General features: G+C 32.1%; 66 protein-coding genes, 3 tRNA genes, 2 rRNA genes and 2 other annotated features (2 of these 73 running past the window's edge). Of the genes, 7 read left to right on the top strand and 64 right to left on the bottom strand.

Annotation, left to right across the window (positions count from 1 at the left end; genetic code table 11):
• From rpmD to ACFYH6_RS01340, 43 genes are all read right to left on the bottom strand, one after another.
• Positions 1-149: the 5' portion of a 50S ribosomal protein L30 gene (gene rpmD / locus ACFYH6_RS01550; protein ID WP_008681171.1), read on the bottom strand. The gene continues 31 nt to the left of window position 1, outside the view; 149 of the gene's 180 nt are visible here — the first part of the coding sequence; the start codon lies at positions 147-149; its stop codon lies beyond the left edge, outside the window.
• Between the two features lie 12 nt (positions 150-161).
• Positions 162-659 (bottom strand): 30S ribosomal protein S5, encoded by a 498-nt coding sequence (gene rpsE, locus ACFYH6_RS01545; RefSeq protein WP_156626112.1) that lies wholly within the window; start codon positions 657-659, stop codon positions 162-164.
• Between the two features lie 19 nt (positions 660-678).
• Entirely contained in the window at positions 679-1,041 is a 363-nt protein-coding gene (gene rplR, locus ACFYH6_RS01540) for a 50S ribosomal protein L18 (protein WP_416179364.1), read from the bottom strand.
• A 20-nt stretch (positions 1,042-1,061) separates the two neighbouring features.
• Entirely contained in the window at positions 1,062-1,604 is a 543-nt protein-coding gene (gene rplF, locus ACFYH6_RS01535; RefSeq protein WP_416179365.1) for a 50S ribosomal protein L6, read from the bottom strand.
• Positions 1,605-1,666: 62 nt separating this feature from the next.
• A complete protein-coding gene (gene rpsH, locus ACFYH6_RS01530; protein ID WP_416179366.1) occupies positions 1,667-2,065 on the bottom strand; it encodes a 30S ribosomal protein S8 in 399 nt (132 codons plus the stop codon).
• Between the two features lie 31 nt (positions 2,066-2,096).
• Positions 2,097-2,282 carry a type Z 30S ribosomal protein S14 gene (locus tag ACFYH6_RS01525; RefSeq protein WP_008681179.1) on the bottom strand — a complete coding sequence of 62 codons (186 nt, stop codon included), beginning with the start codon at positions 2,280-2,282 and terminating at the stop codon, positions 2,097-2,099.
• Between the two features lie 15 nt (positions 2,283-2,297).
• The gene (rplE, locus tag ACFYH6_RS01520) at positions 2,298-2,840 is read right to left on the bottom strand and encodes a 50S ribosomal protein L5 (protein ID WP_066889853.1); all 543 of its coding nucleotides are present in this window, start codon (positions 2,838-2,840) and stop codon (positions 2,298-2,300) included.
• A 23-nt stretch (positions 2,841-2,863) separates the two neighbouring features.
• Complete coding sequence (gene rplX, locus ACFYH6_RS01515) at positions 2,864-3,178, bottom strand: 50S ribosomal protein L24 (protein ID WP_316345608.1); 315 nt, start codon at positions 3,176-3,178, stop codon at positions 2,864-2,866.
• A gap of 17 nt (positions 3,179-3,195) precedes the next feature.
• Positions 3,196-3,564: a 50S ribosomal protein L14 gene (gene rplN / locus ACFYH6_RS01510; protein ID WP_008681183.1), complete on the bottom strand. Its 369-nt coding sequence runs from the start codon at positions 3,562-3,564 to the stop codon at positions 3,196-3,198.
• 28 nt (positions 3,565-3,592) lie between these two features.
• Positions 3,593-3,847: a 30S ribosomal protein S17 gene (gene rpsQ, locus ACFYH6_RS01505; protein ID WP_066889849.1), complete on the bottom strand. Its 255-nt coding sequence runs from the start codon at positions 3,845-3,847 to the stop codon at positions 3,593-3,595.
• Between the two features lie 22 nt (positions 3,848-3,869).
• The gene (gene rpmC, locus ACFYH6_RS01500) at positions 3,870-4,082 is read right to left on the bottom strand and encodes a 50S ribosomal protein L29 (protein WP_008681185.1); all 213 of its coding nucleotides are present in this window, start codon (positions 4,080-4,082) and stop codon (positions 3,870-3,872) included.
• Positions 4,082-4,516, bottom strand: coding sequence for a 50S ribosomal protein L16 (gene rplP, locus ACFYH6_RS01495; RefSeq protein WP_316345582.1), 435 nt, complete (start codon positions 4,514-4,516; stop codon positions 4,082-4,084). The genes rpmC and rplP overlap by 1 nt, the downstream gene beginning before the upstream one ends.
• A gap of 17 nt (positions 4,517-4,533) precedes the next feature.
• Positions 4,534-5,202 (bottom strand): 30S ribosomal protein S3, encoded by a 669-nt coding sequence (gene rpsC, locus ACFYH6_RS01490; RefSeq protein WP_316345581.1) that lies wholly within the window; start codon positions 5,200-5,202, stop codon positions 4,534-4,536.
• A gap of 19 nt (positions 5,203-5,221) precedes the next feature.
• Positions 5,222-5,557 (bottom strand): 50S ribosomal protein L22, encoded by a 336-nt coding sequence (gene rplV / locus ACFYH6_RS01485; protein WP_291625432.1) that lies wholly within the window; start codon positions 5,555-5,557, stop codon positions 5,222-5,224.
• Between the two features lie 21 nt (positions 5,558-5,578).
• Positions 5,579-5,863, bottom strand: a complete 285-nt coding sequence (gene rpsS / locus ACFYH6_RS01480) for a 30S ribosomal protein S19 (protein ID WP_416179367.1) — start codon at positions 5,861-5,863, stop codon at positions 5,579-5,581.
• Positions 5,864-5,931: 68 nt separating this feature from the next.
• Positions 5,932-6,765 (bottom strand): 50S ribosomal protein L2, encoded by an 834-nt coding sequence (gene rplB, locus ACFYH6_RS01475; RefSeq protein ID WP_416179368.1) that lies wholly within the window; start codon positions 6,763-6,765, stop codon positions 5,932-5,934.
• A 62-nt stretch (positions 6,766-6,827) separates the two neighbouring features.
• Complete coding sequence (rplW, locus tag ACFYH6_RS01470; RefSeq protein ID WP_316345463.1) at positions 6,828-7,118, bottom strand: 50S ribosomal protein L23; 291 nt, start codon at positions 7,116-7,118, stop codon at positions 6,828-6,830.
• Positions 7,118-7,738 (bottom strand): 50S ribosomal protein L4, encoded by a 621-nt coding sequence (rplD, locus tag ACFYH6_RS01465; protein ID WP_316345464.1) that lies wholly within the window; start codon positions 7,736-7,738, stop codon positions 7,118-7,120. The genes rplW and rplD overlap by 1 nt, the downstream gene beginning before the upstream one ends.
• Before the next feature lie 24 nt (positions 7,739-7,762).
• A complete protein-coding gene (rplC, locus tag ACFYH6_RS01460; RefSeq protein WP_291625443.1) occupies positions 7,763-8,392 on the bottom strand; it encodes a 50S ribosomal protein L3 in 630 nt (209 codons plus the stop codon).
• 78 nt (positions 8,393-8,470) lie between these two features.
• The gene (gene rpsJ / locus ACFYH6_RS01455) at positions 8,471-8,779 is read right to left on the bottom strand and encodes a 30S ribosomal protein S10 (RefSeq protein WP_008681195.1); all 309 of its coding nucleotides are present in this window, start codon (positions 8,777-8,779) and stop codon (positions 8,471-8,473) included.
• 559 nt (positions 8,780-9,338) lie between these two features.
• Positions 9,339-10,532, bottom strand: a complete 1,194-nt coding sequence (gene tuf, locus ACFYH6_RS01450) for an elongation factor Tu (RefSeq protein WP_416179369.1) — start codon at positions 10,530-10,532, stop codon at positions 9,339-9,341.
• 159 nt (positions 10,533-10,691) lie between these two features.
• Positions 10,692-12,755: an elongation factor G gene (gene fusA, locus ACFYH6_RS01445; protein WP_416179370.1), complete on the bottom strand. Its 2,064-nt coding sequence runs from the start codon at positions 12,753-12,755 to the stop codon at positions 10,692-10,694.
• A gap of 75 nt (positions 12,756-12,830) precedes the next feature.
• On the bottom strand, positions 12,831-13,301 hold the full coding sequence (gene rpsG, locus ACFYH6_RS01440) for a 30S ribosomal protein S7 (RefSeq protein WP_416179371.1): 471 nt from the start codon (positions 13,299-13,301) through the stop codon (positions 12,831-12,833).
• A 152-nt stretch (positions 13,302-13,453) separates the two neighbouring features.
• Complete coding sequence (gene rpsL, locus ACFYH6_RS01435) at positions 13,454-13,834, bottom strand: 30S ribosomal protein S12 (RefSeq protein WP_008681201.1); 381 nt, start codon at positions 13,832-13,834, stop codon at positions 13,454-13,456.
• Between the two features lie 347 nt (positions 13,835-14,181).
• A complete protein-coding gene (gene rpoC, locus ACFYH6_RS01430) occupies positions 14,182-17,715 on the bottom strand; it encodes a DNA-directed RNA polymerase subunit beta' (protein ID WP_316345274.1) in 3,534 nt (1,177 codons plus the stop codon).
• Between the two features lie 21 nt (positions 17,716-17,736).
• Positions 17,737-21,444, bottom strand: coding sequence for a DNA-directed RNA polymerase subunit beta (rpoB, locus tag ACFYH6_RS01425; protein ID WP_416179372.1), 3,708 nt, complete (start codon positions 21,442-21,444; stop codon positions 17,737-17,739).
• A gap of 353 nt (positions 21,445-21,797) precedes the next feature.
• Positions 21,798-22,166, bottom strand: coding sequence for a 50S ribosomal protein L7/L12 (gene rplL / locus ACFYH6_RS01420; protein ID WP_316345096.1), 369 nt, complete (start codon positions 22,164-22,166; stop codon positions 21,798-21,800).
• A gap of 31 nt (positions 22,167-22,197) precedes the next feature.
• The gene (rplJ, locus tag ACFYH6_RS01415) at positions 22,198-22,701 is read right to left on the bottom strand and encodes a 50S ribosomal protein L10 (protein WP_316345097.1); all 504 of its coding nucleotides are present in this window, start codon (positions 22,699-22,701) and stop codon (positions 22,198-22,200) included.
• Positions 22,702-22,739: 38 nt separating this feature from the next.
• Positions 22,740-22,869: a sequence feature (ribosomal protein L10 leader region), on the bottom strand.
• 42 nt (positions 22,870-22,911) lie between these two features.
• On the bottom strand, positions 22,912-23,601 hold the full coding sequence (gene rplA / locus ACFYH6_RS01410) for a 50S ribosomal protein L1 (RefSeq protein WP_316345098.1): 690 nt from the start codon (positions 23,599-23,601) through the stop codon (positions 22,912-22,914).
• 52 nt (positions 23,602-23,653) lie between these two features.
• A complete protein-coding gene (gene rplK / locus ACFYH6_RS01405) occupies positions 23,654-24,079 on the bottom strand; it encodes a 50S ribosomal protein L11 (RefSeq protein WP_316345099.1) in 426 nt (141 codons plus the stop codon).
• A 70-nt stretch (positions 24,080-24,149) separates the two neighbouring features.
• The gene (nusG, locus tag ACFYH6_RS01400) at positions 24,150-24,671 is read right to left on the bottom strand and encodes a transcription termination/antitermination protein NusG (RefSeq protein ID WP_316345100.1); all 522 of its coding nucleotides are present in this window, start codon (positions 24,669-24,671) and stop codon (positions 24,150-24,152) included.
• A gap of 34 nt (positions 24,672-24,705) precedes the next feature.
• Complete coding sequence (gene secE / locus ACFYH6_RS01395) at positions 24,706-24,939, bottom strand: preprotein translocase subunit SecE (RefSeq protein WP_316345101.1); 234 nt, start codon at positions 24,937-24,939, stop codon at positions 24,706-24,708.
• A gap of 51 nt (positions 24,940-24,990) precedes the next feature.
• On the bottom strand, positions 24,991-25,140 hold the full coding sequence (rpmG, locus tag ACFYH6_RS01390) for a 50S ribosomal protein L33 (RefSeq protein ID WP_066889817.1): 150 nt from the start codon (positions 25,138-25,140) through the stop codon (positions 24,991-24,993).
• Between the two features lie 174 nt (positions 25,141-25,314).
• Positions 25,315-26,508, bottom strand: coding sequence for an elongation factor Tu (gene tuf / locus ACFYH6_RS01385; RefSeq protein WP_416179369.1), 1,194 nt, complete (start codon positions 26,506-26,508; stop codon positions 25,315-25,317).
• 135 nt (positions 26,509-26,643) lie between these two features.
• Positions 26,644-26,719: transfer RNA gene (locus ACFYH6_RS01380), tRNA-Thr, on the bottom strand.
• Between the two features lie 91 nt (positions 26,720-26,810).
• Positions 26,811-27,455, bottom strand: a complete 645-nt coding sequence (gene sigH, locus ACFYH6_RS01375; RefSeq protein WP_316343189.1) for an RNA polymerase sporulation sigma factor SigH — start codon at positions 27,453-27,455, stop codon at positions 26,811-26,813.
• Between the two features lie 69 nt (positions 27,456-27,524).
• Positions 27,525-28,040, bottom strand: coding sequence for an NYN domain-containing protein (locus ACFYH6_RS01370; RefSeq protein ID WP_316343190.1), 516 nt, complete (start codon positions 28,038-28,040; stop codon positions 27,525-27,527).
• Positions 28,041-28,061: 21 nt separating this feature from the next.
• Positions 28,062-28,949 (bottom strand): 23S rRNA (guanosine(2251)-2'-O)-methyltransferase RlmB, encoded by an 888-nt coding sequence (rlmB, locus tag ACFYH6_RS01365; protein ID WP_416179373.1) that lies wholly within the window; start codon positions 28,947-28,949, stop codon positions 28,062-28,064.
• A gap of 48 nt (positions 28,950-28,997) precedes the next feature.
• Complete coding sequence (locus ACFYH6_RS01360; protein WP_416179374.1) at positions 28,998-29,405, bottom strand: Mini-ribonuclease 3; 408 nt, start codon at positions 29,403-29,405, stop codon at positions 28,998-29,000.
• A 43-nt stretch (positions 29,406-29,448) separates the two neighbouring features.
• Positions 29,449-30,849 carry a cysteine--tRNA ligase gene (gene cysS, locus ACFYH6_RS01355; protein ID WP_316343192.1) on the bottom strand — a complete coding sequence of 467 codons (1,401 nt, stop codon included), beginning with the start codon at positions 30,847-30,849 and terminating at the stop codon, positions 29,449-29,451.
• 12 nt (positions 30,850-30,861) lie between these two features.
• Positions 30,862-32,574 (bottom strand): proline--tRNA ligase, encoded by a 1,713-nt coding sequence (locus ACFYH6_RS01350; protein ID WP_416179375.1) that lies wholly within the window; start codon positions 32,572-32,574, stop codon positions 30,862-30,864.
• Positions 32,575-32,778: 204 nt separating this feature from the next.
• Positions 32,779-32,959: a binding site (T-box leader), on the bottom strand.
• A gap of 69 nt (positions 32,960-33,028) precedes the next feature.
• Positions 33,029-33,697 carry a 2-C-methyl-D-erythritol 4-phosphate cytidylyltransferase gene (gene ispD, locus ACFYH6_RS01345; RefSeq protein ID WP_316343194.1) on the bottom strand — a complete coding sequence of 223 codons (669 nt, stop codon included), beginning with the start codon at positions 33,695-33,697 and terminating at the stop codon, positions 33,029-33,031.
• 12 nt (positions 33,698-33,709) lie between these two features.
• On the bottom strand, positions 33,710-34,804 hold the full coding sequence (locus tag ACFYH6_RS01340; RefSeq protein ID WP_316343195.1) for a PIN/TRAM domain-containing protein: 1,095 nt from the start codon (positions 34,802-34,804) through the stop codon (positions 33,710-33,712).
• Positions 34,805-35,014: 210 nt separating this feature from the next.
• Here ACFYH6_RS01340 and ACFYH6_RS01335 point away from each other — a divergent pair, with 210 nt between their 5' ends.
• Positions 35,015-35,404 carry a DUF1573 domain-containing protein gene (locus ACFYH6_RS01335; protein ID WP_416179376.1) on the top strand — a complete coding sequence of 130 codons (390 nt, stop codon included), beginning with the start codon at positions 35,015-35,017 and terminating at the stop codon, positions 35,402-35,404.
• A gap of 68 nt (positions 35,405-35,472) precedes the next feature.
• Here the strand turns inward: ACFYH6_RS01335 and disA are convergent, their stop codons facing one another.
• From disA to ACFYH6_RS01315, 4 genes are all read right to left on the bottom strand, one after another.
• Positions 35,473-36,537: a DNA integrity scanning diadenylate cyclase DisA gene (gene disA, locus ACFYH6_RS01330; RefSeq protein WP_316343196.1), complete on the bottom strand. Its 1,065-nt coding sequence runs from the start codon at positions 36,535-36,537 to the stop codon at positions 35,473-35,475.
• 16 nt (positions 36,538-36,553) lie between these two features.
• Positions 36,554-37,921, bottom strand: coding sequence for a DNA repair protein RadA (radA, locus tag ACFYH6_RS01325; RefSeq protein ID WP_416179377.1), 1,368 nt, complete (start codon positions 37,919-37,921; stop codon positions 36,554-36,556).
• 176 nt (positions 37,922-38,097) lie between these two features.
• Complete coding sequence (nagB, locus tag ACFYH6_RS01320; RefSeq protein ID WP_316343198.1) at positions 38,098-38,823, bottom strand: glucosamine-6-phosphate deaminase; 726 nt, start codon at positions 38,821-38,823, stop codon at positions 38,098-38,100.
• Entirely contained in the window at positions 38,820-39,542 is a 723-nt protein-coding gene (locus ACFYH6_RS01315; protein ID WP_416179378.1) for a GntR family transcriptional regulator, read from the bottom strand. The genes nagB and ACFYH6_RS01315 overlap by 4 nt, the downstream gene beginning before the upstream one ends.
• A gap of 131 nt (positions 39,543-39,673) precedes the next feature.
• Here ACFYH6_RS01315 and ACFYH6_RS01310 point away from each other — a divergent pair, with 131 nt between their 5' ends.
• Complete coding sequence (locus ACFYH6_RS01310; protein WP_316343200.1) at positions 39,674-39,835, top strand: hypothetical protein; 162 nt, start codon at positions 39,674-39,676, stop codon at positions 39,833-39,835.
• A 140-nt stretch (positions 39,836-39,975) separates the two neighbouring features.
• Positions 39,976-40,203, top strand: coding sequence for a glutaredoxin family protein (locus ACFYH6_RS01305; protein ID WP_316343202.1), 228 nt, complete (start codon positions 39,976-39,978; stop codon positions 40,201-40,203).
• A 194-nt stretch (positions 40,204-40,397) separates the two neighbouring features.
• Here the strand turns inward: ACFYH6_RS01305 and ACFYH6_RS01300 are convergent, their stop codons facing one another.
• The 5 genes from ACFYH6_RS01300 to ACFYH6_RS01280 all read right to left on the bottom strand — a co-directional run bounded on the left by ACFYH6_RS01300 (position 40,398) and on the right by ACFYH6_RS01280 (position 46,229).
• A complete protein-coding gene (locus ACFYH6_RS01300; RefSeq protein WP_316343203.1) occupies positions 40,398-41,855 on the bottom strand; it encodes an NADP-dependent glyceraldehyde-3-phosphate dehydrogenase in 1,458 nt (485 codons plus the stop codon).
• A 12-nt stretch (positions 41,856-41,867) separates the two neighbouring features.
• Complete coding sequence (locus tag ACFYH6_RS01295; RefSeq protein ID WP_316343204.1) at positions 41,868-42,092, bottom strand: glutaredoxin family protein; 225 nt, start codon at positions 42,090-42,092, stop codon at positions 41,868-41,870.
• A gap of 37 nt (positions 42,093-42,129) precedes the next feature.
• Positions 42,130-43,074, bottom strand: coding sequence for a thioredoxin-disulfide reductase (trxB, locus tag ACFYH6_RS01290; RefSeq protein ID WP_316343205.1), 945 nt, complete (start codon positions 43,072-43,074; stop codon positions 42,130-42,132).
• Positions 43,075-43,271: 197 nt separating this feature from the next.
• On the bottom strand, positions 43,272-45,707 hold the full coding sequence (locus ACFYH6_RS01285; RefSeq protein ID WP_416179379.1) for an ATP-dependent Clp protease ATP-binding subunit: 2,436 nt from the start codon (positions 45,705-45,707) through the stop codon (positions 43,272-43,274).
• Positions 45,708-45,773: 66 nt separating this feature from the next.
• Positions 45,774-46,229 carry a CtsR family transcriptional regulator gene (locus ACFYH6_RS01280; protein ID WP_316343207.1) on the bottom strand — a complete coding sequence of 152 codons (456 nt, stop codon included), beginning with the start codon at positions 46,227-46,229 and terminating at the stop codon, positions 45,774-45,776.
• Between the two features lie 147 nt (positions 46,230-46,376).
• Here ACFYH6_RS01280 and ACFYH6_RS01275 point away from each other — a divergent pair, with 147 nt between their 5' ends.
• Positions 46,377-47,033 (top strand): MBL fold metallo-hydrolase, encoded by a 657-nt coding sequence (locus ACFYH6_RS01275; protein WP_416179380.1) that lies wholly within the window; start codon positions 46,377-46,379, stop codon positions 47,031-47,033.
• A 17-nt stretch (positions 47,034-47,050) separates the two neighbouring features.
• Here ACFYH6_RS01275 and ACFYH6_RS01270 read toward each other — a convergent pair whose 3' ends face one another.
• The 7 genes from ACFYH6_RS01270 to ACFYH6_RS01240 form a co-directional block, all read right to left on the bottom strand.
• On the bottom strand, positions 47,051-47,221 hold the full coding sequence (locus ACFYH6_RS01270; protein ID WP_291631791.1) for a DUF362 domain-containing protein: 171 nt from the start codon (positions 47,219-47,221) through the stop codon (positions 47,051-47,053).
• Positions 47,222-47,318: 97 nt separating this feature from the next.
• Positions 47,319-47,522, bottom strand: a complete 204-nt coding sequence (locus ACFYH6_RS01265) for a heavy-metal-associated domain-containing protein (protein WP_316343209.1) — start codon at positions 47,520-47,522, stop codon at positions 47,319-47,321.
• Between the two features lie 13 nt (positions 47,523-47,535).
• Positions 47,536-48,441, bottom strand: a complete 906-nt coding sequence (locus tag ACFYH6_RS01260; protein ID WP_316343210.1) for a stage 0 sporulation family protein — start codon at positions 48,439-48,441, stop codon at positions 47,536-47,538.
• 2 nt (positions 48,442-48,443) lie between these two features.
• A complete protein-coding gene (locus tag ACFYH6_RS01255; protein ID WP_316343211.1) occupies positions 48,444-49,379 on the bottom strand; it encodes a DNA polymerase III subunit delta' in 936 nt (311 codons plus the stop codon).
• 13 nt (positions 49,380-49,392) lie between these two features.
• The gene (locus ACFYH6_RS01250; protein WP_316343212.1) at positions 49,393-49,722 is read right to left on the bottom strand and encodes a cyclic-di-AMP receptor; all 330 of its coding nucleotides are present in this window, start codon (positions 49,720-49,722) and stop codon (positions 49,393-49,395) included.
• Positions 49,723-49,808: 86 nt separating this feature from the next.
• Positions 49,809-50,438, bottom strand: coding sequence for a dTMP kinase (gene tmk, locus ACFYH6_RS01245; protein ID WP_416179381.1), 630 nt, complete (start codon positions 50,436-50,438; stop codon positions 49,809-49,811).
• A gap of 4 nt (positions 50,439-50,442) precedes the next feature.
• Complete coding sequence (locus ACFYH6_RS01240) at positions 50,443-50,664, bottom strand: sigma factor G inhibitor Gin (RefSeq protein ID WP_416179382.1); 222 nt, start codon at positions 50,662-50,664, stop codon at positions 50,443-50,445.
• 140 nt (positions 50,665-50,804) lie between these two features.
• On the opposite strand from ACFYH6_RS01240, the gene ACFYH6_RS01235 reads away from it, so the two are divergent.
• Positions 50,805-51,956 carry a M20 family peptidase gene (locus ACFYH6_RS01235; RefSeq protein ID WP_316343215.1) on the top strand — a complete coding sequence of 384 codons (1,152 nt, stop codon included), beginning with the start codon at positions 50,805-50,807 and terminating at the stop codon, positions 51,954-51,956.
• 24 nt (positions 51,957-51,980) lie between these two features.
• Here ACFYH6_RS01235 and ACFYH6_RS01230 read toward each other — a convergent pair whose 3' ends face one another.
• Entirely contained in the window at positions 51,981-52,484 is a 504-nt protein-coding gene (locus tag ACFYH6_RS01230; RefSeq protein ID WP_416179383.1) for a hypothetical protein, read from the bottom strand.
• 284 nt (positions 52,485-52,768) lie between these two features.
• Between ACFYH6_RS01230 and ACFYH6_RS01225 the strand changes: the two genes are divergently transcribed.
• Both ACFYH6_RS01225 and ACFYH6_RS01220 read left to right on the top strand, forming a co-directional pair.
• Positions 52,769-53,716, top strand: a complete 948-nt coding sequence (locus tag ACFYH6_RS01225; RefSeq protein WP_316343217.1) for a magnesium transporter CorA family protein — start codon at positions 52,769-52,771, stop codon at positions 53,714-53,716.
• Positions 53,717-53,906: 190 nt separating this feature from the next.
• Positions 53,907-54,833, top strand: coding sequence for a S66 peptidase family protein (locus ACFYH6_RS01220; RefSeq protein WP_416179384.1), 927 nt, complete (start codon positions 53,907-53,909; stop codon positions 54,831-54,833).
• Positions 54,834-54,865: 32 nt separating this feature from the next.
• Here ACFYH6_RS01220 and ACFYH6_RS01215 read toward each other — a convergent pair.
• The 4 genes from ACFYH6_RS01215 to ACFYH6_RS01200 all read right to left on the bottom strand — a co-directional run.
• Positions 54,866-54,940: transfer RNA gene (locus ACFYH6_RS01215), tRNA-Cys, on the bottom strand.
• A gap of 5 nt (positions 54,941-54,945) precedes the next feature.
• A tRNA-Phe gene (locus ACFYH6_RS01210) sits at positions 54,946-55,021 on the bottom strand.
• Between the two features lie 5 nt (positions 55,022-55,026).
• Positions 55,027-55,143, bottom strand: a 5S ribosomal RNA gene (gene rrf / locus ACFYH6_RS01205).
• Positions 55,144-55,256: 113 nt separating this feature from the next.
• Positions 55,257-57,671, bottom strand: a 23S ribosomal RNA gene (locus ACFYH6_RS01200); it runs 491 nt beyond the window's last position.

The following is a 57,671-nucleotide window of genomic DNA, read 5'->3' as shown; positions in this document are numbered from 1 at the left end:
ACTTTATTAATCATTCCTCTGATTTGAGGAGTTTCTTCATGTTCTACTGTCTTACCAATCTTTTTTAGTCCAAGGGCATGTGCAGTAGCAATATGGTCTTTTTTTCTTCCAATTAAACTCTTAACAAGAGTAACTTTAATTTTTGCCATTGCTTTTCCCTCCTAACCTAAAATTTCTTCAACAGTTTTGCCTCTTAATTTAGCTATATCTTCAGCTGTTCTTAAGTTTGCTAAACCGTTAATTGTAGCATTTACCATGTTTTTTGGATTGTTTGAACCTAATGACTTAGCTCTAACATCCTTTAATCCTGCTAATTCTAATACAGATCTAGCTGGACCTCCAGCGATAACTCCTGTACCTTCTTTAGCTGGCATTATAAGAACTTTACCAGTTCCGAATTTTCCATATATTTGATGAGGAACAGTTGTTCCAACTATAGCAACACTTACTAAGTGTTTCTTAGCGTCTTCTATTCCTTTTTTAATTGCTTCTGGGATTTCTATTGACTTACCCATTCCAACGCCTACGTGTCCGTTCTCGTCGCCAACAACTACTAAAGCGCTGAATCTGAAGTTTCTACCACCCTTAACAACCTTAGTTACTCTGTTTATATTAACAACCTTTTCCTTAAGGTCTAGTGTGCTAGGATCGATTCTCATGTATTTCCCTCCTTGTTTATTAGAATTTTAAGCCTGCTTCTCTAGCAGCTTCAGCTAAAGATTGAACTCTTCCATGATATACGTATCCACCTCTGTCGAATACTACTTCTGAGATTCCTTTTTCTAAAGCTTTTTTAGCTATTAATTCACCAACTAATTTAGCTGCTTCTTTATTTCCGCCAACTTTAACATCAACTGCTTTATCTAAGCTTGAAGCTGAAACTAATGTTACTGAATTAACATCATCTATAATTTGAGCATATATATTTTTTTCACTTCTATATACTGAAAGTCTTGGTCTTTCAGGAGTACCAGAAATTTTCTTACGTACTCTTAGGTGACGTCTTTCTCTACTAGCTTTTCTGTCTACCTTCTTAAACATAAAGGTTTCACTCCTTTCTATTATTTCTTACCAGTTTTACCTTCTTTACGTCTGATTACTTCGTTATCATACTTAATTCCTTTACCCTTATATGGTTCAGGTTTTCTCCATGATCTTATATCAGCCGCAGCAGCTCCAACCTTTTCCTTGTCTATTCCTTTAACAATAACTTTTGTTGCAGCTGGAGTTTCGAAAGTAACACCTTCAAGTGGTTCTATTTCAACTGGATGTGAATATCCTAAGTTCATTACAAGTTTCTTTCCTTGTAATTGAGCTCTGTAACCAACACCGATTAATTCTAAGCTCTTTTCAAATCCTTTTTCAACTCCGATTATCATGTTGTTGATTAATGCTCTAGTTAATCCGTGAAGAGCTCTATGCTCTTTTTGATCGCTAGGTCTAGTAACCACAACATGGTTATTTTCAACTGCTATATTCATGTCTTTGTTCATAGCTTTAACAAGTTCGCCCTTTGGACCCTTAACTGAAACAACATTATCTGCTGAAACAGCTACAGTTACGCCTGCAGGTATAGTTATAGGCAATCTACCTACTCTTGACATAATCGCACCTCCTGTTTTACTTGTTCTTATATATGTTAATCTAGTTACTTTCTAATTTGGAATTACCAAACGTAGCAAACTACTTCTCCGCCTAATCCAGCTTTTCTAGCTTCTCTATCAACTAATAAACCAGTTGATGTTGATATTATAGCTATTCCTAGTCCGCTTAATACCTTTGGAATTTCATCTTTCTTGCAGTAAACTCTTAGTCCTGGTTTAGAAATTCTCTTTATACCAGTTATAACTCTTTCTTTATCTGCACCATACTTAAGAGATATTCTTAACATTGGAACAACACCATCGTTATATTCCTCTAATTCTTTAATGTATCCCTCTTGTAATAATATATTTGCAATAGCCTTCTTCACGTTTGATGAAGGAACTTCTACTACTTCATGTTTAACAGAATTTGCGTTTCTGATACGAGTAAGCAAATCTGCGATAGGATCTGTCATAACCATTTAATGTGCCTCCTTTCACTATATCAGTTTTTTACCAACTTGCTTTCTTACAACCAGGGATTTGACCCTTGTAAGCAAGTTCTCTAAAACATATACGGCATATACCAAACTTCTTTAATACTGAATGTGGTCTTCCACATATTCTACATCTTGTATAAGCTCTTGTTTTATATTTAGGTTCTTTTTTCCACTTTTCAATAATAGCCTTACGTGCCACGGTTTCCCCTCCTTATTATTGAGCAAATGGCATACCAAGGAATCTTAATAATTCTCTTGCTTCTTCGTCAGTGTTAGCTGTTGTTACGAAGATAATATCCATTCCTCTAACCTTATCGATTTTATCGTATTCAATTTCTGGGAATATTAATTGTTCTTTAACTCCTAATGAGTAATTTCCTCTACCATCAAAAGCTTTGCTTGAAACTCCTCTGAAGTCTCTAACTCTTGGTAAAGCAATTGTCATTAGCTTGTCAGCAAATTCATACATTTTTGCTTTTCTTAATGTAACTTTACATCCTAAAGCCATGTTTTCTCTTATCTTAAAGTTAGCAACTGATTTCTTTGCTCTTGTTAAGATTGGCTTTTGACCTGCAATAATGCTTAAATCATTAACTGCTGCTTCTAATATTTTTTGATTGTCCTTAGCTTCTCCAACACCCATGTTGATAACTATCTTCTCAAGCTTTGGAACTTCCATTATATTTTTATATCCGAACTTTTCAATCATAGCTGGAATTACTTCTTTTTGATACTTCTCTTGAAGTCTTGTTGTCATAATTTAGTACCTCCTTTCAGATTCTAGAATGTTTCTCCGCACTTCTTACAAGCTCTAACCTTAGTACCATCTTCTAATATTCTGTTACTAATTCTTGTAGCATTTTTGCACTTTGTGCAGTATAACATAACTTTTGAGCTGTATATAGCTCCTTCTCTTTCAACTATTCCACCTTGCATATTTGCTCTGCTTGGTTTTTGGTGCTTTTTAACTATATTAACTCCTTGAACAATAACTTTACCTGTTTTAGGATATACTTTTAAAACTTCACCAGTTTTTCCTTTATCTTTACCAGAAACAACTACAACTGTGTCGTTTTTTCTAACATGTACCTTCAAATAAGACACCTCCTCCATTATAGAACTTCAGGTGCTAATGATAAAATCTTGTTAAATTCGTTATCTCTTAGCTCCCTAGCAACTGGTCCGAAGATACGAGTTCCTCTTGGTTGCTTATCATCCTTTATAATAACAGCTGCATTTTCATCAAACTTAATGTATGAACCGTCAGCTCTTCTTAATCCTCTAACTGATCTAACTATAACAGCTTTTACAACGTCTCCCTTTTTAACAACTCCGCCTGGTGTTGCACTTTTAACGCTAGCAACTATTACATCTCCAATGTTACCGAACTTTCTCTTTGATCCGCCTAAAACTCTTATGCACATTATTTCCTTTGCACCTGAGTTATCTGCTACTTTTAGTAAGGTTTGTTGTTGTATCATTGAATTACCCTCCTTTCAGACTTAAAGCCTATTTAGCTTTTTCAACTATTTCAACAAGTCTCCATCTCTTATCCTTAGATAATGGTCTAGTTTCCATAATTAAAACTCTATCATTAATTTTAGCTTCATTGTTTTCATCATGAGCTTTAAACTTAGTTGTTCTATTAACTGTTTTACCATATAATGGGTGTCTAACCTTAGTCTCAACAGCAACAACTATTGTTTTATCCATTTTATCTGAAACAACTCTACCTATTCTTTTCTTTCTTAATCCTCTTTCCATTAAGAGTTACCTCCTTTCAGATTTACTGCTCGAAAGCCCTGATCTCTTCTTCTCTAATGATGGTTTTGATTTGGGCTATAGATTTCTTTACTTCTCTTATTCTCATAGGGTTTTCTAATTGACCTGTAGCTAATTGGAATCTTAAGTTGAATAACTCAGCCTTAAGGTCATTTAATTTAACCTTTAAATCTTGAGGATTATTTGCTCTTAATTCTTTTAATTCTCTAGCCTTCATTATTCTTCACCACCCATTTCCTCAAAATCTCTTCTTGTAACGAATTTACACTTTACAGGAAGTTTGTGTGATGCAAGTCTCATAGCTTCTCTTGCAACTTCTTCATTAACTCCTGATAATTCGAATAAAACTCTACCAGGTTTAACTACTGCTACCCAGTATTCTGGTGAACCTTTACCTGAACCCATTCTTGTTTCAGCTGGTTTTTCAGTAACTGGCTTATCTGGGAAAATCTTTATCCAAAGTTTTCCTCCTCTTCTTATATATCTGTTTATAGCAATTCTGGCAGATTCAATTTGATTACTAGTAATCCAACCACAGTTCATTGCTTGAATACCAAAATCTCCGTATGCAAGGAAATTACCTCTTGTAGCTTTTCCCTTCATTCTACCACGTTGTACCTTACGATGCTTAACTCTTTTAGGCATTAACATGACTAATTCCTCCTTTCTTATGCGTTAACTTCTTCCTTCTTTTCAACTTTTTTAGTTGGAAGAACTTCTCCATTATAAACCCAAACTTTTACGCCGATCTTTCCATAAGTTGTGTCAGCTTCTGCAAAACCATAATCGATGTCCGCTCTTAAAGTTTGTAGTGGAATTGTTCCTTCATGATATTGTTCAGTTCTTGCTATTTCAGCTCCACCTAATCTACCTGAACAAGCAGTTTTAACACCTTTTGCTCCAAGTCTCATAGCTCTTTGGATACTTTGCTTCATAGCTCTTCTAAATGATACTCTTTTTTCTAATTGAGCAGCTATATTTTCTGCCATTAATTGAGCATCTGCTTCAGAATTTTTAACTTCAACTATATTGATTAATAAATTCTTATTATCAACAACTTTAGCTAATTTAGCTTTTAAAGCTTCAATTCCTGCTCCACCTTTTCCTATAATAACACCTGGTTTAGCAGTATATATATTTAACTTAACTCTCTTTGCAGCTCTTTCAATTTCAATCTTTGAAATACCAGCTGAGAAAAGTTCCTTCTTTACGAATTCTCTTATTTTGTTATCTTCGATTAGATTATCAGCGAAATTCTTCTTTGAAGCATACCACTTAGCATCCCAATCCTTGATAACTCCTACTCTAAGTCCGTGAGGATGTACTTTTTGACCCACTTGATTTCCCTCCTTCTTTTTAAGCTCTTTCTCTAACTACAAGTGTAATGTTACTTGTTCTCTTGTTTATTCTAAACGCTTTACCGTGATCCATAGGTCTGAATCTCTTAAGTGTTGGACCTGCACCAACGAATGCTTCTGCTACATATAATCTTTCTACATCCATTTCGTGATTATTTTCTGCATTAGCAACAGCTGATTTTAAAACTTTATTTATAACAACAGCTGCATCTTTTGGAGTATATTGTAAAATAGCGAAAGCCTCTTGAATATTTTTTCCTCTTATTAAATCAAGAACTACTCCTACTTTTGTTGGAGACATTCTAACATATTTAGCTATAGCTCTAGCTTCCATTTATGTTCCTCCTTTCCGGGATTACTTTCTTTTTCTTGCTGCTTTTTCGTCATAATCGTGTCCTCTGTAAGTTCTAGTTAATGCGAACTCACCAAGCTTGTGTCCAACCATATCTTCGCTAACGAAAACTGGAACATGCTTTCTTCCATCGTGAACAGCAATTGTATGACCAATCATTTGTGGGAATATTGTTGAACTTCTTGACCAAGTTTTAACAACCTTCTTATCTCCACTAGCATTCATTTCTTCGATTTTCTTTATAAGTCCTTCGTGTACGAAAGGTCCTTTTTTTGTTGATCTACTCACTATAATTTGCCTCCCTTCATAATCTCTAGGCTGACAAGCCATGAAGAGAATATTAATTTCTCTTCATACTACTTATCGTTTCTTCTCTTTATTATGAATTTGTCAGAATACTTCTTATTCTTTCTAGTCTTGTATCCAAGTGCTGGTTTACCCCATGGAGTAACTGGACTTGGTCTACCGATAGGTGATCTACCTTCACCACCACCGTGAGGGTGATCGCAAGGATTCATTACAGAACCTCTAACTGTAGGTCTCCATCCCATATGTCTCTTTCTACCAGCTTTACCGATATTGATTATATCGTTAGTAGTATTTGAAACAGTTCCGATTGTAGCTCTACATTCGATTCTAACATATCTCATTTCACCTGAAGGCAATCTTAATGTAGCATAGTTACCTTCTTTAGCCATTAATTGAGCTGAAGTACCAGCTGATCTTACCATTTGGCCACCTTTGCCAATTTGTAATTCTATGTTGTGTACAAATGTACCTACTGGTATGTTCTTTAATGGAAGAGCGTTACCTACTTTTATATCAGCATCTGCTCCTGAAACTATAACATCTCCAACCTTTAATCCAACTGGAGCAATTATATATCTCTTTTCACCATCAGCATATACAACTAATGCAATGTATGCTGTTCTGTTTGGATCGTATTCTATTGTAGCAACCTTTGCTGGAATACCGTCCTTATTTCTCTTGAAATCTATAACTCTATATTTTCTCTTAGCTCCACCACCGTGGTGTCTAACAGTTATTTTACCTTGTGCATTTCTACCACCAGTTTTAGTTAATGAAACTAAAAGTGACTTCTCAGGAGTACTTGTTGTAACTTCTTCAAAAGTAGCCATAGTCATTTGTCTTCTTGATGGGGTAGTTGGTCTAAACTTTTTAACTGCCATGTAAATTCCCTCCTTACTTAAGCTTCTCTGGTATTAAATACCAATAATACGCTTTATTCGCGTTATTGCATTCCTTCAAAGAATTCTATGTTCTTACTGTCTTCAGTTAAAGTAATAACTGCTTTCTTGAAGTCTGCTCTTTTTCCTACATGTACGCCCATTCTCTTTGTTTTTCCCATAGTTCTTAAAGTCTGAACTTTTTCAACCTTAACGCCGAAGATTTCTTCTACAGCTTTTTTGATTTGAACTTTGTTAGCATTTATTTGAACTATGAAAGTGTACTTCTTGTCTGCCATAGCAGTCATACTTTTTTCAGTGATAACAGGCTTTCTTATAATATCATAGCTTGTCATTATGCGTACACCTCCTCAATTTTTGATACAGCATCCTTAGTTATGATTAATTTCTCAAACTTTAATAAATCATAAACATTGATGTTGTTAACTGGCATAATTTGTACATCAGCGATATTTCTAGCTGATTTGTAAAGTACTTCGTTAGATTCTCCAGTTACTATTAAAGTTTTCTTAGCATCAAATGCTTTTAAAACCTCAACCATATTTTTAGTCTTTGGAGCTTCGAATGATAATGCTTCAAGTACTACCATTTGGTTATCTTGAACCTTGCTAGTTAAAGCAGATTTCATAGCAACTCTTCTCATGCTCTTTGGAACTGAAACTCTGTAATCTCTTGGTTTTGGTGCAAAAACAATACCACCTTTTATCCATTGAGGTGATCTAATAGAACCTTGTCTTGCTCTACCAGTTCCCTTTTGTCTCCAAGGCTTGATTCCGCCTCCTCTAACCTCAGCTCTTGTTTTAGCTGATTGAGTTCCTTGTCTCTTGTTTGCTAATAAAGCAACTACTACTTGATGCATAGCATCTGTATTAACTTCAACTCCGAACACATTATTATTTAATTGGATATCTCCAACTTGTTTTCCTTCTTGATTAAATAATCCTACTGTAGGCATTCTGTTTCCTCCTTTCTACAGAAATTAAGCTTTAACTGCATTTCTTATTACTACTGTACCTTTATTAGGTCCTGGGATACCACCCTTGATTAGTATTAAGTTCTTTTCAGCTATAACCTTAACTACTTCTAAGTTTAATACTGTTGTATTTACAGCACCCATATGTCCTGGCATATGTTTGTTTTTGAAAGTTCTTGATGGATCTGATGAAGCTCCCATTGAACCAACAGCTCTATGGAACTTAGAACCGTGACTCATAGGTCCTCTGTTAGCATTCCATCTCTTGATAACACCTTGGAATCCCTTACCTTTAGAAACTCCTGATACATCAACTTTTTCTCCAACTTCAAATAAATCAGCCTTTATTTCTTGACCAACTTCATAAGCTGAACAATCTTCTAATCTTAATTCCTTTAATCTTCTCTTTAATGAAACTCCTGCCTTAGCATAGTGTCCCTTCTTTGGCTTATTAACTAACTTTTCTCTTACGTCTCCAAAACCAACTTGTATTGCTTCATAACCATCTTTTTCGATAGTCTTCTTTTGAACAACAACACATGGGCCAGCTTCTACTACAGTTACAGGAACAACTTTTCCGTTAGCATCAAAGATTTGAGTCATCCCAATTTTCTTTCCTAATATAGCTTTTTTCATGTATCTACACCTCCTAAACATATTAGCGGATTGTTATACAATCATAATAGTTCAAACTGTTTATTTAATAAATATTTATTATAGCTTAATTTCGATATCAACACCAGCTGGTAAGTTTAATCTCATTAACGCATCAACTGTCTTTGGTGATGGATTAACTATATCAATTAATCTCTTGTGTGTTCTGATTTCGAATTGCTCTCTTGAATCTTTGTATTTGTGAACAGCTCTTAATATAGTAACAACATCTTTTTCAGTTGGTAGTGGTACTGGACCTGCAACCTTTGCTCCTGTTGATTTAGCTGTTTCAACAATTTTTTCAGCTGATTGATCTAAAATATTGTGATCAAAAGCCTTTAATCTGATTCTTATTTTTTGTTTTGACATCTTGGTTTCCCTCCTTTTCATGTACGCTTTACTTCTAACGCACAACAGCGGATGTTCTATAAACTGTTCCACGTGTTTCACACTTTAACACATGGTACTACAAAACCCCTGTCGTTGGATTCTAGATCCTAACATACTCATCAGGAATTAACCCGGAAGTCCGGCAACCTCCTGACTCATCGCTGTTCGCTATACAACTCCTACATTATACTATGTTTACATAGGCTTTTCAAGAGTTTTTTTATCATTTTTCTTAATTTTTAAAACATCGCTTTTCTTGTATTATTATATATAATTTCTTCAGCAAATATATTTTATATGCTATCCTCTCTTTTATCAATACATTTTTTAGTGTAATTTTTCACCAGATTTTTTTCATTATTATTATTTTTAACTATTTTAAATATATTAATCATTTACATAAGATGAATAATTTTATTTAATAATAATAAAAATATTTAATAATAATAAAAAAGAGAGTAAAGGCGTCCCCTTACTCTCTAAATGTGATCACAAATTAATTACTTATTTTAAATTCTTACTTTTATTATAGAAGTTACTATTCTATTATGCTAGTAACAACTCCTGAACCTACAGTTCTTCCACCTTCTCTGATAGCGAATCTTAATCCTTCGTCCATAGCAACTCTAGTGATTAATTCAACATTCATATCGATGTGGTCTCCTGGCATAACCATTTCCATTCCTTCTGGTAATTTGATTGAACCAGTAACGTCTGTTGTTCTGAAGTAGAATTGTGGTCTATATCCATCGAAGAATGGAGTATGTCTTCCACCTTCTTCTTTTTTAAGTACGTATACTTGACCTACGAACTTGTTGTGTGGCTTAACTGATCCAGTCTTTGCTAATACTTGACCTCTTTCGATGTCAGTTCTTTGAACTCCTCTTAAAAGAACTCCAACGTTATCTCCAGCTTGCGCTTCGTCTAGTAACTTTCTGAACATTTCTATTCCTGTTACTACTACTTTTCTGCTTTCTTCTGCTAATCCAACGATTTCTACTTCGTCTCCTACGTGAAGAACTCCTCTTTCAACTCTTCCTGTAGCAACTGTTCCTCTACCAGTGATTGTGAATACATCTTCTACTGGCATTAAGAATGGCTTATCTGTTGCTCTTTCTGGAGTTGGGATATAGCTATCAACAGCTTCCATTAATTCTAAGATTGGTGCTATAGCTTTTTCATCTGTTGGGTTTTCTAATGCTTGTAAAGCTGAACCCTTTATTACTGGAATGTCATCTCCTGGGAAGTTGTATTCTGATAATAATTCTCTAACTTCCATTTCAACTAATTCTAATAATTCTTCATCATCTACCATATCAGCTTTGTTTAAGAATACTACTATGTAGTCAACTCCAACTCTTGATGCTAGTAGGATGTGTTCTCTTGTTTGTGGCATTGGACCATCTGCAGCTGAAACAACTAAGATAGCTCCATCCATTTGAGCAGCTCCTGTAATCATGTTCTTAACATAGTCAGCGTGTCCTGGACAGTCAACGTGAGCATAGTGTCTGTTTTCTGTTTGGTATTCAACGTGAGCTGTATTGATTGTGATTCCTCTTTCTTTTTCTTCTGGAGCCTTATCAATTTCATCATATTTAAATGATTCTGCTAATCCTCTGTTTGCTAAAACAGTTGTGATTGCAGCTGTTAAAGTTGTCTTACCGTGGTCAACGTGACCGATTGTTCCAATGTTTACGTGTGGTTTGCTTCTTTCGAATTTTTGCTTTGCCATTGTAAAATCCTCCTTTTATAGAAATTAGATTATTATAACCTTCTTAGTTATTATATCTAATTTAATCATACTTTTCTATACTTATACAAATTTTCATTTAGTAATGCTACTCATACATTAATTATGAGCAACATTGCTAAATTTTATAACTAAAGTGAATTAATTTCTTTCACTTTTAATTTTTTCTTGAATGCTCTTTGGCACTTCTTCGAAGTGGTCAAATACCATTGAATAAGTTCCTCTACCTTGAGTTCTTGATCTTAAAGTAGTTGCATATCCAAACATTTCTGAAAGTGGAACGAATGCTCTTATTATTTGAGCTCCGTTTATAGCTTCCATACCTTCAATTCTTCCTCTTCTTGAGTTAAGGTCACCCATTACATCTCCCATATATTCTTCTGGAACTGTAACTTCAACCTTTTCTACTGGCTCAAGTAATACTGGATCTGCTTTTGCCATAGCATTCTTAAATGCCATAGATCCCGCAATCTTAAATGCCATTTCAGATGAGTCAACTTCGTGGTATGATCCATGAACTAATTTAACCTTGAAGTTAATAGTTTCATATCCTGCTATAACCCCATTTTTAGCTGCTTCTTGAATACCATTGTCTATAGCTGGAATGTATTCCTTTGGAATAGCTCCCCCAACGATAGCATTTTCAAATTTATATTCTCCTTCAGTTGGTTCCATTTCAATAACAGCATGACCGTATTGACCCTTACCACCTGATTGCTTAGCATATTTAGCTTCAGCTTTAACAGCTTTTCTGATTGTTTCTTTATAAGCAACTTGAGGAGCACCAACGTTACATTCAACTTTGAATTCTCTAGTTAATCTATCAACTATGATTTCTAAGTGAAGCTCTCCCATACCTGCTATAATTGTTTGACCAGTTTCTTGATCTGTATGAGTTCTGAATGTTGGATCTTCTTCAGCTAATTTAGCTAATGCTAATCCCATCTTTTCTTGACCAGCTTTTGTCTTTGGCTCTATTGCTACAGATATAACTGGTTCTGGGAATTCCATTGATTCTAATATTATTGGATTGTTTTCTACACAAAGTGTATCCCCTGTTGTAGTGTTCTTTAATCCAATTATAGCTCCTAATTCACCTGCTTCTAATGACTCAACCTCTTCTCTGTGGTTAGCGTGCATCTTAACAAGTCTTCCGATTCTTTCTTTCTTGCCCTTAGTAGAATTTAATACATATGTTCCGCTTTGCATAACACCTGAGTAAATTCTTGTGAAAGCAAGTTTTCCAACGAATGGATCAGTAGCTATCTTAAATGCTAAAGCTGACATTGGAGCTTCATCTGATGCTTCTCTTGTATCTTCTTCACCTTCTAAAGTAACTCCATTAACTGCAGGAATATCTAATGGTGATGGTAAGAAGGCAACAACTCCATCGATCATTTGTTGAACACCTTTATTCTTGTAAGATGATCCACAGATACATGGAACTATTTCATTAGCTATAGTTGCTTTTCTTAAAGCTACCATTATTTCTTCTTCTGCTAATTCTTCACCTTCTAAGTACTTTTCCATTAACTCTTCATCAGTCTCAGCAACAGCTTCTAATAAAGCCATTCTGTATTCTTCAGCTTGGTCTGCTAAATCAGCAGGGATATCTTCATATCTAACGTCTTTTCCAAGATCATCATAGAATACAATAGCTTTATTAGTTATTAAGTCTACCATTCCTTGGAATTGATCTTCTGTTCCGATTGGAATTTGTATTGGAACAGCGTTAGCTTTTAATCTATCTCTTACAGTGTTGATACATCTAAAGAAGTCTGCACCTGTAGCATCCATCTTGTTTACATATATCATTCTTGGTACACCGTATTTATCTGCCTGTCTCCAAACAGTTTCAGTTTGTGGTTCAACCCCACTCTTTGCATCTAGAACTGTAACAGCTCCATCAAGTACTCTTAATGATCTTTCAACTTCAACTGTGAAATCTACGTGACCAGGAGTATCTATTATATTTAATTCATGGCCTTTCCATTCACAAGTAGTTGCAGCAGAAGTAATTGTTATACCTCTTTCTTTTTCTTGTTCCATCCAGTCCATTTGTGAAGCACCTTCATGAGTTTCACCTATTTTATGTGTTTTACCAGCATAAAATAATATACGCTCAGTAGTTGTTGTTTTACCAGCATCTATGTGAGCCATTATTCCGAAGTTACGGAATTTATCTAATGGATATTTTCTTGCCATCTGTAGTCCTCCTCTCAACGAGTAATTTTAAATTCGACAAAACTGTTTTGGCAAAAGTCCAAAACAGTTTGTATATTAGTATCTGTAATGAGCAAATGCTTTGTTTGCTTCAGCCATCTTGTGAGTATCTTCTCTCTTCTTAACAGCTGCTCCAGTATTGTTAGCTGCATCCATTAATTCTCCAGCTAATCTTTGAGCCATTACCTTTTCGCCTCTTTTTCTTGAAGCATCTAAAAGCCATCTTAGTCCTAAAGTCTGTCTTCTTTCAGGTCTAACTTCTATTGGAACTTGGTAGTTAGCACCACCTATTCTTCTAGCTTTAACTTCTAATAAAGGCATTATATTGTTCATAGCTTCTTCAAATACTTCTAAAGCGTCTTTGCCTGTTTTTTGCGCCACTATTTCAAACGCGTCGTAGCATATTCTTTGTGCTACTCCTTTTTTACCATCTTCCATTACATTGTTTACTAACTTTGTAACAACCTTTGAATTGTATATTGGATCTGGTAATACATCTCTTTTTGCGATATGTCCTTTTCTTGGCACTTTTCTTCCCTCCTTAACATGATAAATTTAAGTTCATTGGTACTCTGCAATAAATATTGCCGTAAAGTGCTTCGCCTCTTCATCTATATAAACTTAATTTGTAAATCTATGTAAATGCTGAAGACAAGCACTAGTGTAGTTAATAGTTTAAACTACTTTTTTGCCTTCGGCTTTTTAGCACCGTACTTTGATCTTCCTTGCATTCTGTTAGCTACTCCAGCACAGTCAAGTGCTCCTCTTACGATATGGTATCTAACACCAGGAAGGTCCTTAACTCTACCACCTCTTATAAGAACAACGCTGTGCTCTTGTAAGTTGTGTCCTACACCACCAATGTATGCAGTTACTTCGAATCCATTTGTAAGTCTTACTCTTGCAATTTTTCTTAACGCTGAGTTAGGCTTCTTAGGAGTAGTTGTTTTAACAACTGTACAAACCCCTCTTCTTTGTGGACACTCATTAAGTGCTGGTGCTGTTGACTTGTTGATAACAGTTTTTCTGCCTTTTCTTACTAATTGGCTAATAGTTGGCATTTTTTCACCTCCTGAAATTTTTTTATCTATATATCTAATATTTAAGATAAAAGCAATTTTATAAATCATTGAAACATAAGTAATAATTTACTTTGTACCAATAATAATTCTAATATAAGTTTCTTTATTTTAATAATTAAAAACCTATATATATTTTACATTTTTTAACAATCATTTGCGATATTTTATATAATTTATTTCTTAGTTATATAAAATATCATAGAGGCATAGCTTTTAACTTTGCCTCCATGAATTCATGCAGACAATTATATTGATGTGTTTCTTAAAAATCACACAATTCGTATTTTATCATTTAAGCATACACATGTCAATAAAATTGAATCTCTTTATTCTATTGAATCTAAAACTTCATTTTCTACTGGAACATCCTCAACATCTATCTTTAGATTTCTGTATCTCATCATTCCAGTACCAGCTGGTATTAACTTACCAATAATAACATTTTCTTTCAATCCAACTAATGGGTCTATTTTTCCTTTGATAGCTGCTTCTGTAAGAACTCTAGTAGTTTCTTGGAATGAAGCTGCTGATAAGAAACTATCTGTAGCTAACGCTGCTTTAGTTATACCAAGTAGTGCTTGCTCTCCCTTAGCTTCTTCACCGCCAAATTCTCTTACTCTAGCATTTTCTTCTTCAAAGTCAAACATATCTATCATAGTACCTGGTAATAGTTCAGTATCACCTGAATCTAAAACTTTAACTTTTCTTGTCATTTGTCTAACAACTACTTCTAAGTGCTTATCATTGATATCAACACCTTGTAGTCTATAAACTTTTTGTACTTCTGATAATAGATATTTTCTTGCACCATCTATACCTTTAATAGCTGCAATATCATGAGGGTTTACTGAACCTTCAGTAATCTCATCACCAGCTTCGATAATATCATCATCTGATACTTTTAATCTTGATCCAAATGGAATTTCATAACTTCTTTCTTCACCATCTTCAGATGTTACAAATACAGTTCTCTTTTTCTTAGTTTCTTCAACTCTTACTGTACCTGGAATTTCAGTTACTATTGCTAATCCCTTTGGCTTTCTAGCTTCAAATAACTCTTCAACTCTTGGAAGACCTTGTGTGATATCGGCTCCAACTACTCCCCCTGTGTGGAATGTTCTCATTGTAAGCTGAGTACCAGGTTCTCCGATTGATTGAGCTGCTATAATTCCTACAGCTTCACCTATATTTATTTTTTGTGCTGTTGCCATGTTCATACCATAACACTTAGAACATACTCCAACTTTACACTTACATGTAAATACAGATCTAATTTTAACTTTTTTAATTCCAGTAGCTGCAACTTTTTCAGCAGTAGCTAAATCCATATATTCATCAGCTTCTACCATAACCTCTCCAGTTTCTGGATTTATAATTGGCTCTGCTGTATATCTACCATAAAGTCTTTCAGCTAATCCTTCGATTGCTTCATTACCTTCTTTGATTTCTGAAACATAGATACCTTCTGTTGTACCACAATCTATTTCTCTTACTATAACATCTTGTGATACGTCAACAAGTCTTCTTGTTAAGTATCCTGAGTCAGCTGTCTTAAGAGCTGTATCAGCATTACCTTTTCTAGCTCCGTGTGTAGAAATAAAGTATTCTAATACTTCAAGACCTTCTCTAAATGAAGCTCTGATTGGTAATTCTATAATCTTACCAGTTGGACTCGCCATAAGTCCTCTCATACCTGCTAATTGCTTGATCTGAGATTTAGAACCTCTGGCTCCAGAGTCAGCCATCATGAATATTGGGTTAAATTTATCCAAGCTATCCATAAGTGCATCAGCTACATCTTCTGTTGTCTTAGTCCATTTCTCTATAACTCTTTCATATCTTTCTTCTTCTGATATGAAACCTCTCTTATACATCTTCTCAATTTTCTCAACCGTTTCATCAGCTTCTTTAAGAAGAGTATATTTAGCCTCAGGTACTATCATATCGGAAGCAGCTACTGTTACAGCTCCAATTGATGAATAGTGATATCCTAAAGCTTTTATCTTATCTAACATTATAGAAGTATTTGTAGGACCGTGAACAGTATAACATTTATCTATTATCTTTCCTAATGACTTTTTAGTTATTAAGAAATCAACTTCTAAGTTAAATTCTTCATCTTTATTATCTCTATTAACAAAACCTAAATCTTGAGGGATAGATTCATTGAATATTATTTTACCTACAGTTGTAGTAATTATTCCTGATCTTACCTCTCCATTTATTTCTTTAAACATCCTTACTTTGATTTCAGCATGTATAGCTATTTCTCCTACTTCATAAGCCATTATAGCCTCATCTTTAGAAGCAAATACTTTTCCTTCACCTTTAGCTCCAGACTTATCCATAGTTAAATAGTATGAACCTAAAACCATATCCTGTGTAGGTACACAAACTGGTTTACCATCTGAAGGTTTCATTATATTACCAGCAGCTAACATTAAGAATCTTGCTTCTGCTTGAGCTTCAACTGATAATGGAACGTGAACAGCCATTTGGTCACCATCAAAGTCAGCATTATATGCTGTACATACTAATGGATGTAATTTTATAGCTCTACCTTCTACTAAAATTGGTTGGAAAGCTTGAATACCAAGTCTATGTAGAGTAGGTGCACGGTTTAATAAGACTGGATGATCAGTAATAACTTCTTCAAGTACATCCCATACTTGATTATTAACTCTTTCAACCATTCTCTTCGCACTCTTAATATTGTGTGCTACACCATCTTCAACTAACTTCTTCATTACAAAAGGCTTAAATAATTCTAAAGCCATTTCTTTTGGAAGTCCACATTGGTACATTTTTAATTCTGGTCCAACAACTATAACTGATCTACCAGAATAGTCAACTCTCTTACCAAGTAAGTTTTGTCTAAATCTACCTTGCTTACCTTTAAGCATATCTGATAATGACTTAAGAGGTCTGTTTCCAGGTCCTGTTACAGGTCTTCCTCTTCTACCATTGTCTATTAATGCATCAACTGCTTCTTGAAGCATTCTTTTTTCATTTCTAACAATAATATCAGGTGCTCCTAGATCTAATAATTTTTTAAGTCTGTTATTTCTATTAATAACTCTTCTATATAAATCATTTAAATCTGAAGTAGCAAATCTTCCACCATCTAATTGAACCATTGGTCTTAAATCAGGAGGTATTACTGGTATTACATTAATAACCATCCATCTTGGATCATTTCCTGATTTTCTAAAAGACTCAACAACTTCTAGTCTTCTTATTATTCTAACTTTCTTTTGTCCAGTGCTTACTTTTAATTCTTCTTTAAGATCTCTTGATTGTGATTCTAAGTCGATTTCTCCAAGTAATTCTTGAACTGCTTCTGCTCCCATTCCAGCTACAAAGCTTTCTTCACCATATTTATCTGCTGCTTCTCTATATTCTTTTTCATTAAGAAGTTGCTTCTTTAATAATGGTGTTTCTTTAGGATCTATTACAACATATGAAGCGAAGTATAATATTTTTTCTAAAGCTCTTGGTGACATATCTAAAAGTAATCCCATTCTTGATGGAATTCCTTTGAAGTACCAAATGTGAGAAACTGGGGCAGCCAGTTCAATATGCCCCATTCTTTCTCTTCTTACCTTAGCCTTAGTAACCTCAACTCCACATCTATCACAAACTATGCCCTTATATCTTACTCTTTTGTACTTTCCACAATGACATTCCCAGTCTTTGATAGGTCCAAAAATTCTTTCACAGAATAGACCATCTCTTTCCGGTTTTAAGGTTCTATAGTTTATTGTTTCAGGTTTTTTAACTTCACCTCTTGACCATTCTCTTATTTGATCTGGTGAAGCTAAACCTATTTGTATAGCATCAAAATTATTCAATTCAAACAAGGGTACATCCTCCCTTCAAAATTAGTGTTCATCATTTACAAAATCATCAAGTTCTAAGTCTTCTTCATGGAAGCCTTCTAATGCAAAGTTATCAAACTCTACTTCTTCCTCAACTTCTTCCTCTAGCATTGTATAACTATCATCTATATTCACATCATCAGAAACAACATCTTCTGTTCCTTCAATGTTAACCTCTAAATCTTCCATATCTTCTTCAGCAAACTCTTTAAGTTTTACTTCTTGGTTATCTCCGTTTAAAACTTTAACATCTAAACATAAAGCTTGAAGTTCTTTTATAAGAACCTTAAATGATTCTGGAACTCCTGGTTCAGGAATATTTTCACCCTTAACTATAGCTTCATAAGTTTTAACTCTACCTACAACATCATCTGATTTAACAGTTAATATCTCTTGTAGTGTATGTGCAGCACCATATGCTTCTAATGCCCAAACTTCCATTTCTCCGAATCTTTGACCACCAAATTGTGCCTTACCACCAAGAGGCTGTTGAGTTACTAATGAATATGGTCCTGTAGATCTTGCGTGTATCTTATCATCAACTAAGTGAGCTAGTTTTAAGATATACATTATACCAACAGTTACTTCATTATCGAAAGCTTCTCCTGTTCTACCATCATATAAAACAGTTTTCCCATTAGCATTATATCCTGCTTTTTCTAAGCATTCTTCTATATCTTTTTCAGTTGCTCCATCAAATACAGGAGTAGCTATATGCCATCCTAATTGACTTGCTGCCCATCCTAAGTGAACTTCTAGTACCTGACCGATGTTCATACGAGATGGAACCCCTAATGGATTTAAACATATTTGTAACGGTCTTCCATCTGGTAAAAATGGCATATCTTCTTCAGGAAGAACTCTTGATATAACCCCTTTATTACCATGACGTCCAGCCATCTTATCTCCAACAGATATTTTTCTCTTTTGAGCTATATAACATCTTACTAGCTCATTAACTCCTGGATTTAACTCGTCACCATTTTCTCTTGTAAATACTTTTACATCAACGATAATACCAGCTTCACCATGAGGAACTCTTAAAGAAGTATCTCTTACTTCTCTAGCTTTTTCACCGAATATTGCTCTTAGAAGTCTTTCTTCAGCAGTTAATTCAGTTTCTCCCTTAGGTGTAACTTTACCAACAAGAATATCTCCTGATCTAACTTCAGCACCTATTCTTATAATACCTCTATCATCTATATCCTTTAATGCATCTTCACTTACATTAGGAATATCTCTAGTTATTTCTTCTGGTCCTAGCTTAGTGTCTCTAGCTTCACATTCATATTCTTCTATATGAATTGAAGTAAATACATCTTCTCTAACTAATTCTTCAGAAATAAGCATAGCATCTTCGTAGTTGTAACCTTCCCAAGTAATGAATCCCATTCTTATATTCTTACCTAGTGCTATTTCACCTAAATCAGTTGATGGTCCATCAGCTAACACTTGGTTCTTAAACACTATTTCACCTTTATCTACTAAAGGTCTTTGGTTTATACATGTACCTTGGTTACTTCTTTTAAATTTAAGAAGCTTATAAGTATCTAATCCGCCATCTACATCTCTTCTAATTCTTATTTCGTTAGAACTTACGTAAACAACTTTACCAGCATTTTTAGCCTTTGGAAGTACTCCTGAATCTACTGCTGCCTTAAACTCTATTCCTGTACCTACTATTGGAGCTTGTGGCTTTAGTAGTGGAACCGCTTGACGTTGCATGTTTGATCCCATCAGTGCTCTTGAAGCATCATCATTTTCAAGGAATGGTATCATAGCTGTAGCTACTGATACAATTTGTCTTGGGGATACATCTATTAAATCAACTTCTTCTGCATTAACAACTAAGATATCATGTTTACTTCTAACAGTAACCCTGCTATCAACAAACTTTCTATCTTCACCAATTGGTTCCTTTGCTTGAGCTACAAGATATAGATCTTCTTCATCAGCTGTGAAGTATCTTATTTCATCAGTTACTATTCCCTTTTCTTTATCAACAACTCTATATGGTGTTTCAATAAATCCATATTCATTAACTTTTGCATAAGTTGCTAAAGAGTTGATTAGTCCTATATTTGGACCTTCTGGTGTTTCAATCGGACACATTCTACCATAATGTGAATGGTGAACGTCTCTAACTTCAAAACCAGCTCTTTCTCTTGAAAGACCTCCAGGTCCTAAAGCTGATAATCTTCTCTTGTGTGTTAATTCTGAAAGTGGATTTGTTTGATCCATGAATTGTGATAATTGTGAACTACCAAAGAATTCTTTGATAGACGCTGCAACTGGTCTAATATTTATTAACATTTGAGGAGTTATTGATTCTTGGTCTTGAATAGTCATTCTTTCCTTAACTACTCTTTCCATTCTTGATAAACCAATTCTAAATTGATTTTGTAATAACTCTCCAACAGATCTTAATCTTCTATTGCCTAAATGATCTATGTCATCAACATAACCTACACCATAAGGTAATCCTAATTCGTAGCTTATAGTTGCAAATATATCATCCTTAACAATATGTTTAGGAATAAGTCTATTTATATTTTTCTTAATTTCCTCTTTAATTACTTCTTCATCATCATAATTATCTAAAATTTCTTTTAGAGTTGGGTAATGAACAGCTTCTTTAATATTTAAGTCACTTATATCAAAAGAAACAAAATTCTTTATGTCAACAAAGTTATTACCTATTACTCTAACAACCTTATCTTCGACTAAAATATCAACTGAATTTATACCAACATTTTGTATTTCTTCAGCTGAAGCTCTACCTATTTTTTTGCCTTGTTCTACTATAATTTCACCTGTTAAAGGATTCACTATATCTACCGCTGCAATTTGGTTAATTAATCTTAAATTTAATGCTAATTTTTTATTAAATTTGTATCTACCAACCCTAGATAAATCATATCTCTTTGCATCGAAGAATAATGAATCGATAAGAGATATAGCACTATCAACTGTAGGTGGTTCACCTGGTCTTAGCCTTTTATATATTTCTAATAAGGCTTCTTCCTTAGTCTTAGTATTATCTTTTTCTATTGTAGCTTTAAATCTTTCGTCTTCTCCAAAGTAGTCTAAAAGTTCTGCATCGCTTCCAAATCCCATAGCTCTCGCTAATATAGATATAGGAAGTTTTCTTGTTTTATCTATTCTTACATAGATAATATCGTTAGAATCTGTTTCATATTCTAACCATGCTCCTCTATTTGGAATTACAGTAGAAGAGTATAATTTCTTACCAGTTTTATCAACATTAAAACTGTAATAAACTCCTGGTGACCTTACTAATTGACTTACTATTACTCTTTCAGCACCATTTATGATGAAAGTTCCTTGTTCAGTCATTAATGGGAAGTCACCCATAAATACTTCTTGTTCTTTGATTTCTCCAGTTTCATTGTTTTGTAATCTTACAGAAACCTTTAGTGGTGCAGCATAAGTTGAATCTCTCTCTTTACACTCTTCCACTGAATACTTAATGTTATCCATATCAAGTTTGTAATCAACAAATTCCAGAACAAGATTACCTGTGAAATTTGTGATCGGATTTATGTCATCAAATACTTCATGAAGACCTTCCTTTAAAAACCATTGATATGAATCTAATTGTACCTCAATAAGATTTGGCATTTCTGTTACATCTTTAATTTTACCAAAACTCATTCTAGTTCTTTTTCCGACTTGGACAGGATGTACCATGAATTTTCACCCCTTGTATAAAACTAAAATAACCAAAAACACACCTTCCCTAAGGACTTTATGTTTTCGGACAACATCACTAATTAGTATAACCAGCTTATAAGCTATTATACATTTTTTTCATATGAATATATACGTACCCATAATGAATAGTACATTTATTGATACTATCACATTATGCTTTTAATGTCAATTATTTTATTTAATAACTTATGTAATGTACAAAATATCTTCTAAATTTTCTAAATTTAATAAAACTATATAAAGTATCCCAGGAATATGATATTTTATATAGCTTTATTTAAGCAATTAAAAAGGTGCTATTATAGCACCTTTTTATTTTATAAAGTTAATTACTTAACTTCTACTTCAGCTCCAACTTCAGCTAACTTAGCTTTCATATCTTCAGCTTCGTCTTTTGAAACGCCTTCTTTAATTGTCTTAGGAGCTCCGTCAACTATTTCCTTAGCTTCCTTTAATCCTAATCCAGTTAATTCTCTAACTACTTTGATTACTTTGATCTTTTGTGCACCAGCGTTAGCTAATACTACATCAAATTCAGTCTTTTCTTCTGCAGCTGCAGCACCACCTGCAACAGCACCTGCAACTGCTACTGGAGCAGCAGCGCTTACACCAAATTCTTCTTCACAAGCTGTAACTAGCTCGTTTAATTCTAAAACAGTCATTTCTTTTATAGCTTGAATTATATCTTCTCTTGTCATTTTAATTGCACCTCCAAATTTTTATCAGTTATTATTCAGCTGATTCTGATTCTTTTTTTTCTTTAATTGCATTTAATAAGTATGCAAGGTTTGATAATGGAGCCTTGAAGCTTCCAAGAAGTTTTGCGATAAGAACTTCTTTTGATGGTATTGTAGCAAGCTTTTCAACTTGTTCTTTGTTGTATATAGTACCGTCTACCATACCAGCTTTTAATTCTAATTTCTTGTGATCCTTAGCAAATGTATGTAATACTCTTGCTGGAGCAGTTGCATCTTCATAACCGAATGCTATAGATACTGGTCCTTCTAAGTATTCATCAAGACCTTGAATTCCTAATTCGTTAGCAGCTAATACTACTAGGTTGTTTTTATAAACCTTGTATTCAACACCTGCTTCTCTTAAGTTCTTTCTTAAAGCTGTGTCTTCTTCAACTGTTAAACCTTGATAGTTTGCTAGAACAACTCCTTGAGCTTTTTCTAGCTTTTCTTTTATTTCAGCTACCTTAGCTTCTTTAATTTGTCTATTCTTATTCATTACTGTGTGTCCACCTCCTCACAGTTTTTTAACTGCAATTTTATATTAAGAAAGGCCTTCCCATAGACATAGGAAGACCAACAATAATTACTTACCTTGGTATTCCTCGGTAGGCAATTATTTAAACCTTTCGGCACCTACTGTCTTTGGAATTAGTATTCTTTTTTTCAACAGTTAAGATTATATTAAATAATCTTTTACTTGTCAATACTAATCTAAAACTTTTGTTGGGTTAATCTTTGCTCCAGGTCCCATAGTGCTTGAAACTGATACTGACTTAACGTATTGTCCCTTAGCAGCTGCTGGTTTAGCTTTTATTAAAGCATCCATTAAAGCGTGGAAGTTTTGTTGTAACTTTTCAACTCCGAAAGATTTCTTTCCAATTGGGCAGTGAACTATAGCAGTCTTATCAACTCTATATTCTACTTTACCAGCTTTGATTTCAGCTATTGCTTTAGCAACATCAAATGTTACAGTACCTGATTTTGGGTTTGGCATTAATCCCTTAGGTCCTAAAACTCTACCGATTCTACCAACAACACCCATCATGTCTGGTGTAGCTACAACTACATCATAATCAAACCAGTTTTCACTTTGGATCTTTTGAACTAATTCTTCAGCTCCAACGAAATCTGCTCCTGCTTCTTGAGCTTCTTTAGCCTTTTCTCCCTTAGCGAACACTAAAACTCTTACAGTTCTACCTGTTCCGTTTGGAAGAACAACAGCTCCTCTAACTTGTTGATCTGCATGTCTAGGGTCTACACCTAATCTAACATGTAATTCTATAGTTTCATCAAACTTTGCTTTAGCAGTTTTAACAGCTAAATCTAAAGCTTCAGATGGAGTGTATAATGCACTCTTATCTATTAATTTTGAACTTTCAATATAATTCTTTCCCATAATTTGCCTCCTTTGTGGTGTTAGCGGTTTTTACCTCCCACTTTTTTACGAATTACTCTTCAACAGTTACTCCCATACTTCTTGCAGTACCTTCGATCATGCTCATAGCAGTTTCGATGTTTGCTGCATTTAAGTCAGGCATTTTTAACTCAGCAATTTTTCTCACTTGATCCTTTGTTAATTTACCAACCTTAGTTCTGTTTGGAACACCTGAACCACTTTCGATTCCTAATTCCTTCTTTATAAGAACTGCTGCTGGTGGAGTTTTTAGTATAAAACTAAAAGATCTATCTTGGTAAACTGTTATTACTACTGGTATTATTAATCCAGCTTGGTTAGCAGTCTTTGCATTAAACTCCTTACAGAATCCCATAATATTAACACCATGTTGACCTAATGCTGGTCCTACTGGTGGTGCTGGTGTTGCCTTACCTGCAGGAAGTTGAAGTTTAATCATCCCTGTTACTTTCTTAGCCATGTTAATATTCCTCCTATACTGTGGTAATACGGACTTGAGTCCTCCCACTTTATTAAAACATTAGCTTATATTAAACTAATTTTTCAACTTGTGTAAAATCTAGTTCAGCTAGAGTTTCTCTGCCAAACATATCAATTAACGCTTTAATCTTGCGTTTTTCAAGATTTATCTCTTGAATTGTAGCCACGAACTCTCTTAGTGGCCCAGAGATAACTCTCACACTTTCCCCTACTTCTAAATCTATTTCTACAGGTGCTTCTTTAACACCCATAGACTCAATTTCCTCATCAGTTAGGGGTACTGGTTTAGAAGCTGGGCCAACAAAACCTGTTACACCCCTTGTGTTTCTAACCACATACCATGACTCATCTGTCATTAGCATTTTTACTAACACATATCCAGGAAACTTCTTCTTTAGTGAAATCTTTTGCTTTCCATCTTTCTCTTCTACAACTTCTTCCATAGGCACTTGAATGTCTTGTAATAAGTTTTGAAGATTTCTATTTTCAATGGTTTTTTCAAGATTCGCCTTAACTTTGTTTTCGTAGCCTGAGTATGTGTGTACAACATACCATCTTGCTCTTTCGCTCATATTTTCTTATAGGCTATATTGCCTAAACCTCCTTTTATTTAAATTTAAAAATCCATTCAAAGAGGTTTTGAAAAATATAATCTAACCCGCCTACTAATACTACATATATTAGTACAACTACGCCAACTGCAATTAACGCTTTTTTAGTTTCATTTTTAGAAGGCCAAGTTATTCTTTTAACTTCTGCCTTAACCTCTCTAAAAAATTTAAGTAATCTGCCTTTATTAGGTGATTTCTTAGTTAAATTTACATTTTCCTTAACAGCCATTACTTCACATCCTTAATCTTTGTGAGTATATGTCAACACTATATCAGCTAATTATTTTGTCTCTTTATGAAGTGTATGTTTTTTACAGAACTTGCAGTATTTATGCATTTCTAATCTGTCTGGGTTATTCTTTTTATTTTTCATTGAATTGTAATTTCTTTGCTTACACTCTGTGCACGCTAAAGTTACCTTTACTCTCACAGTCTGCACCTCCAGTTTACCGTAAATAATATAAAAATCTACTACTTTATGTTAATTTGTTTTCGTTAATTACTTAAACACATTATCACAAAATAGCTATTATGTCAATATATCAGCATTACATAGGACTAGGTAATGAAACCCAGCCCTATATAACACATTTTTAGCTTATTACTATTCTATTATGCTAGTAACAACTCCTGAACCTACAGTTCTTCCACCTTCTCTGATAGCGAATCTTAATCCTTCGTCCATAGCAACTCTAGTGATTAATTCAACGTTCATATCGATGTGGTCTCCTGGCATAACCATTTCCATTCCTTCTGGTAATTTGATTGAACCAGTAACGTCTGTTGTTCTGAAGTAGAATTGTGGTCTATATCCATCGAAGAATGGAGTATGTCTTCCACCTTCTTCTTTTTTAAGTACGTATACTTGACCTACGAACTTGTTGTGTGGCTTAACTGATCCAGTCTTTGCTAATACTTGACCTCTTTCGATGTCAGTTCTTTGAACTCCTCTTAAAAGAACTCCAACGTTATCTCCAGCTTGCGCTTCGTCTAGTAACTTTCTGAACATTTCTATTCCTGTTACTACTACTTTTCTGCTTTCTTCTGCTAATCCAACGATTTCTACTTCGTCTCCTACGTGAAGAACTCCTCTTTCAACTCTTCCTGTAGCAACTGTTCCTCTACCAGTGATTGTGAATACATCTTCTACTGGCATTAAGAATGGCTTATCTGTTGCTCTTTCTGGAGTTGGGATATAGCTATCAACAGCTTCCATTAATTCTAAGATTGGTGCTATAGCTTTTTCATCTGTTGGGTTTTCTAATGCTTGTAAAGCTGAACCCTTTATTACTGGAATGTCATCTCCTGGGAAGTTGTATTCTGATAATAATTCTCTAACTTCCATTTCAACTAATTCTAATAATTCTTCATCATCTACCATATCAGCTTTGTTTAAGAATACTACTATGTAGTCAACTCCAACTCTTGATGCTAGTAGGATGTGTTCTCTTGTTTGTGGCATTGGACCATCTGCAGCTGAAACAACTAAGATAGCTCCATCCATTTGAGCAGCTCCTGTAATCATGTTCTTAACATAGTCAGCGTGTCCTGGACAGTCAACGTGAGCATAGTGTCTGTTTTCTGTTTGGTATTCAACGTGAGCTGTATTGATTGTGATTCCTCTTTCTTTTTCTTCTGGAGCCTTATCAATTTCATCATATTTAAATGATTCTGCTAATCCTCTGTTTGCTAAAACAGTTGTGATTGCAGCTGTTAAAGTTGTCTTACCGTGGTCAACGTGACCGATTGTTCCAATGTTTACGTGTGGTTTGCTTCTTTCGAATTTTTGCTTTGCCATTGTAAAATCCTCCTTTAATCTTTGTAATAAACTTTGCCTAGCGTTTTCTAGCTTATTGGTTAATATATTGAGCCCACTACAAAGATCAAAGCAAATTAATTACAATAATCACACTTAGTGAGCGCTCAACTATATTGGAGCTCACGATCGGGATTGAACCGACGACCTCCGCCTTACCAAGGCGACGCTCTACCTACTGAGCTACGTGAGCATTTCCATCTTAATTTTTTGGTCTACATTTTAATATACCAATTATAAAGTTTACTATTATTCAAAAAATTTGTCAATAAAAATTTAATGACTTATTTTTCATAATAAAGACATTTTTCTAATTTCCTTTTAACTCTTTGAAGTGCATTATCAATAGACTTCGCTTGCCTATCTAAATCACAAGCTATTTCTTGATAAGATTTCCCATCTAAATAAGATTGAAGAACCTCCATTTCAAGATCAGAAAGCACCTTTGCCATTTCTCCCTCTATATGTTTTATTTGCTCTTTTCCTATAATAAGTTCTTCTGGATCAGTAATCTTTAGTTCAGACAAAACATCAATTAATGTTCTATCTGAATCTTCTTCATATATCGGTTTGTTTAAAGATATATATGTGTTAAGAGGTATATGTTTTTGTCTCGTGGCAGTTTTTATAGCAGTTATTATTTGTCTAGTGACACAAATCTCTGCAAAAGCTTTAAAACTAGTTAATTTATCAGCTTTAAAATCTCTTATAGCCTTATATAATCCTATCATACCCTCTTGATAAATATCCTCTTTGTCAGCTCCAATAAGAAAATATGATTTTGCTTTAGCCTTTACAAAGCTCTCATATTTTGAAATTAAGTATTCTTGAGCTCTACAGTCACCTTTCTTAGCTTCATCAACCACTTCTTCATCAAGTTTATTTTCAAATTCAGTAAATAAACCTTCTTTTCTTCTAGCGCTCTCCACTATATATCCCCCCTTTTAATGCCTATATAATATAAATTCCCATATTACAAATTCTCATATTACAATATATTATTTGCTTCGTCTCATAGCTTCAAGCTTTTCTAATATATCATCATTCACATTATCTAATAAATTATTTTTGTTGGATAAATTAGTATTTTTCAATGTTTTTCTTTTAATTCTATTTTCTGTATCAAGAACCTCATTATAAAATTCAATGGAAGAAATTCTTACTGCTCCTCTTTGAAAAATAGTTTGTTGCTCAAGCCAGTCTGAGGTAACTACATATACTTCATACCTTCTACCTAAATTATGAACTTCTCTTTCTATATAGGAATCAGCTGTTTCACCATCCTTGGTAAAAACTATGCTGATATTATTATTTATAACTTCCTTCTTTTCAATGCTTCTATTTACCTTATGGGCATCAAAAACAATTATAATTTTACATCCTTCATAAACTGAATAATTATGTAAACTATCTATCAAGGTTTGTCTGGCTCCATCAAAACTATAATCTTTTTGAATCTTTAAATTTGGCCAGCTATTTATAACGTTATACCCATCAATAAACATTATCTTCACATGGTACCTCTTTAGGCTAAGCTATTTTGCTAGCCTTCCTTTTAATATTTCATACATCATTATACCACCTGCAACTGAAGCATTTAAAGAATTTATTTTCCCTACCATAGGGATTTTAACTAATTTATCGCACTTTTTCAAGGTAAGCTTAGATATTCCTCTTCCTTCACTTCCTATAACTATTGCACATGGTCCATTGAAATTAACTTCATAGCTATACTCATCACCTGCTATATCCGCTCCATATATCCATAGGCCAGACTTCTTTAACTCATCTATTGCTACATTTATATTTGTTACTTTAGCTATTCTCATATGCTCTATAGCTCCTACAGAACATTTATAAACAGTAGATGTAATACCAACATTTCTTCTCTTAGGTATAATAATTCCATGTGCACCACATAATTCAGCTGTTCTTATTATAGAACCTAAATTGTGAGGATCTTCAATTTCATCCAAAATAACTACAAATGGATCTTGACCTCTTTTCTTTGCTAAATTAAGAATATCAGCTATTTCAGAATACTTAAATGGTGTTACTTGAGCTATTACACCTTGGTGATTAGTGCCACCGCTCATTAAATCTAGTTTTTTTCTATCTACTTCTTTTAATACTAATCCCTTATCTCTAGCTATATTTATTATAGCTTTTATAGAACCTTCCATATGTGTGTTAGAAATATATACTGCTTCAATTGTTCTATCACTTTTTAAAACTTCCATAACAGCATTTCTACCAATAATTAAATCTTCTCTAACTTCTGCTTCATTTATATCATTATCTCTATCTCCAATGACTTTTCTATTATCCTTAGAAAACTGTCTTTTAGGAGGTCTTTGATTATTCTCTGTCATTTCTCTTTCCATTCTAGCTCTCATTCTTGCTTCTCTTGTTCCTTTAGTCATAATAATCACTCCTTATCTATATTATATACTTTTCTCACCTTATGTTAACTATATTTCAGTAGACTTTTCTAATATATTAAATAGTCTTTCCTTATTTCCTGTCAAGTATAAGAAACCTATTAAAGCTTCAAATCCTGTTGCATTTCTATAATCTATTACATTTGCATTCTTGGGAACAGTAGGAGATTTTGCATTTCTGCCTCTTTTATAAATATACATTTCTTCTTCTGTTAAATCATTTTCTATTCTATGTATTATGGAAGATTGACTCTTTGCCTTTACATATCCAATAGCCTTTATATGCATCTTATGTGCAGAAAGGTCAGTTTGGTTTGAAAGTATAAAGTTTCTTATATATATTTCAAAAACACCATCCCCTATAAGTGCCAACTGCAAAGGATTTAATTGCCTAGCTTCTTCCTTACTAAATTCTCTAATTCTTAAATCCTCTAACATATTCTTCTCCTTTAAATAAAGGCTGCAAAATGCAGCCTATATATTAATTTATTTTTTTCCATCTAACACCTTGAGGTGTATCTTCTAAAATTATATTCCTAGCTTTTAAATCATCTCTTATTTTATCTGCTAGTGCAAAATCTCTATTTTTTCTTGCTTGTTGTCTTTCTTCAATTAACTTTTCTACTTCATCCTCTAAGCTACCCTTAGTAGATTTTTGAAGTATACCTAATGGATTTCCAAGTTCTCTAATTAACTCTAAAGCTTTCTCGCAAAGTTCCTTAGAAGATTCAATAGATATATTGGTGTTTATATCCTTAATTAAATCAAATATAGCTGTAATGGCATCTGCTGTATTAAAATCATCATCCATCTTATCTATATATCTTTGTCTATACACATCTAAAGATTTTAAATAACTTTCTTCATCACTATCCATCTTTTCAGTCTTAACTTCATCAATTAAATTTTCAAGATTTGCTACAGCGTTATATAATCTTTCTACTGATGCCTTTGCAGATTCCAATAAATCATCACTAAAATTTAATTGTACTCTGTAATGTGCAGATAACATTAAGAATCTAATTACATCTGAATCATATTTTTCAAGAGCATCCCTTGCAGTTAAAAAATTATTTAGAGACTTAGACATTTTTTGATTATTAACATTTAAATAAGCTGAATGCATCCAATAATTAGCAAAAGGCTTTCCTGTTAATGCTTCACTTTGAGCTATCTCATTCTCATGATGTGGAAAAGCTAAATCCATACCACCTGCATGAATATCTATAGTTTCTCCAAGTAATTTCTTTGCCATGCATGAGCATTCTATATGCCATCCAGGTCTGCCTAAGCCCCAAGGACTTATCCAAGCAGGTTCTCCTGGTTTTTGAGATTTCCATAAAGCAAAATCCATAGGATCTTCTTTTCTTTCATCAACATTTATTCTAGCTCCAGATTGAAGATCTTCTAAACTTTGTTTTATAAGTTTTCCATAACCATTGAATTCCTTAGTTCTAAAATAAACATCTCCATCAACTTCATAGGCATAGCCTTTATCTATTAATCCTTCTATAAAATCTATAATGTCTTTTATATATTCTGTTGCTCTTGGATTAATTGATGCTCTTTTTATATTTAGTCCATCAGCATCTTTATAATATTCATCTATATATTTATCACCAATGCAAGCAACTGTTGTTCCTTCTTCATTAGCTTTTCTAATCATTTTGTCATCTATATCAGTAAAGTTTTGAACAAATTTAACATTATATCCTTTATACTCTAGATATCTTCTAATAGTATCAAAAACTATAAATGTTCTACCATTTCCTATATGAAAATAATTATAAACAGTAGGTCCACAAACATACATCTTAACTTCTCCTGGAGTAATTGGTACAAACTCCTCCTTTTTTCTAGTTAAGCTATTATAAATTTTCATTTAATCGCCTCCTTATCTAACAGATAATTTATTCCTTTTAAACTCTTCTCTTACCTTATCTAATACATCTTCAATTTTAACATTTTCCATATCAGATGTTCTAAGTTTAAATTCAACTTCACCTTCTGAAATTTTCTTTCCTACTGTGATTCTCATAGGTATTCCCATTAAATCTGAATCCTTAAACTTAACTCCTGCTCTCTCATTTCTATCATCTAGAACTGCATCAACACCTATTTCTTTTAACTCATTGTAAATCTTATTAGCAATTTTCATTTGCTCTTCATCTTTTATGTTTACTGGTATCACATTTACATGATATGGTGCTACAGCTAAAGGCCACACTATTCCATTCTCATCATTATGCTGTTCTATTATTGATGCCATAGTTCTAGTTACACCTATTCCATAACAACCCATTATAAATGACTTTTCCTTACCATTTTCATCTATAAAAGTAGCTTTCATAGCCTCTGAATATTTTGTTCCAAGCTTAAATATATGCCCTACTTCTGTTCCTCTTGATATAGTTACTTTTCCACCACAAACTGGGCAATTTTCACCTTCAGTTATATTTCTATAGTCACCTACTACACCTTCAAAATCTCTACCATAGTTTACATTTTCAATATGGTATCCTGTTTTATTTGCTCCTACAATAAAATTGTACATATTAACAACTTCTTCATCAACTAATAAAGTATCTACCTTTATATTTATAGGTCCAGCAAATCCAACTTGTGCATTAGTTGCTTTAAATACTTCTTCTGGTGTCGCCATATTTAAATTAACTACTCCACCTAAAGCATTAGTTACCTTAACTTCATTAACTTCTCTATCTCCTCTTACCATAACTGCAACTATTTTATCATCAGCATTAAATATTAAAGTTTTAGCAAATTTCTTTTCTGTTGTATTAAAGAATTTAACTAATTCTTCTATTGTCTTAATATTTGGTGTTTCAGTTTTAACTAATTCCTTTAATTCTTCTAATTCAGCTTTTTCTACAGTTGATGGAGCTTTTTCTATATTAGCTGCATAATCGCAAGCTGTACAGAAAACTACATCATCTTCGCCTACTTCTGATTTAACCATAAATTCAGCTGAATTTGAACCACCAATTGCTCCTGAATCAGCTTCAACTGGTTTAGCATCTATTTCACATCTATTAAATATCTTAATATATGCTTCTCTCATTTTGTTATAAGAAATATCTAATCCTTCTTGATCCTTATCAAAACTATAAGCATCCTTCATTATAAACTCTCTAGATCTCATAACTCCAAATCTTGGTCTTCTTTCATCTCTGTATTTAGTTTGTATTTGATAAAGATTTACTGGTAGTTGCTTATAAGACTTAATTTCATTTCTAGCTATATCTGTAAATACCTCTTCATGAGTTGGTCCTAAGCAGAAATCTCTATTATTTCTATCCTTAAGTCTGAACATTTCTTCCCCATAAACATCCCATCTACCTGATTCTTGCCAAAGTTCTGCTGGTAATACTGCTGATGCTAGGAATTCTTGTGCTCCAGCCTCATTCATTTCATCTCTTATTATGTCTTCTACCTTCTTTAGAACTTTTAATCCTAATGGCATATAGTTATATATTCCTGATGCCATCTTTCTTATCATACCAGCTCTTAACATTAATTTATGGCTATTAATTTCAGCTTCAGCTGGAACCTCCCTTAATGTTGATACTAACATATTAGACATTTTCATTATTTGTTCCTCCTATTATTCCTATCATTATATTCAAAACTAATATTGCTTAGATAAAATTTAAGTGCTTTTTATAAAAAATTTTATAATTCATCTTATATAGTGTTTATCCATTTTTAATAATAAATATAAATTAAACTTAAAAATACCTTTTAAAATATATTTTTTTGTAATTTTATAAATAAAAAAAAGCTCACCCTAATTAATTAGGGCGAACTTATATCGCGGTACCACCTAAATTTGTGCTCTAATAATTTTAACGATATTAAACCGATAGTTTTTACCTACAACTCCAAAGCTGGTTCAAATCCTATTGAAAATCTTACAGCCCATGAATTTTCTCTCTGAAAAAGCGGATTTTACTATTCTTCTTCAATGTTTTAAACCTATTTAATTATAGCTTAATTAATTATATATTCTTGTAAAAATTATGTCAATACACTATCTTCCAAGATTATATAAGCTTTTCTGCTAATATTAAATCCTCTGGAGTAGTTACCTTAATATTAGTATAGTCACCTTCATATAGATAAACCTCGTTGCCATATTCTTCAACTACCATAGTATCATCGGTAACCTTTATGTTTTCCTCTTTTACTCTTTTATGACAGTCCTTAATTATATTAAGTTTAAATACTTGAGGAGTTTGAATAGCTACTAAAGTATTTCTATCTGGAGTAGAAAGAGAAAAATTGTTATCATCCTTTATCTTTATAGTATCCTTCGGCATAACTCCAGGTGCTGCGGCTCCATAAAGCCTTGCATATTTTATACCTTCATCTATTATTCTTTGTGATACAAAAGGTCTTGCTCCATCATGAATCAAAACTATTTCATCATCAACAAGTTTATCTAAAGCATTAATAACTGAATCTTGTCTCTCTTTTCCACCCTCAACTATTAAATCTACTTTTAAAGAATACTTATCTAGTACTTCTTCTTTACAATAATCTATTTCATCCTTTGGCAATACTAAAATAATTCTATCTATATCTTTAGATTCAGAAAACCTTTTTATTGTATAGTATAGAATTGGTTTCCCTTTAAGTTCTATATATTGCTTGCTAATGTTAGCACCCATTCTCTTACCTTTTCCACCAGCTAAAATTATAGCACTAATCATCTAAACACCTACTTATTCATCTTTTGGTTTTGCAAATATCATTCTTCCAGCTGCTGTTTGTAATACAGATGTTACTATCACTGTGATTTGTTCACCCATATACCTTCTTCCGCCTTCTACAACTATCATGGTTCCATCATCTAGGTAACCAATTCCTTGAGTTGCTTCCTTACCATCTTTAACTACTACTACCTTCATTTCCTCTCCTGGAAGAACTATTGGCTTAATTGCATTAGCAAGTTCATTGATGTTAAGCACTGGAACCCCTTGGAACTCAGCAACTTTATTTAAATTAAAATCATTAGTTATTACTTTTCCCTTTAATACTTGGGCAAGCTTTAATAACTTACTATCTACTTCTTGAATTTCCGGGAAATCACCTTCCCAAATTTGAGTTTCAATATCTAATTCCTTTTGGATCTTGTTTAATATATCAAGACCTCTTCTTCCCCTATTTCTTTTAAGAGAATCTGCTGAATCTGATATATGTCTTAATTCATCTAAAACAAAGTTAGGAATCACTAATGGTCCTTCTATAAAACCAGTTTGGCATATATCAAAAATTCTTCCATCTATTATTACTGATGTATCTAATACTTTGGGATTATTCTTAACTGCTACTTTAGATTTTTTATCCCTAATACTATTCTTTTTTAAATTACTAAGAACATTTGATATGTCATCTCTTTTCTCTATAAAAATGCTAGCAAATATTATAGCAAATATTAAATTTACTAATACAAATAATATCGGCCCTAACCCAAATAAATCTATACTATTTAATGGTAGTCCTATTAATGATGTTATTATTAGAGATATAAAGGCTCCAAATATTCCATATATAATTTCTGTTGCTGTAAACCTTTGAATATTTTTTTCTATATATTCAATAGCCTTCAAAATAGAGTCATAAATACTCGGAGAAATAAAATAAAGAATAATTCCAATTAATAAAGTTAGAAGAACACGAAAAGATATAATTCCAACAGTTTCTGATAAAAAAGATAAGTCACTTATAAGCTTTATATTTATTAAGACACCACTTAAAATATATCCACTTATTAAACCTATAATGGTAAATATAACCCTTATAATCTTTTTTAACATTTTTTCACCTCCTATATATTTTTATTTTTTATTAATTATACCATATAAAGGTATTATCTAAAATGAATATTTATTAAAATCTTATTAATTTAAAATACCCCCTATAAATAATCATGTAATTAATTTATTATAAGTTTAAGTTAATTACATTTCCTTTTAACACTATAAAAATCATAAACAACAGCCGTAAATTTTAAGGAGTTGATGTATATGAAAGATATAATTTTTGATAATTTTCAAAATGACGTTGATGAATCTTTATTACGTCATAGAAGTATTCTAGATATAATGACTAAATTAAATGAATCAAATGCTAGAGTTACTAGAGCATTAGCTAAATCAGTAACAAATTGTGGATGTATTGAAATTTCGGCTAAAAAACAAAATACTTTTAATACTGATAATAGCCTAAATCCTTCTTTGAGTACTCAAATTGAAGGTATTCTTTGTGATAATTGTCGTGACATTATCGAAACTGAAATAGGAAATAATATATTTTATCTTACTTCTTTATGTAATTGTTTAGACTTAAATTTATATGACATACTTATAAAAGAAGAAAACAAAATAAATCTATTGGGAAAGTTTACATTTAGATAAGTTTAAAGCAGGCTAACTCCTGCTTTTTTTATTATTATCTATTTATTTTACTTTTATACATAAAGGTACTAAATCTCATTTTTTAGATATATCTGTTCTTTTATTCTCTTAAGACCACTTCTTATTGCTTTAGCTCTTGCCTCTCCAATACCATCAACTTGATCTAAAGCATTAGTATCAGCCTCAATTACATATTTAAGTTCTTTAAAATGCTTTATAAGATTTTCTATTACTGAAACAGGTATTCTCGGAACCTTAAATAATATTCTAAATCCTTTTGGTGAAATCAATGTGTCTGTCAATGAAAGTGAAGAATATCCTAATAATTTTGCTATTAAGTCTAAGTCAACTAACTCTTCTGCAGTAAGTCTTTGGATTCCATTATATATTTCATGATAATCCATATCTTCTTTGCAATAATCTCTTATTAAAAGTATTCCATCTCTTTCAATAAATCTTATAAGTTCGCTTAATTGCATTGATATTAATCTTCCTTCATTTCCAAGTTCAACTATATATCTTTTTATTTCTTCTACTATCCTCATTACCATTTCAGTTCTTTGAATAGCTGTAACCACATCAAAAATAGTAGTTAAATCTTGATACTCTAATAAGTTAAGATTATTTATTACCCTATCTAGAACATTTACGTATTTTTCTAATGTCTGTATTGCTTGATTTGCTCTTGCTAAAATTACACTACTTTCTTGAAGCACATACTTTAAATCACCTTTGTAAATAGTAATAATATTTCTTCTTTGAGAAATTGCTATTACAATATTACCAGTTTGTTTTGCAACTCTATTTGCCGTTCTATGCCTAGTACCAGTTTCATATGTGCTTAAAGTATGATCAGGAACTAGTTGTGTATTAGCATAAATTATTCTCTTCAAATCACTACTAAGAACAATAGCTCCATCCATCTTCGCTAATTCATAAACATAGGCTGGTGAATACTCTGAGTTTATATTAAATCCACCATCTACTATTTTCATAACTTCTTCATTATCACCTATAACTATAAGTCCTCCTGTTTTAGCTCTTAAGATATTTTCCAAACCTTCTCTTAATGCTGTGCCTGGACTCATAAGTTTTAATATACTTTTTATTTCTTCATCATCTTTTATCCTCATATACTCACCCAATCTGTTAGAATATCTTATTTATAGCCTCTCTTAAATTACTTACACCTATTATATTTATATTACTTCCAGTAACTTTATCCCTATTTCTTTCAGGAATAATAGCATTTTCAAAACCCATTTTTTCAGCTTCTTTAATTAATCTTTCACAAGAAGATATAGGTCTAATTTCTCCCGTTAATCCTACTTCCCCAATTATAACTGTTCTTTTAAGTTTTAATCCTGTATTTTTAACACTAGATAATAGTGCTAATGCTAATCCTAAATCTCCAGTAGTACCATCTAAGGTAAGACCTCCAACTACATTTACATAAACATCGTATTTATAAAAAGGAACTCTTAATTTCTTTTCTAGTACTGCTAGTATAAGTCTTAACCTTTGATTATCTATACCTACAGCAGTTCTACTAGCTAAATGAGTATTACTTTCACTAACCAAAGCCTGCATTTCTACTAATATAGGTCTAGTACCTTCCATAATACCTATTACTACAGAACCTTCTTGGTTAAAATTAGTATCCTCTAGGAATATTCTCGAAGGATCGTATATTTCCTTTAATCCTTCTTCAGCCATTTCAAAGACACCAATTTCACTAGTAGTACCAAAACGATTCTTCATAGTTCTAAGAACTCTAAATTCCTCTGTACGTTCCCCTTCAAAATATAGAACCGTATCTACCATATGCTCTAATACTCTTGGTCCTGCTAATTCACCTTGCTTTGTTACATGAGCAACTATAAATAATGGTATTCCTTGATTTTTTCCTATTCTCATAATAGCATTAGAACACTCTTTAACTTGAGATACACTTCCTGGTGCTGAAGTAATAGATTCCTTATATACAGTTTGAATTGAGTCTATAATTACGAATACAGGCTTTATCTCATCAATATATGCTTCTATTAAATCTAAATTAGTTTCAGATAATATATAAAGTGATTCTGCATTAACTCCTAACCTATCCCCTCTAATTTTGATTTGCTCTTCAGATTCTTCTCCAGAAACATATAAAACCTTACCATAACTTTTTGAAATAGAGTCTGCTGTTTGTAGAAGCAGTGTAGATTTCCCTATTCCAGGATCTCCTGATATTAATGTTAATGAACCTCTTACCAATCCACCACCTAAAACTCTATTTAATTCTTTTAGTCCAGTATCATATCTTTCTTTTTCACCTGACTTTATATCTCTTATGCTCTTTGGCATATTTTCTATTACTCTAATATTATTTACTTTAGATTTTGCTTCTTTATGTGTTTCCTTAATTTCTTCAACTAAGGTATTCCATTTATTACAATCTGGACATTTCCCTAACCATTTAGGGGACTCATATCCACATTCTTGACAAACAAACATGGATTTAATCTTTGCCATAAAATTTACCTACCAATTCTATTTATTTTATTATAAAAATCTTTATTAAATTACTATAAATACTATATCATAAGAAAATATAAAAACCAATTTTTTATATAACTTGATGTACAAAAAAAGAACTACAATATTTACATTATTGCAATTCTTTTAAATATTTAAACCCTATTGTAATTTTATAATAATTTAGCTGCTGCTTCATCAACTATAAGAACAACATCTCTATGCATTTGTAACATTGATGCAGGCATATTTGTATTTATTTTTCCCTTTACCATAGCCTTTACTGCTTCTGCTTTAGATTCTCCACTTGCTATAACGATTATCTTTTTTGATTTCATTATTCCGCCAAGTCCCATTGTGATTGCAGTCTTTGGAACTTCATCTATTGAATCAAAAAATCTAGCATTTGCTTCTATTGTATCTTGTGTTAAACCAGTTAAATGTGTTCCTGCCACTAAGTCTTCATCTGGTTCATTAAATGCTATATGTCCATTATTACCTATTCCTAATAATTGAACATCTGTACCACCTAACTTAGCTATCTTTTCATCATAATTTTTACATTCTTCTTCAATATTTTCTGCTAATCCATTTGGAACATAAGTGTTATTCTTATCTATATTTATATGATTGAACAAATTATCATTCATAAAGTATCTATAGCTTTGAGGATGCTCTCCACTTAAACCAACATATTCATCTAAATTTACAGTAGTAACCTTAGAAAAGTCAATTTCACCATCTTTATTCATTCTAATTAATTCCTTGTACATACCAATTGGTGATCCACCTGTTGCTAAACCCAATATAGCTTTAGGGTTATTTTTAACTACATTTGCCATTTCCTTTGCAGCAACTTTACTTAATTCATCATAATTTTTTGTAACTATTACCTTCATCGTATTTTTCCCTCTCTTCTCGATATATTAACTTCCAAAGTAAATTTATCTGATCTATATATAGCCTCTTCTAAAAATATTAACTTATCATTTAAATCATAAGTTTTGCTAATAATTTTTAGCATAGGCACTTGTTGATTAACATTAAAAATTTCTTTTAATTCATTGTCCATAATAACTGAAACTATTGAGGATTGAGAATAATCAACCTTATAACCAAAGCCTTCAAGAATTTTAAATAAGGATCCCCTTAACATTTCTTCATCTATGTACCCACAATAATCTACAGGTATATAAACTTTTTCTATTGCAACACATTCATCATCAACTATACGCTTTCTAATTATCTTGTATAATTCATCTAGTAAAAAGATATCAGTTAAGTCTTCTGGTGTTGAGATTTTTTTAAATTCAACTATTTCAGATCTTAATGTTTTTCCCATTTGCTTTACTATCTCACTAAAGCTCATCATATCCTTTTGCTTAAATGTTTGCTCACATACAAAGGTTCCTTTTCCTTTAATTCTAAGAAGTACACCTTCTTGTACAAGTTCGCCAATAGCCTGTCTAATGGTCATCCTACTAACTCCGTATATTTCACAAAGTTCTCTTTCACTTGATATACAATCTCCAGGTTTCCATACTCCTTCGGAAATCTTAGATACTAAATCATTTTTTAATTGGTAATATACAGGAATTGGGCTACTTTTATCTATCATTGTTAATCCTCCTAAATTTATTATATTAAAAATTGTTATAGATGTCTAGACCAGTTTGTTAATTTTTTAAATTGTTATAAATTATAATTTTTTTGGAAAAATAATTATATAAACTAAAAGGAGATGCTATAATGATTAATAGAAATTATTTTTCCAATATACCTTCAAAAAATGTAATACGTGAAGATAAATCTAAAAATTTATCAGAAGAATTATTTTTTAATTCTAAAGATACTTCTTTAGATAACATGATTCTTAATTCTAATTTAGATAATCAAAATCTCATTAAATAAATTAGTATTTAAGTTATATAATACCACATTCTTTATTTTTAATAAAATATACTATAGATGTTGAATTTTTTTATAAAATGGTGTAAACTTAATGTTAATTAATATTAATTATCTTTTGATAATTAAAAGGAGGATTACAAATGGTTAAAGTTTATAGTACAAATACTTGTCCATGGTGTGTAAAAGCAAAAAACTACTTAAAATCAGTAGGTGTGGAATTTGAAGAACTTAATGTTCAAGAAGATATGACTGCTAGAGATGAAATGATAAATAAATCAAAACAAATGGGAGTTCCTGTTTTAGATATAAATGGTACTGTTATCGTTGGTTTTGATAAAAATGCTATAGATAAAGCATTAAACAATTAGTTTTTAAAACATAAACACTAGGATTTATGGTGTTATAAAATAATAATAAAAAAGAAGTAGTTTTAACTACTTCTTTTTTATACAATTTATTATACTTTTAAATTCAATAAGGAGCTGCAAATACAACTCCTTATTGAAAATATATTAATTTTATAATATCTCAATGAGATTTTATACTATATAACAAACACTACCTATCTACCTATATTGATTACAGTAGCCTTTGGTCTTGACATAGCTTCTATTGAATATTTTATTCCTTGAGTTCCAATTCCAGATGCCTTAACACCTAAGAATGGGAAGTGGTCTGGTCCTCTTTCAGTTTTATTATTAACTTGAACAGTACCAACTTCTAATTTATCTGCTACATAGAAAGCTTCATTAATATTCTCTGTAAATACTGATGATTGTAATCCATATTCAGACTTATTAGCAATTTCAATTGCTTCATCTTTATCCTTAACTCTTATTATAGGTAATACTGGACCAAATGGCTCTTCCCATGCTAATCTCATATCTGTTGTTACATAATCAAATAATGTTGGATAAATTAAGTTTTCTTCTCTCTTACCACCAACTAATAAATGTGCACCTTTTTCTCTAGCATCTTCAATAAGATCCCATACAAAATCTGCTGCTTTATTATCTATTAATGGAACAACTTCTGCTCCATCTACTGGATTTCCAACCTTTAATTTTTCAACTTTTTCTTTAACTTTTTCAACTAATTTGTCTGCAACTTCTTCTACAACTAATATTCTCTTAACAGCAGTACATCTTTGTCCTGAATAAGAGTATGCTCCAGAAACAATATTAGAAGCTGCTAAATCTAAGTCTGCATCTTTTAATACAATAGCTGCATCTTTACCACCAAGTTCCATTAATAATGGTACCATACTAGTAATCTTTGAAATTCCAGTACCCACTTCTGTACTTCCAGTAAAGTTTATAAAATCTATTGAAGGATGAGTTACTATATAATCACCTATTACACTACCTCTTCCAGTAACAGTATTTAATACCCCAGCTGGTACTCCTGCATGTTCAAATATTTTTGCTAAATATAATCCACAAAGGCTTCCTTGAGTGGCAGGTTTTAAAACTACTGAATTACCAGCAATTAAAGCTGGTGCAATCTTTGAAGATGCTAAGTTTATTGGATAATTAAATGGTGAAATAGCTAAAACTACCCCTAATGGTTCCCTAGTTACTAAGGATATTTTATTTTTCTTAAATCCTGGGAAACTATCTCCTGGAATACTTTCTCCAGATAAATTCTTAGCTGTATCTGCTGTAAATCTAATATAATCTGCTGATCTTAATATTTCTGACTCAGCTGATTTTTTATCTTTACCAATTTCTCTCATCATTATATCTGATATTTCATCTACTTTTTCTATTAATAAATCTGCTGCCTTATATAATATTTCTGCTCTCTTATTTACAGGAACATTTTTCCATTCCTTTTGTGCTTCCTTTGCATTATTTATTGCAAAATCAACCTCTTCTTTTGTCATTGCAGGAACCTTTCCTACTAAGCAATTTCCAATTGGTGAATATATTTCTATAAACTTATTACTATCACTAGTTATCCATTTACCATCTACTAAATTCTTGAAAGTTAATTCTTCGCCTCTTATACAATTAAACATTTTAATCCCCTCTTACTTCTTCGCTAATTCTATTTTATTTTTATCGAATCCTACTATAATTTCTCCGTCTATATCTATTACAGGTACAGTTCTTTGCCCTGAAACCCTAAATACCTCTTCTCTGTCTTCGTGCTTATCAGCTACATTAATTTCTTTATACTCCCAACCCTTCATATCAAAGAATTTTTTTGCTTTAATACAAGATGGGCACCATGATGTTGAATATATCTTTATCATATTATTTCTCCTTACTTAAATAATAATTTTGTTATTATTATTTCCTTTTTTTCTTATTTTCAACTATAACTTTTTCAGCTTCTAATGCTGCTATTGTTCCGTCAGCAACTGCTGTTGTAATTTGTCTATATTCTTTTTCTCTTACATCTCCTGCTGCAAATACACCATTAACATTTGTTCTCATTCTTTCATCTGTCTTTACATATCCACTATTTGTTAATTCAATGTAATCCTTAAAGTGTTCTGTTTTAGGTTCTGTTCCGATAAATCCAAACACAGCATCCATATCCATTTCTTTTTCTGTACCATCAATTGTATTCTTTATTATTGCTTTTTCAACAAAGTTTTCACCTTCTACATTAACTAAGTCTTCATTAAATAATACTTCTATCTTAGGGTGATTCATAACTTCATCAATAGTAGCCTTTTCTCCTTTGAAATAATCAAATCTTCTTATCATATATACCTTAGTAGCAAACTTTGTTAAGAATAAAGCTTCTTCTAGTGCAGAGTTACCTCCACCAACTACTCCAATTATTTTTCCATCATACATTGCTCCATCACATACTGCACAGTAATGTATTCCCTTACCTGAAAATTTTTCTTCATTTGGAATAGGCAATTTTCTTGGGACTGCTCCTGTTGATATTATTACAGTATCTGTTTTATATATAAAATTATTAGTTTCAACAATTTTTTCATCTCCACTAAAATCAACTCTCTCTACCATATCAAATTCATCTATTTCGGCTCCAAGTTCTTCTGCTTGTTGCTGCATTAAATCTGCTAGCTCAGTTCCTGAAACTTTCTTAAACCCAGGATAATTTTCGATTGTATAACTATTTCTTACTTGACCACCTAATATTTGATCCTCTAATAAAAGCATATCTAACTTTGCTCTTGTTGCATATATAGCAGCAGTTAAACCTGCTGGTCCCCCACCGATTATAATCAATTCTTTATGTTTTACTTCTTTACTCATTATATTTCCCTCCTACCCCCTAGGGGTATATTCTTTATAATCAATTATATGCTTATAGTTTTAAAAATGCAACTATTTTTAGGTAATAATTTTTATTAGTTCAATGATTTTATCACCAATTTATATTCAAAAGTATTAAAAATATATGCATATATTAAACAAAAAGAAGATTTTCTAATAGAAAACCTTCTTCTATACTATGATATATGCTTAATACAAAGTTCCTCACCATCACAATAAATTTCTAAATTATCTCCGCCCTTAATACATCCCTTTAGCATTTCTTCGCTTAGTTTATCCTCTAACTCCTTAGCTATTATTCTTCTTAGTGGTCTTGCACCATAATTTATATCAACACCTTTATTAACTAAAAATTTTTTACTATCTTCATTTAAATTAATTGTTATTTTTCTTTCTTTAAGTTTATTTATAGTGCTATTTAGCATTAAGTTAACTATTTTTAATATATCATTATCCACTAATTTGCGAAATACAATAACTTCATCAACTCTATTTAAGAATTCTGGCTTAAATTGGTTTTTAACTTCTTCCATAATTATTTTTTTCATATTTTCAAATTCACTATTTTCAATATTTTTTTCATTTATAAATCCTACTGAATTCTGCTTTTTAATATTATGGGCACCAACATTGGAAGTCATTATTATAATAGTATTCTTGAAATTTACTGTCCTTCCCTTACTATCTGTAAGCTTACCGTCTTCCATTATTTGTAGTAATATATTGAAAACATCAGGATGAGCCTTTTCTATTTCATCTAATAGCACTACAGAATATGGATTCCTCCTTATAGCCTCAGTTAATTGGCCACCTTCCTCGTAGCCTACATATCCTGGCGGAGCTCCTATAAGTCTTGATACTGAATGCTTTTCCATATATTCTGACATATCAATTCTTATTAAGTTTTTTCTATCTCCGAACATAACTTCAGCTAAAGTATTAGAAAGTTCTGTCTTTCCAACTCCCGTTGGACCACAAAATATAAATGATCCTATTGGTCTGTTAGGATCTTTCAATCCAACTCTAGCTCTTCTTACAGCTTTAGAAATTGTTGTTACAGCTTCCTTTTGTCCTATTACTCTTTCTTGAAGAACATCTTCAAGTCTTAGAAGTCTTTCTGTCTCCTCTTCTGTTAACTTTTCTACTGGTATCTTAGCCCAAACAGAAACTACTTTTGCTATTTCAGTTCTGCTTACAATATTACTAAACTCCAAGTTATTATAATTAACGCTTAATACACTTAACTTATTTTTAATTTCCATTTCTTCATCTCTTAAATAAGCAGCTTTTTCAAAGCTTTGGCTTTTAATTGCAGTTTCTTTATCTTTTGATAGTAGTTCTAAATTCCTTTTTAAATCTCCTATTTCTGGAGGCGAAATAAGATTTTCTATTCTCACTTTGGCTGATGCCTCATCTATTAAATCAATTGCTTTATCAGGCATAAACCTATCGCATATATATCTATCTGATAGTTCTACAGCTGCTTCTAAAGCTTCGTCCTCTATTTTAACCATATGATGAAGTTCATATTTTTCTCTAAGCCCTCTTAATATTTCAAGAGTCTCTTCCTTTGAAGGTTCATCTACAGTAACCGGCTGGAATCTTCTTTCTAAAGCTGAATCCTTTTCAATGTATTTTCTATATTCATCAATAGTAGTTGCTCCAATACACTTTATTTCTCCTCTAGCTAATGCAGGCTTTAAAATATTAGATGCATCAATAGCTCCCTCTGCTCCACCAGCACCAACTATAGTATGAATCTCATCTATAAATATTATTATATCTTGAGAAGTTATAATCTCGTCCATAACCTTTTTTAATCTATTTTCAAATTCACCTCTATACTTAGCTCCTGCTATCATAGCTGTTAAATCTAAAGATATTATAGATTTATCCTTTATAATATTTGGAACCTTTCCCTCAACTATCATTTGAGCTAAGCCTTCTACAACTGCAGTTTTCCCAACTCCAGGTTCTCCTATGAGGCATGGATTATTTTTATTTCTTCTACATAATATTTCTAGTATTCTTTTGCTTTCAGTTTCTCTTCCTATGAATGGATCGAGTCTTCCTTCCTTAGCTAAAGCAGTTAAATCTTTACCATATTGATTAAGCATTGGAGTTTTATTTGAATTTTTCTTTTTATCATCCATCTGCTTTATATCATTTATATCATTTTTATTAATGTAATTTATAATTTCAGTTTTTATACCTTTTAAATCTACTTTTAAATTTGAAATTATAGTATAAGCTATACTTTCAACATCATCTAGTAAAGCTAATAAAATATGCTCTGGATTTATATAATTATGATTATACATCATCGCCTTTGCTAAGCTATCATCAAATACTCTCTTAGTTCTAGGATTTAATAGCATTTCCCCTATAGAAATGTCTACATCACCAAATCCTAAGTAGTCTTCAATAAGATTTCTTACCTTATCTATAGTAATTCCACTAATATACAAAACCCTATTAGCAAAACCACCTTCTTTTAATATTCCTAAAAGAATATGCTCCGTTCCTATATACCCATGCTTAAAATACTGCGATTCTTTCTGAGCTTCTACAAGTACTATTTGTGCTCTTTCTGTAAATTTACCAAAAACCATAAATACCTCCATACCCTATTGCTAAATTTAACTACACAGATAAACTATAGATATATATAACATACTTTAAGATAATACAACTGCTAATATTCCCTTTAACATATCTGCTCTTAATTTATTTTTATTTTCAACAGAAGCTAAAGTTCTATCATTTAAAGTTATCTTAATAATTTCAAATTCTTTATCAGAAATTACTTTAGTATCATTTAAATGTTGTAAAATAGATAAAGCACTTCCATAAGTTATACTTTCTCCTATGGAATTATTAATTAAATTTAAATTTTCAGCTTTATCATTGTATGTTATTTTCTTTATAACTATATATCCACCACCGCCTCTTTTGCTCTCAATTATATATCCTTTTTCATAAGTAAATCTTGTTGTTAATACATAATTGATTTGTGATGGTGCACAGGAAAATTTATCTGCTAACTCATTTCTTTGAATTAAAACCTGTCTTTCTCTTTCTTCATTTAACATATCTTTAATAAAATTTTCTATTGTATCTGAAATTCTTGCCATAATTTCACCTTCTTAAACTTATTATTTTAATTAGACCTTCTTTGACTTTCATTATATATTATAAGTCTTAATATGTCCAATAATAAATTTTCATATAAAAAGAATTATAAAATTCCTTTTGTTTAAACTATATATGAGGTGATTAATATGGAAATTAAGTGGATTGGCTATTCTTGTTTTTTAATAAAAAATTTATTAGGGAAAAAAATTTTAATAGATCCAATGCAAATATATCCCTATATACAAAAATATGATTTAAAACCAGATATAATTACTTTTAGTCACTCTCATAATAATGAAATTATTAATGATTGTATTATTAATAATTATAAGGTTATAAATTATACTACATATTTTGAAAATGAATATTTTATTATTAAAGGTTTTAACAGTTGTAGAGATAACTTTTCTGGATTTAGAAGAGGTGAAAATATTATATATCTATTTGAAATTGATGGGTTTAAAATCTGCCACTTAGGCTCATTAGGACATTTATTAGATGATGAATTAATAAGCAAATTAACTAACTTAGATTTTTTATTTATTCCTATCGGAGGACATTTTTGTTTAGATGGATTATTAGCAGCAAAACTTGTTGCCAAAATAAAACCTAAATATATAATTCCAATGTCCTTTAAAACCTCTTTAGAATATTTTTATTTAGATGGCCCCTTAAAGTTTTTATCTACTTTAAAGAATATTATTTATTATAATACCGATACTATTTATACTGATGAGTTACCCTTAGTTAATGAACTCACAGTACTATTATTAAAAGAAAAGAATAAAGAACCGCTAAATTAGCGGTTCTTTATGTAAAATTATGCTTGTACAGGAGCTCCTACTGGGCAAACATTTGCACAGTTTCCACAATCTATGCAAACATCCTCATCGATAACGAATTGAGTATCTCCTTGACTTATAGCATCAACTGGGCATTCTGCAGCGCAAGCACCACAGTTTATACATGAATCTTCAATCTTAAATGCCATAATTAGCACCTCCTAATATTATGAATTTATTTCTAGTCTATTTTAACATATCAATAAAAATTTTAAAAGGTTTCTAAATAATTATCTTGAATATATTTTATATTACACTATATCCAAGTTCTTCAATAGATGCTATTATCCCATCTAAAGATATAGTCTTATCATCATAAACTATACTTACTTCTTTTTTATTTACATTAACTTCACAAGCAATAGTTCCTTCACTATGAGCTATAACCTCTTTAATGCTAATAACATCTTCATTTGTATTAAGATTTGCTATCCTTAATACTGTTTTCATTTAATACCCCCCTTTAATTTTCTTTTATAAGATCATTGATTAAATTTTTATCTTCAGGTGACTCTATTTCAAGTTTAATATCTGATTCATCTACAGAATCCTCATATCCACCTTCTATTAATTCTATATCATCTATTTTAAACTCTTCAACTAATTCTTCATCTCCGCGTTTATATTTCACCTTAACACTTTCTTTAACTGTGTTATTGCTTACAACTTCGCCCTTAAAATCTCCCATACTTACAATAGATCCTGCCTTAGGCAATCTCTTTCTTATATCTTCGTAAGTACTTTGTTCATAATTTAAGCAGCACATAAGTCTTCCGCATATACCTGATATTTTAGTTGGGTTTAAAGATAAGTTTTGTTCCTTTGCCATCTTTATTGATACTGATGCAAAGTCACCTAGGAATGTTGAACAACATAAAGGTCTTCCACAAGGTCCTAATCCTCCAAGCATCTTAGCTTCATCCCTAACCCCTATTTGTCTAAGCTCAATTCTAGTCTTAAAAATAGTTGCTAAGTCTTTTACTAATTCTCTAAAGTCAACTCTTCCATCTGCAGTAAAGTAAAATATAACTTTATTATTATCAAAGGTATATTCTACATCTATTAACTTCATATTTAATCCATGTTCTTCAACTTTCTTTAAACATATATCTAAAGCATCTTTTTCTTTTACTTTATTTTCCTTATGTTTATTTATATCAGCTTCTTCTGCTACCCTAATAACACTCTTTAAAGGAGCCACTATATCAGATTCAGGAATTTCTTTAATGCCTATAACACATTCCCCAAATTCTATACCTCTTGCTGTCTCAACAACAACAAAGTCACCTTTTTTAACTTCTAGTCCACTAGGATCAAAATAGTATATTTTACCGGCCTTTTTAAATCTAACGCCAATTACTTTTATCATTATTAAACCTCCATAAATCCTATAAGCATAACTCTAATAGTTAATTGAAAATTAGAATTGCTTTGTAGTGATTTTCTAGCTTCTCCAATTTTGTCAATTATATTATTAAGCTTCTTATAAGACATTTCAATAGCTATTTTTTTTATACTTTCAATTTTATCCCCATTTATTAATCCGGTAACTTCATCAATTTCTTTATAAATTATTATATCTCTTATAAAGGAGGCTAGAATATTTAATATATCTTCCTTTTTATCCTTGTAAGTTACTATCTTACTTTCAAAATCCAAAAGTTCTCTAGTATTACCTTTAGTTAAAAGAAATAATAAATCAACTAAAGTATTTCTAAGCTCTTTTAAGGAAGAATCTCTCAGAAAAGCTTCTGCTTTTCCTGGAATTCCTTCACTATAGGCAATGGCAGCATTAATTTCATCTTCACTAATACTATCATCATTTATATTATCTATATAAAGCCTTACTTCATTTTTAGTTAATGGAGATAACTTATAAATTTGACATCTTGATTTTATAGTGTCTAATATAAGCTCTAGACTTTCACATAATAATATTATAAAAACCCCTTTAGGTGGTTCCTCTATAGTTTTTAATAAAGCATTTTGTGCCTGAACTGTTAATTTATTTCCATCACAAATTATTATGACCTTTTTATCTCCTTCAAAGGGTTTTTTATTTATTTCTTCAACGATTTCTCTAATATCGTCTACTCCAAAAGAAGATTTTTTACATCTATAATTTATAATATCTATATAATCTTTATCTTCAGATTTACCTAATATATTCCTAGCAAATTTATTAGCTAGTTTACTTTTACCAATACCATCTTCTCCAACAATTATATGTGCATGGGAAATTTCATCTGATTCTATTCTTCTTTTAAAGTTATCTAATATATTTTTATGTCCAATAATTTCTCCCATTACACCCTCCTAATTATATTTTTATAAATTGATCTACATCTATTACGAAGATTGTAGCTCCCCCAACTTCAACTTCAATTGGATAAGACATATACATATCAAGATTTCCAGTTATAGGAGTTGGCGTAGTAATAATTTGTTTTCTAGTCTTACAAATATCTTCTACAACATCTATAACCTTCTGTACCTTCTCTACTTCCACACCTATCATCAAAGTCGTATTTCCTGATTTTAGAAATCCCCCTGTTGTTGCTAACTTAGTTACTCTAAATCCAGCTTCAGTAATTGCATCAATTAAATCTAATGCATCATCATCTTGTACTATTGCTATTACTAATTTCATATTGACCCCTCCTAATATAAACCTCATATTAACATTTTATCACAAAAGCTGTATAAATTAAGCAAAAATTTATTATATATACTATTTTATTTAATAAAATTCAGTATTATTTCTTTTGTTTCATTAAAAACTTCATCTATAGATTTTTCTGCATTAATAATTGCAAAATCACCTCTATTATTTTCCACCAATTTATAATATCCTTCTCTTACCCTAGTATGAAAATCCAATTTCTCAAGATCTAATCTATTAACTTCTCTATCTTTATTTTTTTCTATTCTTGATAAACCTACTTCTGGAGATATGTCAAAAAATAAATTTAAATCAGGCATATATTCACCTATTGCAAATTTATTTATTTGAAATATTTCTTCAACAGGTATTCCTCTAGCATACCCTTGATAAGCTAATGAAGAATAGATAAATCTATCACATAATACGATTTTACCCTTCTCTAATGCTGGAATAACTTTCTCTACCAAATGTTGCCTTCTAGCTGCAGCATATAGCAAGGCTTCTGTTTTTCTATCCATTTCAGTATTTCTTGTATCTAATATTATGTTTCTAATATCCTCAGAAATTTTAATTCCACCTGGTTCTCTAGTTTTAATACAATCTATTCCTTCTGCAACTAAAAAATCATATATCTTTTCTAAAGTTGTACTCTTACCTGAGCCATCTCCACCTTCGAATACTATAAATTTTCCTCTGTTCATTCAACTACCTCATGTTATCAAAATTATATTTGCTTAAAAGCCATGCTTTAATTCTTTCTTTATAATAAATATATTCTATATCATTACTATTTATTTGAGAAATTGCATTGCTACACTCATGGCAAAATAAGCCCTTGTTAATAATTATATCATTTATAGATATTTTTTTACTACATAGCTTACATTTATTTTTATCATTATCTATGGTTTTGTTTTCTAGATTCATATTAATCCCCCCTTTAAACTTTTTATTAATAATTCTCACCTTAAAAGCAATTTTTATACTTTATATAAAAAAACATATTTATAAATAATAATTTCAGTTTAAGGGAAAATTATAATTAAGATATCTTGGGAGGGAAAAAAATGAAACAAGAAATGATTAGCTTTATAGAAAAAAATAAGGAAGATTTAAAAAAATTAAATAAATTTTTATATGATAATCCTGAAAAAAGTTATAATGAATTTAATTCATATGATTATATTTGCAAACTTTTAAATAAGTATGATTTTAAAGTTGAAGAAAACTTCTTAGAATTGAAGACATCATTCCGAGCTTCTAAAGGTAATGGTAGTCCTACTATTTGCTTCTTATGCGAATATGATGCCATCCCTAATGAAGGACATATAACAGGTCATAACTTACTAACTACAACTTCAGTAGCTGCAGCATTGGCGTTAGGCTCTATAATGGAAAAAATCGGTGGTTCTGTTGTTATTATAGGATGTCCAGGAGAATATCTAGGTGGAACAAAATCTGTAATGGTTAAGCAAGGAATCTTTGAAGATATAGACGTAGTTCTAGTTGCTCACCCTGATGTTGTAACTTCAGAAAGTGGTAGTTCTTCTGCAATTATTCCATTAAGTATTAAATACATAGGTAATAGTGGACTTAGCTTTTTAAATAAAAATACATATACATCTCTAGATGGAATCCTTTTATGCTTTAATATTTTAAATTCTATGCTAAAGGGATTTCCAGATGACGTAGAAGTAAATTCAATACTTTCTAATGGAGGATTTACTCCTCTTTTATTACCTATTGAATCAGAAGCTAAATTTTATATTAGAGCGCCAGAAATGGATATTGCAAGAATAGTAGAAAGCAAGTTAAGAGAAATTGCAATTTATGTTTCTAAACTTATAAGGGTTCAAAATTCAATTTCATTATATGAACCAGAAAATGAAGAACTTATAACAAATAGAACTTTAAACAGATTGTTTAGTCATAATTTAAAAGAAACTGGAATTATTAATATTGATGGTCCTAGAGATATATATTCAGGCTTAAGTTTAGGAGTAGTAAGTAAAACTGTTCCTTGTATCCAGCCCTTTTTCTCAATTATAGATGGTTTAAATATTAGATATGGAACTAAAGCTTTTGCTGATGCAACAATTTCTGAGCATGCTTTTGTAGAAGCTATGAAGGCAGCTTTAGCTTTAGCTTTTACAGGTCATGATATTATATCAAAAGATAGTCTTTTATCTGAAGTAAAAAATGAATTCTATAAAAAATAGGCTCTATTTAGAGCCTATTTTTCTTTAAACTACTTTATATTTTAATTTACCATATTTAATTATTCTGCTAATAAATTTATCACTAGGTTGAAATTTAATCTTTTTTATTTTGTCTCCACTTTTGTAGATACAATAATAAGATTTTGCTCCTATTCTGTTACATAAATAATGCTTTACCCTTTTCATAGCCTGATATTCTTTAGGCATATTAGCCTTTTCTCCTATATAAAGTACATCAGACATCCTTATACTTTCTAGATTTTTTTCTTCTTTATTTCTTATTAAATTAATTATTAGCTTGTCTGCAATTAATGCATATCTGTATGAAACAAAACAACTTCTAATCTGCTTTATTATTAACACTACTGCTATAATAATTAATAAGATATTAACAACATGTCCAATTATATGATGATTATATTCAGATCTTTCTATAGCTTCAGATATATAAAGTATCACTGTTATGTACAATAAAATCATTGTTATAACTGGTATCCTTTTTTTCTCAACAATCTCTCTATGCATCATTTTTATAATTTATCCCCCACTAAAACATCACTCATTATAATAAATAATATTCAGATTATACTAGTTATCACTTAATTTGACCACAATTGTATTCAATTATTAATTTCTATATTTTTAATATTTTTGAAAGTTATATGAGTTTATTCTATCCAGACTTAATTTTACTATGAATTTCTTAATTTCTCTTTACATTTAAATTTTCAATATAAAATTTATTAATTTTGTTACAAAATCAATTATAAATAGTATAATTATCTTTGATATCTATTTAAGGAGGTCTAATAATGATACAAATATATAAAAGCATTGGTGAAAATAACCCTTCATTAAAAGTATTAGATACTATAGAACCAGGATCTTGGATTAATATAATTGCACCATCAGATGAAGAACTTATTTTAATATCAAAAAAGACGGGTGTTCCCCTTTCCTTTTTAAAAGCTCCTTTGGATGACGAGGAAACCTCTCGTATAGATATAGAAGATAACTGTTTATTAGTAATAGTAGATATTCCTTTTACTGAAATGGAGGATAATTCATTAACTTATGACACATATCCTTTAGCAATTATTCATACTGATAAACAAATAATTACTGTTTGCTTAAAAAACAGTAGAATATTAACTGATTTCATAAATAGTAAAATTAAATCATTTTTTACCTTTAAGAAATCTAGATTTATATTACAAATACTAAGTAGAATATCTAATTCATATTTAGTATATTTAAGACAAATTGATAAAAAGAGCTTAATGATAGAAAAAAGATTACATAAATCAATGAAAAATAGAGAATTAATTCAGCTTCATTCATTAGAAAAATCTCTAGTTTATTTCTCTACGTCCCTTAAAGCTAATGAAATTACATTAGAAAAGATGCTAAAATTAGATTTAATGCAAAAATATGAAGAAGATCAAGATGTTTTAGAAGACGTTATAATTGAAAATAAACAAGCTATTGAAATGACAGAAATATATAGTAATATTCTTGCAAGTACCATGGACTTCTTTGCTTCAGTTATTTCAAATAACTTAAATATAGTGATGAAGGTTCTTGCTTCAGTTACAATTTTAATGGCTATACCTACAGTTATTGGTGGCATATTTGGTATGAATTTCATTAGAATGCCACTTATACATAATGAATTTGGGTTTGAAATAACTATGATAATAACTCTTGTTTTAACATTTGGAACTGCTTATTTATTACATAAAAAAGGTATGTTTTCATAAAGAGTAATGCTGTACTTACAGCATATACTCTTATTTTTTTATATAGGAAAGATAAATTGTCCCATTTTTATTTTAATTTGACTAAATTTATTTATAAACTAATTGTTTATAAATATCCTTATAAAAGAATAGATATACTGCTTTTACAATATATTAATATATAAATTATTTTAAAAGTAGGTGTATTTCTTTGTTTAGTACTAAACTTAATATCATAAAATCTTCTCCTACAATAGGAATAGTAGCTCCTTCATCACCTGAATCCGAAAAATATATAGATGAAAAAATATCTTGCTTTGAGAAATTAGGATTCAAGATAAAAAAAGGTAAGCATCTCTATGATAAATTTGGATATTTAGCAGGTAGTGATGAAAATAGAGCAAAGGATTTAAATTCAATGTTTGAAGATAAAGAAGTTAATGGAATTATTTGCCTAAGAGGTGGATATGGATCTATTAGAATGGCTCCTTTTTTAGATTTGAAAAAGATAAAAAATAACCCTAAGCCTTTTTTTGGATATAGTGATATAACATTATTACTTAATTATATCTATAATAAATGTCATTTCCCTACCTTTCATGGACCAATGATAACTTCTAATTTTAATGATATTGATACTAAAAATTATTTTTTAAATATATTAAATCATAATAATAAATTAATTTATGATTTAAAAGATGTGTGCCATAAAGATTACTATATTTGGAATAGCAGAGATTTTAAAGGACACATAGTTGGTGGAAACTTATCCATTATATGCTCCACTCTTGGTACCCCTTATGAAATAAAATTTAATAATAACATATTAATTGTTGAAGATGTGAATGAAAATCCTTATGCTGTGGATAGAATGCTTTCTCAATTAATTTCCTGTGGAAAATTAAAAAAATTATCTGCAATAATAGTTGGAAATTTTACTAATTGTAATAGTAAGGATGAAATATTAACTGTAGAATATATTATAAAGGAAAAACTTATGCCGTTGAACATTCCTATAATATATGGTCTAAAGATAGGACATGATTATCCTAATATAACTATTCCTATAGGAGGTAGCTTTAAATTCTCTTCTAAAGATAATTTACTTATTCAAAATCAAATCATTTTTAAGCAATAAAAAAAACTACAAGAAATCTTGTAGTTTTCTTTTGGAGGCGCCACCCGGATTTGAACCGGGGAATAAAGGTTTTGCAGACCTCTGCCTTACCACTTGGCTATAGCGCCATACCTGGTGGCTCGACCAGGAATCGAACCAGGGACACGAGGATTTTCAGTCCTCTGCTCTACCGACTGAGCTATCGAGCCACTATACCTGGCAACGTTCTACTCTCCCACACAGTCTCCCATGCAGTACCATCGACGCTGTAGAGCTTAACTTTCCTGTTCGGAATGGAAAGGAGTGTTTCCTCTACGCCATCATCACCAGATGCTATGATTCTCCAAATCTTTCATTTGGTAAGAATCTTATACTCAGCTTGCTGAGTTTCCTTGAAAGAATATTGTTCTCTCAAAATTGTATATGAATTAATAACAAATTTTATTGGTCAAGCCCTCGACCTATTAGTATCAGTCAGCTAAATATGTTACCACACTTACACCTCTGACCTATCAACCTTGTGTTCTTCAAGGGGTCTTACTAGCTTATGCTATGGGAAATCTCATCTTGAGGGGGGCTTCACGCTTAGATGCTTTCAGCGTTTATCCCTTCCCGACTTAGCTACCCAGCCATGCTCCTGGCGGAACAACTGGTGCACCAGAGGTCAGTCCATCCCGGTCCTCTCGTACTAAGGACAGCTCCTCTCAAATTTCCTACGCCCGCGACGGATAGGGACCGAACTGTCTCACGACGTTCTGAACCCAGCTCGCGTGCCGCTTTAATGGGCGAACAGCCCAACCCTTGGGACCTACTACAGCCCCAGGATGCGACGAGCCGACATCGAGGTGCCAAACCTCCCCGTCGATGTGGACTCTTGGGGGAGATCAGCCTGTTATCCCCGAGGTAGCTTTTATCCGTTGAGCGATGGCCCTCCCACGAGGTACCACCGGATCACTAAGCCCGACTTTCGTCCCTGCTCCACTTGTGGGTGTCGCAGTCAGGCTCCCTTCTGCCTTTGCACTCTACGAACGATTTCCGACCGTTCTGAGGGAACCTTTGGGCGCCTCCGTTACATTTTAGGAGGCGACCGCCCCAGTCAAACTGCCCACCTAACAATGTCCTGTCACCAGATTCATGGCGTCCAGTTAGAATCCCAATACTATCAGGGTGGTATCCCAAGGTTGACTCCACCAAGGCTGACGCCCTAGTTTCTCAGTCTCCCACCTATCCTGTACAGACAATATCGGAACTCAATGCTAAGCTACAGTAAAGCTCTACGGGGTCTTTCCGTCCAATCGCGGGTAGCGAGCATCTTCACTCGCACTACAACTTCGCCGGATTTGCAGTTGAGACAGTGCCCAAGTCATTACGCCATTCGTGCGGGTCAGAACTTACCTGACAAGGAATTTCGCTACCTTAGGACCGTTATAGTTACGGCCGCCGTTTACTGGGGCTTAAGTTCACACCTTCGCTTGCGCTAAGTGTTCCCCTTAACCTTCCAGCACCGGGCAGGCGTCAGCCCCTATACATCAGCTTACGCTTTAGCAGAGACCTGTGTTTTTGCTAAACAGTTGCTTGGGCCTATTCTCTGCGGCCTGCTCTCGCAGGCACCCCTTCTCGCTAACTTACGGGGTCAATTTGCCTAGTTCCTTAACTGCAATTCTTCCGATGGCCTTAGGATTCTCTCCTCATCTACCTGTGTCGGTTTGCGGTACGGGCACTATTTCTCTTTCTAGATGCTTTTCTTGGAAGCAGGGAATCAGATACTTCAGCCTAAATGGCCTTCCCCATCACACCTCAGGATTGTTAAGACGGATTTGCCTATCTTAACTCCCTAAATGCTTAGACTAGCATTTCCAATCGCTAGCACATCCTATCCTTCTCCGTCACACCATCGATAATAACGATAATAGTGGTATTGGAATATCAACCAATTGTCCATCACCTACGCCTTTCGGCCTCGGCTTAGGTCCCGACTAACCCTGGGCGGACGAGCCTTCCCCAGGAAACCTTAGATTTTCGGCCTGTAAGATTCTCACTTACATCTCGCTACTAATGCCAACATTCTCACTCGTAATCAGTCCACCGCTCCTTACGGTACGACTTCAGCCCGATTACGACGCTCCTCTACCGCTCAAGTAATCTTGAGCCCGTAGCTTCGGTGGTAAGTTTGAGCCCCGGACATTTTCGGCGCAGGATCTCTCGACTAGTGAGCTATTACGCACTCTTTAAATGAGTGGCTGCTTCTAAGCCAACATCCTAGTTGTCTTAGAAATCCCACATCCTTTACCACTTAACTTACACTTTGGGACCTTAGCTGACGATCTGGGCTTTTTCCCTTTTGACCACGGATCTTATCATTCGTAGTCTGACTGCCGGACTAATAGTATATGGCATTCGGAGTTTGATAAGGTTCGGTAAGCGATATGCCCCCTAGCCCATTCAGTGCTCTACCTCCATTACTCATATCCGACGCTAGCCCTAAAGCTATTTCGAGGAGAACCAGCTATCTCCGAGTTCGATTGGAATTTCTCCGCTATCCACAGCTCATCCCATGCTTTTTCAACAGCAACGTGGTTCGGTCCTCCACGGGGTTTTACCCCCGCTTCAACCTGGCCATGGATAGGTCACCCGGTTTCGGGTCTACGGCATGCAACTAGTCGCCCTATTAAGACTCGGTTTCCCTTCGGCTCCGTACCTTAAGTACTTAACCTTGCTACATACCGTAACTCGTTGGCTCGTTCTACAAAAAGCACGTCATCACCCTCATAAGGGGCTTTGACCGGTTGTAGGCACACGGTTTCAGGTTCTATTTCACTCCCCTCCCGGGGTTCTTTTCACCTTTCCCTCACGGTACTT

This window comes from Clostridium sp. HCS.1 (genome assembly GCF_047900555.1).
GTDB lineage: Bacteria > Bacillota > Clostridia > Clostridiales > Clostridiaceae > Clostridium.
This window is presented reverse-complemented; position numbering and strand designations above follow the sequence as displayed.

Excerpts from the sequence above, each read along its gene's own strand:
- ACFYH6_RS01275 (WP_416179380.1), top strand. The coding sequence starts at position 46,377 with ATGGAAATTAAGTGGATTGGCTATTCTTGTTTTTTAATAAAAAATTTA.
- ACFYH6_RS01310 (WP_316343200.1), top strand. The coding sequence starts at position 39,674 with ATGATTAATAGAAATTATTTTTCCAATATACCTTCAAAAAATGTAATA.
- ACFYH6_RS01280 (WP_316343207.1), bottom strand. The coding sequence starts at position 46,229 with ATGGCAAGAATTTCAGATACAATAGAAAATTTTATTAAAGATATGTTA.
- rpoB (WP_416179372.1), bottom strand. The coding sequence starts at position 21,444 with ATGGTACATCCTGTCCAAGTCGGAAAAAGAACTAGAATGAGTTTTGGT.
- tuf (WP_416179369.1), bottom strand. The coding sequence starts at position 26,508 with ATGGCAAAGCAAAAATTCGAAAGAAGCAAACCACACGTAAACATTGGA.
- rplN (WP_008681183.1), bottom strand. The coding sequence starts at position 3,564 with ATGATACAACAACAAACCTTACTAAAAGTAGCAGATAACTCAGGTGCA.
- ACFYH6_RS01360 (WP_416179374.1), bottom strand. The coding sequence starts at position 29,405 with ATGTTAGAGGATTTAAGAATTAGAGAATTTAGTAAGGAAGAAGCTAGG.
- disA (WP_316343196.1), bottom strand. The coding sequence starts at position 36,537 with ATGAGGATAAAAGATGATGAAGAAATAAAAAGTATATTAAAACTTATG.
- rpsJ (WP_008681195.1), bottom strand. The coding sequence starts at position 8,779 with ATGTCAAAACAAAAAATAAGAATCAGATTAAAGGCTTTTGATCACAAT.
- rlmB (WP_416179373.1), bottom strand. The coding sequence starts at position 28,949 with ATGACTAAAGGAACAAGAGAAGCAAGAATGAGAGCTAGAATGGAAAGA.
- rplD (WP_316345464.1), bottom strand. The coding sequence starts at position 7,738 with ATGCCTACAGTAGGATTATTTAATCAAGAAGGAAAACAAGTTGGAGAT.
- rplV (WP_291625432.1), bottom strand. The coding sequence starts at position 5,557 with ATGGAAGCTAGAGCTATAGCTAAATATGTTAGAATGTCTCCAACAAAA.
- rplJ (WP_316345097.1), bottom strand. The coding sequence starts at position 22,701 with ATGAATAAGAATAGACAAATTAAAGAAGCTAAGGTAGCTGAAATAAAA.
- ACFYH6_RS01350 (WP_416179375.1), bottom strand. The coding sequence starts at position 32,574 with ATGAAAATGTCTAATATGTTAGTATCAACATTAAGGGAGGTTCCAGCT.
- rpsE (WP_156626112.1), bottom strand. The coding sequence starts at position 659 with ATGAGAATCGATCCTAGCACACTAGACCTTAAGGAAAAGGTTGTTAAT.
- rplW (WP_316345463.1), bottom strand. The coding sequence starts at position 7,118 with ATGACAAGCTATGATATTATAAGAAAGCCTGTTATCACTGAAAAAAGT.
- ACFYH6_RS01240 (WP_416179382.1), bottom strand. The coding sequence starts at position 50,664 with ATGAATCTAGAAAACAAAACCATAGATAATGATAAAAATAAATGTAAG.
- ACFYH6_RS01270 (WP_291631791.1), bottom strand. The coding sequence starts at position 47,221 with ATGGCATTTAAGATTGAAGATTCATGTATAAACTGTGGTGCTTGCGCT.
- ACFYH6_RS01295 (WP_316343204.1), bottom strand. The coding sequence starts at position 42,092 with ATGATAAAGATATATTCAACATCATGGTGCCCATCTTGTATTAAAGCA.
- rpsH (WP_416179366.1), bottom strand. The coding sequence starts at position 2,065 with ATGGTTATGACAGATCCTATCGCAGATTTGCTTACTCGTATCAGAAAC.
- tmk (WP_416179381.1), bottom strand. The coding sequence starts at position 50,438 with ATGAACAGAGGAAAATTTATAGTATTCGAAGGTGGAGATGGCTCAGGT.
- rplL (WP_316345096.1), bottom strand. The coding sequence starts at position 22,166 with ATGACAAGAGAAGATATAATTCAAGCTATAAAAGAAATGACTGTTTTA.
- secE (WP_316345101.1), bottom strand. The coding sequence starts at position 24,939 with ATGGCTGTTAAGGAAAATGTAAATTTAACTAAGAAATCACCTAATAAA.
- rplF (WP_416179365.1), bottom strand. The coding sequence starts at position 1,604 with ATGTCAAGAGTAGGTAGATTGCCTATAACTATACCTGCAGGCGTAACT.
- fusA (WP_416179370.1), bottom strand. The coding sequence starts at position 12,755 with ATGGCAAGAAAATATCCATTAGATAAATTCCGTAACTTCGGAATAATG.
- cysS (WP_316343192.1), bottom strand. The coding sequence starts at position 30,849 with ATGAAAATTTATAATAGCTTAACTAGAAAAAAGGAGGAGTTTGTACCA.
- ACFYH6_RS01335 (WP_416179376.1), top strand. The coding sequence starts at position 35,015 with ATGAAAGATATAATTTTTGATAATTTTCAAAATGACGTTGATGAATCT.
- rpmC (WP_008681185.1), bottom strand. The coding sequence starts at position 4,082 with ATGAAGGCTAGAGAATTAAAAGAATTAAGAGCAAATAATCCTCAAGAT.
- ACFYH6_RS01315 (WP_416179378.1), bottom strand. The coding sequence starts at position 39,542 with ATGATAGATAAAAGTAGCCCAATTCCTGTATATTACCAATTAAAAAAT.
- ACFYH6_RS01265 (WP_316343209.1), bottom strand. The coding sequence starts at position 47,522 with ATGAAAACAGTATTAAGGATAGCAAATCTTAATACAAATGAAGATGTT.
- rplR (WP_416179364.1), bottom strand. The coding sequence starts at position 1,041 with ATGTTTAAGAAGGTAGACAGAAAAGCTAGTAGAGAAAGACGTCACCTA.
- ACFYH6_RS01235 (WP_316343215.1), top strand. The coding sequence starts at position 50,805 with ATGAAACAAGAAATGATTAGCTTTATAGAAAAAAATAAGGAAGATTTA.
- nusG (WP_316345100.1), bottom strand. The coding sequence starts at position 24,671 with ATGAGCGAAAGAGCAAGATGGTATGTTGTACACACATACTCAGGCTAC.
- rpsQ (WP_066889849.1), bottom strand. The coding sequence starts at position 3,847 with ATGGAAAGAGGATTAAGAAAGAAAAGAATAGGTAGAGTTGTTTCAGAT.
- ispD (WP_316343194.1), bottom strand. The coding sequence starts at position 33,697 with ATGATTAGTGCTATAATTTTAGCTGGTGGAAAAGGTAAGAGAATGGGT.
- ACFYH6_RS01305 (WP_316343202.1), top strand. The coding sequence starts at position 39,976 with ATGGTTAAAGTTTATAGTACAAATACTTGTCCATGGTGTGTAAAAGCA.
- rplE (WP_066889853.1), bottom strand. The coding sequence starts at position 2,840 with ATGACAACAAGACTTCAAGAGAAGTATCAAAAAGAAGTAATTCCAGCT.
- rpsL (WP_008681201.1), bottom strand. The coding sequence starts at position 13,834 with ATGCCAACTATTAGCCAATTAGTAAGAAAAGGCAGAAAAACTGTTATC.
- ACFYH6_RS01260 (WP_316343210.1), bottom strand. The coding sequence starts at position 48,441 with ATGATAAAAGTAATTGGCGTTAGATTTAAAAAGGCCGGTAAAATATAC.
- ACFYH6_RS01300 (WP_316343203.1), bottom strand. The coding sequence starts at position 41,855 with ATGTTTAATTGTATAAGAGGCGAAGAATTAACTTTCAAGAATTTAGTA.
- tuf (WP_416179369.1), bottom strand. The coding sequence starts at position 10,532 with ATGGCAAAGCAAAAATTCGAAAGAAGCAAACCACACGTAAACATTGGA.
- nagB (WP_316343198.1), bottom strand. The coding sequence starts at position 38,823 with ATGAAGGTAATAGTTACAAAAAATTATGATGAATTAAGTAAAGTTGCT.
- rplA (WP_316345098.1), bottom strand. The coding sequence starts at position 23,601 with ATGGGAAAGAATTATATTGAAAGTTCAAAATTAATAGATAAGAGTGCA.
- rplB (WP_416179368.1), bottom strand. The coding sequence starts at position 6,765 with ATGGCAGTTAAAAAGTTTAGACCAACTACCCCATCAAGAAGACAAATG.
- ACFYH6_RS01250 (WP_316343212.1), bottom strand. The coding sequence starts at position 49,722 with ATGAAATTAGTAATAGCAATAGTACAAGATGATGATGCATTAGATTTA.
- ACFYH6_RS01340 (WP_316343195.1), bottom strand. The coding sequence starts at position 34,804 with ATGTTAAAAAAGATTATAAGGGTTATATTTACCATTATAGGTTTAATA.
- rplC (WP_291625443.1), bottom strand. The coding sequence starts at position 8,392 with ATGAAAAAAGCTATATTAGGAAAGAAAATTGGGATGACTCAAATCTTT.
- ACFYH6_RS01285 (WP_416179379.1), bottom strand. The coding sequence starts at position 45,707 with ATGGTTTTTGGTAAATTTACAGAAAGAGCACAAATAGTACTTGTAGAA.
- ACFYH6_RS01255 (WP_316343211.1), bottom strand. The coding sequence starts at position 49,379 with ATGGGAGAAATTATTGGACATAAAAATATATTAGATAACTTTAAAAGA.
- rplK (WP_316345099.1), bottom strand. The coding sequence starts at position 24,079 with ATGGCTAAGAAAGTAACAGGGATGATTAAACTTCAACTTCCTGCAGGT.
- ACFYH6_RS01230 (WP_416179383.1), bottom strand. The coding sequence starts at position 52,484 with ATGATGCATAGAGAGATTGTTGAGAAAAAAAGGATACCAGTTATAACA.
- rplP (WP_316345582.1), bottom strand. The coding sequence starts at position 4,516 with ATGTTAATGCCTAAAAGAGTTAAGCATCGTAAGGTACAACGTGGTAGA.
- trxB (WP_316343205.1), bottom strand. The coding sequence starts at position 43,074 with ATGAGTAAAGAAGTAAAACATAAAGAATTGATTATAATCGGTGGGGGA.
- ACFYH6_RS01225 (WP_316343217.1), top strand. The coding sequence starts at position 52,769 with ATGATACAAATATATAAAAGCATTGGTGAAAATAACCCTTCATTAAAA.
- radA (WP_416179377.1), bottom strand. The coding sequence starts at position 37,921 with ATGGCAAAGATTAAATCCATGTTTGTTTGTCAAGAATGTGGATATGAG.